The 57,671-nt window shown below is 38.3% G+C and carries 56 protein-coding genes and 5 tRNA genes; 56 read left to right on the top strand and 5 right to left on the bottom strand.

The genetic code is table 11. The annotated features are described in order from the left end of the window. Positions 1-62: 62 nt before the first annotated feature. The 17 genes from hslO to LY28_RS07385 all read left to right on the top strand — a co-directional run bounded on the left by hslO (position 63) and on the right by LY28_RS07385 (position 16,768). Positions 63-947, top strand: a complete 885-nt coding sequence (gene hslO / locus LY28_RS07470; RefSeq protein ID WP_110461559.1) for an Hsp33 family molecular chaperone HslO — start codon at positions 63-65, stop codon at positions 945-947. A gap of 143 nt (positions 948-1,090) precedes the next feature. Continuing rightward, positions 1,091-1,166: transfer RNA gene (locus LY28_RS07465), tRNA-Val, on the top strand. 24 nt (positions 1,167-1,190) lie between these two features. Further along, a tRNA-Asp gene (locus LY28_RS07460) sits at positions 1,191-1,267 on the top strand. A 4-nt stretch (positions 1,268-1,271) separates the two neighbouring features. Further along, positions 1,272-1,347: transfer RNA gene (locus LY28_RS07455), tRNA-Phe, on the top strand. A 3-nt stretch (positions 1,348-1,350) separates the two neighbouring features. Continuing rightward, a tRNA-Gly gene (locus LY28_RS07450) sits at positions 1,351-1,425 on the top strand. A gap of 42 nt (positions 1,426-1,467) precedes the next feature. Beyond that, positions 1,468-1,542 (top strand) — tRNA-Cys (locus LY28_RS07445). A gap of 567 nt (positions 1,543-2,109) precedes the next feature. Then, positions 2,110-3,327, top strand: a complete 1,218-nt coding sequence (locus LY28_RS07440) for an ROK family transcriptional regulator (protein ID WP_110461558.1) — start codon at positions 2,110-2,112, stop codon at positions 3,325-3,327. Between the two features lie 34 nt (positions 3,328-3,361). After that, a complete protein-coding gene (locus tag LY28_RS07435; RefSeq protein WP_110461557.1) occupies positions 3,362-4,855 on the top strand; it encodes a sugar ABC transporter ATP-binding protein in 1,494 nt (497 codons plus the stop codon). Between the two features lie 5 nt (positions 4,856-4,860). Next, entirely contained in the window at positions 4,861-5,844 is a 984-nt protein-coding gene (locus LY28_RS07430; RefSeq protein WP_110461556.1) for an ABC transporter permease, read from the top strand. A 102-nt stretch (positions 5,845-5,946) separates the two neighbouring features. Further along, positions 5,947-6,981 carry a sugar ABC transporter substrate-binding protein gene (locus tag LY28_RS07425; protein ID WP_110461555.1) on the top strand — a complete coding sequence of 345 codons (1,035 nt, stop codon included), beginning with the start codon at positions 5,947-5,949 and terminating at the stop codon, positions 6,979-6,981. A gap of 87 nt (positions 6,982-7,068) precedes the next feature. Continuing rightward, positions 7,069-8,115: a zinc-dependent alcohol dehydrogenase family protein gene (locus tag LY28_RS07420; protein ID WP_110461554.1), complete on the top strand. Its 1,047-nt coding sequence runs from the start codon at positions 7,069-7,071 to the stop codon at positions 8,113-8,115. Between the two features lie 54 nt (positions 8,116-8,169). After that, complete coding sequence (locus LY28_RS07415; protein ID WP_110461553.1) at positions 8,170-9,207, top strand: NAD(P)-dependent alcohol dehydrogenase; 1,038 nt, start codon at positions 8,170-8,172, stop codon at positions 9,205-9,207. 124 nt (positions 9,208-9,331) lie between these two features. Continuing rightward, on the top strand, positions 9,332-10,834 hold the full coding sequence (xylB, locus tag LY28_RS07410; RefSeq protein WP_165835519.1) for a xylulokinase: 1,503 nt from the start codon (positions 9,332-9,334) through the stop codon (positions 10,832-10,834). A 265-nt stretch (positions 10,835-11,099) separates the two neighbouring features. Then, complete coding sequence (gene uvsE / locus LY28_RS07405; protein ID WP_110461551.1) at positions 11,100-12,062, top strand: UV DNA damage repair endonuclease UvsE; 963 nt, start codon at positions 11,100-11,102, stop codon at positions 12,060-12,062. 440 nt (positions 12,063-12,502) lie between these two features. Next, on the top strand, positions 12,503-13,444 hold the full coding sequence (locus LY28_RS07395; protein WP_110461549.1) for a 1-phosphofructokinase family hexose kinase: 942 nt from the start codon (positions 12,503-12,505) through the stop codon (positions 13,442-13,444). Positions 13,445-13,543: 99 nt separating this feature from the next. Next, positions 13,544-15,697, top strand: coding sequence for a Tex family protein (locus tag LY28_RS07390; RefSeq protein ID WP_207658064.1), 2,154 nt, complete (start codon positions 13,544-13,546; stop codon positions 15,695-15,697). A 180-nt stretch (positions 15,698-15,877) separates the two neighbouring features. Further along, positions 15,878-16,768, top strand: coding sequence for a hypothetical protein (locus LY28_RS07385; protein WP_242981181.1), 891 nt, complete (start codon positions 15,878-15,880; stop codon positions 16,766-16,768). On the opposite strand, the gene LY28_RS07380 is transcribed toward LY28_RS07385, so the two are convergent. The 4 genes from LY28_RS07380 to LY28_RS07365 all read right to left on the bottom strand — a co-directional run bounded on the left by LY28_RS07380 (position 16,761) and on the right by LY28_RS07365 (position 18,447). Next, positions 16,761-17,141 (bottom strand): hypothetical protein, encoded by a 381-nt coding sequence (locus tag LY28_RS07380; RefSeq protein WP_110461546.1) that lies wholly within the window; start codon positions 17,139-17,141, stop codon positions 16,761-16,763. The genes LY28_RS07385 and LY28_RS07380 overlap by 8 nt on opposite strands. 40 nt (positions 17,142-17,181) lie before the next feature. Next, complete coding sequence (locus LY28_RS07375; protein WP_110461545.1) at positions 17,182-17,583, bottom strand: hypothetical protein; 402 nt, start codon at positions 17,581-17,583, stop codon at positions 17,182-17,184. Positions 17,584-17,603: 20 nt separating this feature from the next. Next, positions 17,604-17,921, bottom strand: coding sequence for a membrane trafficking protein (locus LY28_RS07370; RefSeq protein ID WP_110461544.1), 318 nt, complete (start codon positions 17,919-17,921; stop codon positions 17,604-17,606). A 316-nt stretch (positions 17,922-18,237) separates the two neighbouring features. Further along, positions 18,238-18,447, bottom strand: coding sequence for a hypothetical protein (locus tag LY28_RS07365; RefSeq protein ID WP_110461543.1), 210 nt, complete (start codon positions 18,445-18,447; stop codon positions 18,238-18,240). A 167-nt stretch (positions 18,448-18,614) separates the two neighbouring features. On the opposite strand from LY28_RS07365, the gene LY28_RS07360 reads away from it, so the two are divergent. The 3 genes from LY28_RS07360 (at position 18,615) to LY28_RS07350 (ending at position 22,193) form a co-directional block, all read left to right on the top strand. Beyond that, positions 18,615-19,487 carry an NAD(P)/FAD-dependent oxidoreductase gene (locus LY28_RS07360; RefSeq protein ID WP_110461542.1) on the top strand — a complete coding sequence of 291 codons (873 nt, stop codon included), beginning with the start codon at positions 18,615-18,617 and terminating at the stop codon, positions 19,485-19,487. A gap of 322 nt (positions 19,488-19,809) precedes the next feature. Beyond that, positions 19,810-21,183: a sensor histidine kinase gene (locus LY28_RS07355; protein ID WP_110461541.1), complete on the top strand. Its 1,374-nt coding sequence runs from the start codon at positions 19,810-19,812 to the stop codon at positions 21,181-21,183. 230 nt (positions 21,184-21,413) lie between these two features. Then, the gene (locus LY28_RS07350) at positions 21,414-22,193 is read left to right on the top strand and encodes a GerMN domain-containing protein (RefSeq protein WP_110461540.1); all 780 of its coding nucleotides are present in this window, start codon (positions 21,414-21,416) and stop codon (positions 22,191-22,193) included. A gap of 259 nt (positions 22,194-22,452) precedes the next feature. On the opposite strand, the gene LY28_RS19515 is transcribed toward LY28_RS07350, so the two are convergent. Continuing rightward, positions 22,453-22,617, bottom strand: a complete 165-nt coding sequence (locus LY28_RS19515; protein ID WP_110461539.1) for an FmdB family zinc ribbon protein — start codon at positions 22,615-22,617, stop codon at positions 22,453-22,455. Between the two features lie 257 nt (positions 22,618-22,874). Here LY28_RS19515 and ku point away from each other — a divergent pair, with 257 nt between their 5' ends. The 36 genes from ku to LY28_RS07165 all read left to right on the top strand — a co-directional run bounded on the left by ku (position 22,875) and on the right by LY28_RS07165 (position 57,169). Beyond that, positions 22,875-23,783, top strand: coding sequence for a non-homologous end joining protein Ku (gene ku, locus LY28_RS07340; RefSeq protein WP_110461538.1), 909 nt, complete (start codon positions 22,875-22,877; stop codon positions 23,781-23,783). Beyond that, positions 23,780-24,754: an ATP-dependent DNA ligase gene (locus LY28_RS07335; protein WP_110461537.1), complete on the top strand. Its 975-nt coding sequence runs from the start codon at positions 23,780-23,782 to the stop codon at positions 24,752-24,754. Before ku ends, LY28_RS07335 begins: the two co-directional genes overlap by 4 nt. Further along, the gene (gene ligD / locus LY28_RS07330) at positions 24,751-25,650 is read left to right on the top strand and encodes a non-homologous end-joining DNA ligase (protein ID WP_110461536.1); all 900 of its coding nucleotides are present in this window, start codon (positions 24,751-24,753) and stop codon (positions 25,648-25,650) included. Before LY28_RS07335 ends, ligD begins: the two co-directional genes overlap by 4 nt. Before the next feature lie 243 nt (positions 25,651-25,893). Continuing rightward, a complete protein-coding gene (gene galE / locus LY28_RS07325; RefSeq protein WP_110461535.1) occupies positions 25,894-26,907 on the top strand; it encodes a UDP-glucose 4-epimerase GalE in 1,014 nt (337 codons plus the stop codon). A 35-nt stretch (positions 26,908-26,942) separates the two neighbouring features. Further along, entirely contained in the window at positions 26,943-27,866 is a 924-nt protein-coding gene (locus tag LY28_RS07320; protein WP_110461534.1) for a nucleotidyltransferase family protein, read from the top strand. Positions 27,867-28,044: 178 nt separating this feature from the next. Further along, the gene (locus LY28_RS07315; RefSeq protein WP_110461533.1) at positions 28,045-28,308 is read left to right on the top strand and encodes a zinc-ribbon domain containing protein; all 264 of its coding nucleotides are present in this window, start codon (positions 28,045-28,047) and stop codon (positions 28,306-28,308) included. A 413-nt stretch (positions 28,309-28,721) separates the two neighbouring features. Continuing rightward, positions 28,722-29,252, top strand: a complete 531-nt coding sequence (hpf, locus tag LY28_RS07310; protein WP_110461532.1) for a ribosome hibernation-promoting factor, HPF/YfiA family — start codon at positions 28,722-28,724, stop codon at positions 29,250-29,252. Between the two features lie 195 nt (positions 29,253-29,447). Beyond that, on the top strand, positions 29,448-30,191 hold the full coding sequence (locus LY28_RS07305; protein ID WP_110461531.1) for an LTA synthase family protein: 744 nt from the start codon (positions 29,448-29,450) through the stop codon (positions 30,189-30,191). Positions 30,192-30,223: 32 nt separating this feature from the next. Beyond that, positions 30,224-30,727 carry a shikimate kinase gene (locus LY28_RS07300; RefSeq protein WP_110461530.1) on the top strand — a complete coding sequence of 168 codons (504 nt, stop codon included), beginning with the start codon at positions 30,224-30,226 and terminating at the stop codon, positions 30,725-30,727. 136 nt (positions 30,728-30,863) lie between these two features. Next, entirely contained in the window at positions 30,864-33,245 is a 2,382-nt protein-coding gene (pcrA, locus tag LY28_RS07295) for a DNA helicase PcrA (protein WP_110461529.1), read from the top strand. A 470-nt stretch (positions 33,246-33,715) separates the two neighbouring features. Then, positions 33,716-34,285: an RNA polymerase sigma factor gene (locus LY28_RS07290; protein WP_110461661.1), complete on the top strand. Its 570-nt coding sequence runs from the start codon at positions 33,716-33,718 to the stop codon at positions 34,283-34,285. A gap of 5 nt (positions 34,286-34,290) precedes the next feature. After that, positions 34,291-34,707, top strand: a complete 417-nt coding sequence (locus tag LY28_RS07285; RefSeq protein ID WP_110461528.1) for an anti-sigma factor family protein — start codon at positions 34,291-34,293, stop codon at positions 34,705-34,707. Between the two features lie 113 nt (positions 34,708-34,820). Next, positions 34,821-35,501: a DUF2953 domain-containing protein gene (locus LY28_RS07280; RefSeq protein WP_110461527.1), complete on the top strand. Its 681-nt coding sequence runs from the start codon at positions 34,821-34,823 to the stop codon at positions 35,499-35,501. Further along, on the top strand, positions 35,471-35,854 hold the full coding sequence (locus LY28_RS07275; protein ID WP_110461526.1) for a GerW family sporulation protein: 384 nt from the start codon (positions 35,471-35,473) through the stop codon (positions 35,852-35,854). The genes LY28_RS07280 and LY28_RS07275 overlap by 31 nt, the downstream gene beginning before the upstream one ends. Positions 35,855-36,132: 278 nt before the next feature. Then, complete coding sequence (gene hisZ / locus LY28_RS07270; RefSeq protein WP_110461525.1) at positions 36,133-37,389, top strand: ATP phosphoribosyltransferase regulatory subunit; 1,257 nt, start codon at positions 36,133-36,135, stop codon at positions 37,387-37,389. Positions 37,390-37,676: 287 nt separating this feature from the next. After that, positions 37,677-38,324 (top strand): ATP phosphoribosyltransferase, encoded by a 648-nt coding sequence (hisG, locus tag LY28_RS07265; protein WP_110461524.1) that lies wholly within the window; start codon positions 37,677-37,679, stop codon positions 38,322-38,324. Between the two features lie 23 nt (positions 38,325-38,347). Beyond that, complete coding sequence (hisD, locus tag LY28_RS07260; protein WP_110461523.1) at positions 38,348-39,652, top strand: histidinol dehydrogenase; 1,305 nt, start codon at positions 38,348-38,350, stop codon at positions 39,650-39,652. A gap of 129 nt (positions 39,653-39,781) precedes the next feature. After that, positions 39,782-40,858: a histidinol-phosphate transaminase gene (gene hisC / locus LY28_RS07255; RefSeq protein ID WP_110461660.1), complete on the top strand. Its 1,077-nt coding sequence runs from the start codon at positions 39,782-39,784 to the stop codon at positions 40,856-40,858. Positions 40,859-40,921: 63 nt separating this feature from the next. After that, complete coding sequence (hisB, locus tag LY28_RS07250; RefSeq protein ID WP_110461522.1) at positions 40,922-41,506, top strand: imidazoleglycerol-phosphate dehydratase HisB; 585 nt, start codon at positions 40,922-40,924, stop codon at positions 41,504-41,506. 165 nt (positions 41,507-41,671) lie between these two features. Next, positions 41,672-42,556: a phosphoribosylaminoimidazolesuccinocarboxamide synthase gene (locus LY28_RS07245; RefSeq protein WP_110461521.1), complete on the top strand. Its 885-nt coding sequence runs from the start codon at positions 41,672-41,674 to the stop codon at positions 42,554-42,556. A gap of 59 nt (positions 42,557-42,615) precedes the next feature. Beyond that, positions 42,616-43,224, top strand: a complete 609-nt coding sequence (hisH, locus tag LY28_RS07240) for an imidazole glycerol phosphate synthase subunit HisH (protein WP_110461520.1) — start codon at positions 42,616-42,618, stop codon at positions 43,222-43,224. Positions 43,225-43,329: 105 nt separating this feature from the next. Next, the gene (gene hisA, locus LY28_RS07235; protein WP_110461659.1) at positions 43,330-44,046 is read left to right on the top strand and encodes a 1-(5-phosphoribosyl)-5-[(5-phosphoribosylamino)methylideneamino]imidazole-4-carboxamide isomerase; all 717 of its coding nucleotides are present in this window, start codon (positions 43,330-43,332) and stop codon (positions 44,044-44,046) included. 4 nt (positions 44,047-44,050) lie between these two features. Then, positions 44,051-44,812, top strand: a complete 762-nt coding sequence (gene hisF, locus LY28_RS07230; RefSeq protein ID WP_110461519.1) for an imidazole glycerol phosphate synthase subunit HisF — start codon at positions 44,051-44,053, stop codon at positions 44,810-44,812. A gap of 113 nt (positions 44,813-44,925) precedes the next feature. Then, the gene (hisIE, locus tag LY28_RS07225) at positions 44,926-45,573 is read left to right on the top strand and encodes a bifunctional phosphoribosyl-AMP cyclohydrolase/phosphoribosyl-ATP diphosphatase HisIE (protein ID WP_110461518.1); all 648 of its coding nucleotides are present in this window, start codon (positions 44,926-44,928) and stop codon (positions 45,571-45,573) included. Further along, positions 45,573-47,009: a tetratricopeptide repeat protein gene (locus LY28_RS07220; protein ID WP_110461517.1), complete on the top strand. Its 1,437-nt coding sequence runs from the start codon at positions 45,573-45,575 to the stop codon at positions 47,007-47,009. Before hisIE ends, LY28_RS07220 begins: the two co-directional genes overlap by 1 nt. A gap of 198 nt (positions 47,010-47,207) precedes the next feature. Further along, on the top strand, positions 47,208-47,492 hold the full coding sequence (groES, locus tag LY28_RS07215; protein WP_110461516.1) for a co-chaperone GroES: 285 nt from the start codon (positions 47,208-47,210) through the stop codon (positions 47,490-47,492). A 21-nt stretch (positions 47,493-47,513) separates the two neighbouring features. Then, on the top strand, positions 47,514-49,148 hold the full coding sequence (gene groL, locus LY28_RS07210; RefSeq protein WP_110461515.1) for a chaperonin GroEL: 1,635 nt from the start codon (positions 47,514-47,516) through the stop codon (positions 49,146-49,148). A gap of 313 nt (positions 49,149-49,461) precedes the next feature. Next, positions 49,462-49,965, top strand: a complete 504-nt coding sequence (locus tag LY28_RS07205) for a DUF6106 family protein (protein WP_110461514.1) — start codon at positions 49,462-49,464, stop codon at positions 49,963-49,965. Positions 49,966-50,082: 117 nt separating this feature from the next. Further along, positions 50,083-51,588: an IMP dehydrogenase gene (locus tag LY28_RS07200; RefSeq protein ID WP_110461513.1), complete on the top strand. Its 1,506-nt coding sequence runs from the start codon at positions 50,083-50,085 to the stop codon at positions 51,586-51,588. A gap of 321 nt (positions 51,589-51,909) precedes the next feature. Then, the gene (greA, locus tag LY28_RS07195; RefSeq protein WP_110461512.1) at positions 51,910-52,386 is read left to right on the top strand and encodes a transcription elongation factor GreA; all 477 of its coding nucleotides are present in this window, start codon (positions 51,910-51,912) and stop codon (positions 52,384-52,386) included. Between the two features lie 224 nt (positions 52,387-52,610). After that, a complete protein-coding gene (gene lysS / locus LY28_RS07190; protein WP_110461511.1) occupies positions 52,611-54,113 on the top strand; it encodes a lysine--tRNA ligase in 1,503 nt (500 codons plus the stop codon). A gap of 88 nt (positions 54,114-54,201) precedes the next feature. Then, positions 54,202-55,113: a hypothetical protein gene (locus LY28_RS07185; protein WP_110461510.1), complete on the top strand. Its 912-nt coding sequence runs from the start codon at positions 54,202-54,204 to the stop codon at positions 55,111-55,113. Between the two features lie 27 nt (positions 55,114-55,140). Next, entirely contained in the window at positions 55,141-55,461 is a 321-nt protein-coding gene (locus LY28_RS07180) for an STAS domain-containing protein (RefSeq protein WP_110461509.1), read from the top strand. 81 nt (positions 55,462-55,542) lie between these two features. Beyond that, entirely contained in the window at positions 55,543-55,929 is a 387-nt protein-coding gene (locus LY28_RS07175) for an ATP-binding protein (protein WP_110461508.1), read from the top strand. Positions 55,930-55,932: 3 nt separating this feature from the next. Next, positions 55,933-56,679 (top strand): SigB/SigF/SigG family RNA polymerase sigma factor, encoded by a 747-nt coding sequence (locus tag LY28_RS07170; RefSeq protein ID WP_110461507.1) that lies wholly within the window; start codon positions 55,933-55,935, stop codon positions 56,677-56,679. Between the two features lie 67 nt (positions 56,680-56,746). Beyond that, positions 56,747-57,169, top strand: coding sequence for an ATP-binding protein (locus LY28_RS07165; protein ID WP_110461506.1), 423 nt, complete (start codon positions 56,747-56,749; stop codon positions 57,167-57,169). Positions 57,170-57,671 lie beyond the last annotated feature (502 nt).

Below are 57,671 nucleotides of genomic sequence, written 5' to 3'. Positions count from 1 at the left end.
CAATGTTTTTAGATAATTGTAGATAATAAACATAATACGAGAAGCATGAGAGGAATATAAAAATGAATGACTACATCGTACGGGTAACAGCAGCAGAAGGGACAGTACGTGCTTTTGCATCAGTATCAACGGAGCTTGTGGAAAAGGCAAGGCTGGTGCATGGCCTGTCGCCGATAGCCGCATCGGCTTTGGGCAGGACGCTTACGGCAGTAGCAATGATGTCAAAAATGTTAAAAGGCGAAAAGGATAAGCTTACAATTCAAATTAAAGGAAATGGCCCGCTGGGAGGCATAGTGGTAGCTTCTGACTCTAATGCGAATGTGAGAGGATATGTGGATAATCCTGTTGTTGATTTGCCGCTGAACGAACGAGGCAAGCTGGATATAAGGACAGCAGTAGGCTATGGATATATCAATGTCATTAAGGATATGGGCCTTAAAGAGCCGTATATAGGTTTTTCGGATTTGGTTTCAGGTGAAATAGCGGATGATTTAACGTATTATTTTGCAAAATCAGAGCAAGTGCCGTCAACAGTTGCTTTGGGAGTTCTTATTGATGTGAGCGGCGTCAAAGCTTCCGGCGGATTTATAATTCAACTCATGCCGGGAACAGACGAGGAGACAATTGAGAAGCTCGAGGAACGATTAATAGGTTTTCCTCCTATATCTCAGCTGCTATCTGACGGTGTTGCCCCAGAACAGATTTTAGAGCGTTTATTGGAGGGCATGAATCCCAAAGTTATAGAAAAGGTGCCTTGCAGCTTTAAATGTAACTGCTCAAAAGACAGGATGGAGAGGAATCTGATTAGTATCGGAAAAGAAGACTTGCTTGAAATACTTGAAGACGGAAAGGGCGCAGAGCTGCAATGCCATTTTTGCAATACAAAATATAATTTTACTCATATAGATTTAGAGAGGCTTATTAGAGGGCTCCATAAAAGGGAGTAAAATATGATTTTGTTAGATTTTTTGAGTATTATTGAGTATTGCAAAGTATTATAAAAATATTTTTAAAAAAAGGTAAAAAAAGTTGTTGACTTTAGCAACATTGTCTTGTATACTATCAATTGTCGCTCACGGAGTTAAGCAATGGGAGCTTAGCTCAGCTGGGAGAGCATCTGCCTTACAAGCAGAGGGTCATAGGTTCGAGCCCTATAGTTCCCACCATGCTCCGTGAAAGACATACAAATTGGCCCGGTAGTTCAGTTGGTTAGAATGCCAGCCTGTCACGCTGGAGGTCGACGGTTCGAGCCCGTTCCGGGTCGCCAATTTGCCCAGATAGCTCAGTCGGTAGAGCAGGGGACTGAAAATCCCCGTGTCGCTGGTTCGATTCCGGCTCTGGGCACCAAATGCGGGTTTAACTCAGTGGTAGAGTGTCACCTTGCCAAGGTGAAAGTCGAGAGTTCGAATCTCTTAACCCGCTCCAACTAATGAGGCAGATTGCATTTGTAATCTGTCTCGCTTTAACGGCGCTATAGCCAAGTGGTAAGGCCAAGGTCTGCAAAACCTTTATCCCCCGGTTCAAATCCGGGTGGCGCCTCCAAAAGAATAACCTGTAAACGGCTTAAATTGCGTAGTTTACAGGTTTTTTTGCGTCTGAATTAAATCTCTTATATTACACATATGTTACAAAAATTAGGCGGAAAACAGTTAAAGAAATACTTGATAATGCCATTCACATGAAGGTTATTGTTGGTCGGGTATTTTTACCTGCAATAATTCATTATTTACCGTCGCTCTGCACCTTCCCTTTTCAAGGATGCAGTTATGGTAAGTTCCAATTTTTTAGCCCTTCAAATTTCAGATATGATTCCAATTTCTGTTCTAAATAAAAGGATAGCGTTATTAATTTAATGGAAGGGTTATTTAATTGAAGTAAAAAAATATACAAAAATGTCGAATAATATGTTGACATTTTTGTTATATTGATATAGTATAAACATATAATTAATTTAATGAATTAATTATATCGTTAATTAACAAAAATAAACAGATAATATGCAATATATTTATAATAATTTGCTATTTTATATGGAAAACTAAATATATTGTACATTATATAATTAATTAAATTGATTATATTAATTATATAAAATTATGGAGGTTGATTATGAAAAAAAGGGGAAAAAATCTTGAAGATATTCAAATTAGTAATCGCTCCCTTGTAATAAGAATGATGCTGAGACAGGAAAACCTTTCTCGTGTCGAGTTGGCTAATAAAACGGGATTAAAGCAGGCTACCATAACAAATATAATTAATGAATTACTCGAATGTGGTCTTGTAAGAGAAACCGGTATTATCGGAGACAGCAGCCGTGGAAGAAGAATGATAGGGTTAAGGATTAACACCCAGGATTTTAGGATAATTTGTGTCAGGCTTACCCGTAAAAATTTTGTTGCTGGTGTATATGATCTTAAGGCAGAAGAAATTTATAAGGAAAAGGTAAATATCGTTTCTCAGGGAGAAGTGGAAAAAACACTGACAATTATTAAAAATGTCATTCGTAATTGTATGGATAAGTCGGAAGGTAAAATAATATTAGGAATTGGCGCTGCAATACCTGGTCCGTTTGTTAAGGCTGAGCATCATTTCGCATTGGTAACAGGTTTTCCGGAATTAAAAAACATAAATCTTCAAAAGATACTATCAGAAGAATTTGATGTTCCGGTTTATGTTGAGCACGATGCAAATGCAGCGGCTTTTGCAGAATGGGAATCTACACACTGCCGCAATGGCCTGATAGAAGATGAAGGCAATCTTTTGTGTGTAATGCCGGGACAAGGGGTTGGTTCAGGAATAATAATAGACGGAAAAATCGTTCGTGGGCAATTGGGTATAGCAGGAGAAATAGGACATATGAGCATTGATTATTCCGGGCCGCGCTGTGAATGCGGGAACAGGGGATGCTTTGAAAAATATGCTTGTATCAGTGCTATTCTGGAATTTATGAAACAGAATATACCAAAATACAATGATACTTGCCTTCATTCGGGAAGTACAATCCAGGATTTAAATAATGCGTTTGAGAGGGGAGATGCTCTGGCGGTTCTTACTATAACCCATTGGGCAGAATTTTTGGGGTATGGGATAGCGAATCTGGTAAACATATTGAATCCGGATATTATTGTAATTGGAGATGATGTTCCGCGTAATAAAAGGTTTCTGAAAATAGTACAGGACACAGTAAAGGAAAGAGTTCTTGAGGATATATATAAAAAGTTGGAAATCCGCCTGAGCCTTTTCAATGATGATGTCACACTTGTAGGATCATGTTATCTCGTCGTCGAGGAGGTTGTAAACTCACTATCATTTATAAAAATTCGGTAACATTTTAGAACCGGACAAAAGGAGGAGGAAGCTAATGGAAAAAGATTTTATTTTGGAGCTTGACAATATATCAAAATCTTTTCCGGGTGTCAGAGCTTTAGAAAATGTAAATATTCGTGTTAAAAAGGGGACTGTTCATGTTATCGTGGGAGAAAACGGAGCGGGAAAATCCACCCTGATGAAAATTATCAACGGTAATCATCAGCCTGACACAGGCAAAATAGTATATAAAGGCAAGGAAATGGTTATGAAGGATACTATCATGACCGGACAAATCGGTATTTCAATGATTTATCAGGAGCTAAATTTTATTCCGGAGCTTACGGTTGCAGAAAACCTGTTTTTAGGAAGAGAACCATATGTGGGAATAAAAAGCATTTTGAATAATAAGCAGCTATACAAAAAAGCCGATGAATTATTGAAAAAAGAAGGATTAAGCTATAGTCCTTACACAAAGATGAAGGAACTCTCGGTATCTGATATTCAGATGCTTGAGATTGTCAAGGCAGTATCAATCGATGCTAATTTAATAATCATGGATGAACCTACCTCTGCTATTACAAACAGAGAGGTGGACAAGCTTTTTGATAAAATAGAAAAGCTTAAGGAAAAGGGAGTAGCAATTATCTATATATCCCACAAGCTCAATGAAGTATTTAGAATAGCAGATGAAATCAGTGTCCTGAGGGATGGTGTAATTATTGAAACGAGGGCAGCTGCAGATTTTGATCATGACAGCATAATATCAATGATGGTTGGCCGCCAGATTACTAATATATATCCGAAAGAGAAAGTGGATATTGGGGAAGTTGTTCTTAAAGTGCAGGAGCTGTGCAGCGGTAAAATATTTAAGAATGTTAGTTTTGAGGCACGCAAAGGTGAAATTGTTGGAATTGCTGGCTTGATGGGAGCCGGCCGTACCGAGCTGTCAAGTGCGATTTTTGGTATGGATAGCTATGACAGCGGTAAGATTATTTTAGAGGGCAGGGAAATCAAAATCCGCAGTGTCAGTGACGCCATTAAAAGCGGCATCATTATGCTTACTGAGGATAGAAAGAAGTATGGTTTGGTACTGAAAAGAAGTATCCGGGAAAATATTTCGCTGCCCAACCTAAAACAATTTACGCGTTTAGGTTGGCTGGAAATCAAAAAAGAACTTTCGGAGGTAGCCCAAAAATCCAAGGAATTAGAAGTAAAAACTCCGGGCTTGGATATTGCCGCAGACTCATTGAGCGGAGGGAATCAGCAAAAGGTTGTTATCGCCAAGTGGCTACTGGCTAAACCAAAGGTATTAATACTTGATGAACCTACCAGAGGAATAGATGTAGGGGCCAAATTTGAAATTTACAGATTGATGGTAAAGATGGCAGAGCAGGGTATGACAATAATTATGATTTCATCTGAACTTCCTGAATTAATAGGAATGAGCGATAGGATATATGTTATGCGCCAGGGTGAAATAGCAGGCGAATTGCCTGAAAATGAATTTTCGCAAGAGTCTATTATGAGAATTGCAACAGGAGGTTAATTGGAATGAAATCAGATGAAAAAGCAGCAGCTACAAAAATATCAGTCATCGAAACAATAATCAAAAAGTACGGTATATATCTGGTACTTTTAGTAATGATTATTATTAGCGCGATTATCAGCCCTAACTTCTTTGACAGTAAGAATTTGCTGAACATAGCACGTCAAATAAGTGTAACAACTATCATTGCATTTGGTCAGACACTTCTGATTATATGCGGAATGATCGATTTATCTTCCGGATCTGTGGTGGCACTCAGCGGTGTCCTTGGGGTCAGCGTATATATGGCGACAGGCTCGCTGTTATTTGCAATCCTTGTTGGAATCCTGATCGGTGCTGTAACCGGAATTATTTCGGGATTTTTTGTAACCAAATACAAGATGCCTCCTTTTATTGTAACGATGGCTATGCAGTTGGTGGCAAGAGGAGCGGTGTATTTGTATACTGGCGGGCAGCCTATTTACCAGATTGGAGATTTTAAAAAGCTGGGACAAGGTTCGATAGGATTCATGCCTATACCTGTATTTTTTATGATTTTAGTTGCCGTATGCAGCTGGGTTATTTTAAACAGGATGAGACTTGGAAGATATTTATATGCAATAGGCGGAAACGAAGATGCATCACGTGCTTCCGGAATTCATGTAGGTTCGGTTAAAATATTGGCATTTGTAATCAGCGGCGTATTTGCAGGTGTTGCGGGAGTATTGCTGATGGGAAGACTTAATGCAGGTCTGCCACAGGCAGGTATAAATTATGAATTTGACGCAATCACAGCAGCCATTATAGGCGGGACAAGCTTTACAGGAGGTATAGGAACAGCGGCAGGGACCTTGGTAGGTGCGTTTATCATGGGTATACTGAACAACATTCTCAATCTGATGAATGTACAATCATATGTGCAGCAGATTCTGAAGGGTGTCATTATTGTTGCTGCGGTTGCAATTGATATTTCAACAAAGACGAGGAAGAGTAAGCCTGTAAAGATGTAAGCTTTCTTTGTACCTATTCTACACAAGCGTGTAGTGGTAATTGCAGTTGAGATTGAATCCGGCTGCATACAATAAATTATTTTCATAGGGAGGAATATAATAATGAAAAAAGCACTAATTAAACGACTACTTGCAGGTATATTGGCTGTTGTAATGGTAATGGGTATGGTTGGCTGTGCAAGTTCCGGGGAATCCTCAGAAACATCAAACCTATCTGCGGGAAAAACATCAGAAGGGTCTACGTCGTCAGGGAAAACATATAACGTGGTATTTATAGCAAAAGCTTTATCTGATCCATTCTCAACGTGGTTAAGTACTTCCATTGAAAAAATTGCAAAAGAAAAATATCCAAATATCAAGGTTTCTACAATCGATGGGCAGAATGCGGTAGACAAGCAGATTGCAGCGATGGAAACAGCGGTTTCACAAAAGCCTGATTGCATAATCCTTCAAATGGTAGATTCTGTTGCCATGGTGGATCCGGTAAATGCGGCACGAGAGGCAGGAATACAGACTGTAATGGTTAATGGTGCTATTGATGATAACGGTGCTAATAGCACAGTTGATTCCAATCCTGAGGAACAGGGAAAATTGATGGCTGCCAAAGCGGCTGAGCTGCTTCCGAAGAATGCGAACATAGTTATTATGGACGGCCCAGCAGGAAATTGGCATTCTAACGGCCGCCGTGCAGGTGTAAAGGCAGCATTGCTTGATGTAAGATCGGACGTTAAGGTTCTTGCAGAAAAAGAAGCAAATTGGAACAAAGATGAAGGTATGGCATTAATGGAAGACTGGCTGCAAACTTTTCCTAAGATTGATGCTGTAATATCAATGAATGATAATATGTCACTGGGCGCACTTGAAGCAGTTAAGGCTTCCGGAAAGACAGAAGGTTTTACTGCATATGGAGTAGATGGTCTCGCAGACGCATGCCTTTCCATTGATGCCGGTGAACTTACTGCATCAGTTGTACAGGATGGCTATGCACAGGCTGAAGCAGCACTGAAAATCGCTAATGATATTGTTACCGGAGCAAATACGCAAGTTCAATTAATTGATGTACCGGCAGTTCTCATAACAAAGGATAATGTGTCTGAATGGCTGCAAAAGCATAAGGATAACGGATTTATAAAATAGTAGTCAATAAAATAACAACAGGTGGCGGTGGATATGCTTTGAAGCGACACCGCCTAACATAAAGATATCAGAGAAAGGAAATAAATTATGAAAACCATGAAAGCAAATGTATATGCAAAGCCGGGTGATTGTGCAATACGTCAGATTCCCATCCCCGTATGCAAAGACAATCAGGTACTGATTAAAGTAATGTCCTGCGGTATATGCAAAGGTGCAGATGTAGCTCTGGCGAGGGGAAGTTTTATATCCTCCTTTCCCCTGATTAACGGGCACGAATTTGCGGGATATGTTGTTGAGACGGGTGCTGATGTGAAGGATTTCAAACAGGGAGACCGTGTCACCGCAGATAATACTGTGCTCTGCGGTCATTGCTATTATTGCAGAAGGAACCAGCCGCTTTACTGTGAGAACTTTTATTCATTGGGCTGCAATGGACCGGGAGGCTTTGCCGAATATGTGGTTGTCAACCATGACAAGGTTTTCCACATCAGTGATAAATTATCCTTTAATGAGGCTTGTCTTGCAGAACCTACAGCATGTTCGGTTCATACCATGGACAGGGTGCAAATGAGGTATGGAGACGATGTTCTTATATATGGTACAGGACCAACCGGAATTATTCTTGCACAGCTTTTTCTCCACTCAGGAGCAGGAAAGGTTGTTGTGGTCGGTCCAAGCAAGGATAAGCTTGATGTCCTTAACGCATACGGAATAACAGAGACGGTGTTGATGGACCGTAATGATTACAGTATTCATGAAGATAAATTAAGAGAAATTTCACCAAAGGGCTTTGACATTCTTGTAGATTGTACCGCAAGTGTCGAAATAATGGAAAGCTCAATCAAATTTGCAAAAATGGGCGGAAAGTTTGTCATGTTTGCTATGCCCCACGAAAATGCAAAATGGTCTATCAGTCCTGATTACTGGTATCTTCATGAAATTAACCTGATTACCAGCTGGGCACAGACCCATTGCTATGACAGGGCTATTCAATATTTGGAATCAGGCAAGGTAAAGGTAGATAAGCTTATAACACATGAGATGCCTCTGGATGATTATGACAAGGGTATGGAACTTGCAAGCAAGGGCGGTCCCGGAGTATTAAAGGTTATATTGCATCCTAACTGTGAATAGATGTTTTTGAAGAATTATTTATCACCTGTTTCAGGTGATAGGGGGGGGCTTTATATGGAGAACAGAGCAATTGTCATGACCGAAATCGGGCACTTTGAAGAAAAGGATGTGCCCATGCCTAAGGTAAAAAGCGGGGATGTCCTGGTAAAAATAGAATATGTAGGAATATGCGGGTCGGATGTGCATTTTTTTGAAAGTGGGCACTGCGGAGCAAGTACGTGTACAGTACCGTTTATTCTCGGTCATGAGGTGGCCGGAACAGTTATTGAAGTCGGAGAAAATGTAACGACACACAAGGTGGGAGACCGTGTTGCACTGGAGCCGGGGCAAACATGCGGGAAATGTGAATTTTGCAAAACCGGCCACTATAATTTATGCGAAGATGTAGTTTTCTTTGCCACACCGCCTTACGACGGAGCGCTTATGAAATATGTAGCTTATCCGGCGCATATGGCATTTATACTTCCTGAAAATGTATCAACCATGGAAGGTGCGCTGGTGGAACCTCTTTCGGTGGGAATTCATGCTGCCATGCAGGGAGGTGTAAAGCTGGGAAGTACTGTTATGGTTAACGGTACCGGCTGCATAGGATTGGTAACCTTGCTTGCTGCTAAAGCAGCGGGAGCTTCGCAGATCATTGTTTCCGATGTTTTTAATAAAAGACTTGAAAAAGCCGTTTCATTGGGTGCGACGCATATAATTAATGCTGCGGAGGAAGATGTACCCGGCAAGGTGGCGGAGTACACCGGCGGAAGAGGCGTAGACATAGTATTCGAGACGTCAGGCAACATAAAAAGTATTGGACAGACTATAGATAATGTTCGGCGTGGAGGAACTGTGGTAATGATAGGGTATTCACCTGCGGACGAGGTTGGCTATAATTTCGGGAAGCTGATTGACAAGGAAGTTACAATAAAAAGTGTTTTCCGTTACCGTAATATTTATCCTACTGCGATTCAGGCCATATCTTCAGGAAGTATATGTATAAAGAATATTGTAACCCATGAGTTTGATTTCGAGAATTCTTATGAAGCGTTTGTCAGTGTCAGCAATAATAAACAGGATGTTATTAAAGGTGTTATAAAATTATAAAATATGCCGGAGTATGGTGGATAATATGCAATAGTATTTAATAAAGAATATATTATAATAAGCATGTCAGTTAAATGAGCATCAAGTGTGCTGGAAACTGCTTATGGGGAGGAATGGCTTATATATGGCAGAATATTATCTTGGAATTGATATCGGAACATCCAGCACAAAGGCGGCAATAATAGATTGTTACGGGAAAATCCATGGAATTGGACAAAAAGAATATACAATCAGTATGCCAAAGGCAGACTGGTGTGAGCAGGATACGGAGGTATGGTGGGAGGCTGTCCTTGAATGTGTGCATAATGCACTGCAGGTGTCAAAGATAAATTCTTCTGAGATATGTGGTATCGGACTTTCAGGGCAGATGCACGGAATTGTTGTGCTGGATCATGTCGGAAAAGTGCTTAGGCCTGCAATTATATGGAGTGATCAAAGGTCTTCACGCCAAGTACAAAAATATATGGAGGAGATCGGGAAAAAGAGGTTGGGGGAATTATGCGCAAATCCGGTGGCAACAGGTTTTGCAGGGCCATCCTTACTCTGGCTGAAGGAGAACGAGCCTGATATATATGAGAAAACTGCTGTTATAATGCAGCCAAAGGATTATGTAAGATACAAGATGACCGGCCTTATTGCAACAGAGAGTACCGATGCATGCGGGACCCTGCTCTTTGATACGGCAAACGGTGTGTGGTCGGAGTCCATGTGTGAAGTATTGGGACTTGATATCAAAAAGCTGCCCCGGGTAAATAAGCCGTGGGAGAATGCGGGACTGCTTACTGAAGAGGCGGCGCTTAAAATGGGTCTCAAGAAAGGCGTTACCATTGCATACGGCGGTGCAGACCAGCCAATGCAGGCTATAGGAAATGGAATTATCCAGCCGGGTACCGTATCGGTTACTATTGGGACTGGCGGACAGGTTTTTACCCCAATCCATTCCCCCAAATATGATCCGGAGTTAAGGATGCATACCTTCTGCCATGCAATAGAAAACACATGGAATGTATTGGGTGCCACCATGGCTGCGGGACTTTCCCTTAAATGGTTCCGTCAAGAGATACTTGGAGGTATCAGCTATAAGGAATTGGACGAATGTGCCGGAAGCGTAAGTGCGGGAAGTGAGGGGCTTCTGTTTCTTCCGTATCTGGTCGGAGAAAGAACACCCTATATGGATTCAAAGGCCAGAGGCGTGTTTATAGGACTCACTTTGAGACATACCAAGGCGCATATGATACGGGCAGTTATGGAAGGAGTAACAATGGCGTTGTGGCAGTCATTTAATATTTTTCGTGAACTTGAGCTTCCTATAGACTGCATTATTGCATCAGGCGGCGGCGCAAGCAGCAAAGTATGGCGTCAGATAATGGCAGATGTATTGGAATATCCCATTTCAATAACTGCAGCTACGGAACAGGCCTGTGTGGGTGCGGCAATTATGGGGAGTGTTGCAAACGGAGCTTTCGAATCTGTCGAAAGTGCTGTTAAAGCGATTGTACCAAAGCCAACAGTTATGGAACACCCTATCCTCGAGAATATGAACAAATACCGGATAATGAAAGATATTTTCATTCAAGCCTACAATCAAAATAAAATAATAATGCATTCTTTGTCTGATGTAGGATAACATGTACCTGCTATGCAAAAAATGATATAAAAATATTAAAAAACTTATATCTGTGCAGTAATGCAAAGAAGATATAAGTTTTTTGCTGTTTGAAAATAAATATTCAGAAATATTACTCCGGTATTCTATTGCAGGGAAGGCTTGAACAGTAATTGACTTCAGTCAGATACTGCCGGTTTATAGCCTCGGGTTTTCAGCCGGTAATAATTGATTTTGAGATGGGGAATAATAAAAGCATCGCTGAAAAAGGAATAGGAATATTCAAATGATATTTAGACTTGGATTTGTAGCAATGACGCTGGATTTAGAAAATTGCTCCCCGTCCGGTGCGGTGACTTATGCGGCGTATAAGAAGCTTGAGGATGAAAATGCCAGAAAAATAAGGCTTGCACGGGTATCAAGAAGCAATCTCGGGAACACATTGAGAATACTAAAAAATAATGCGGCATTAAATATCGAGGTTTACAGGCTTACATCGAAACTCATACCTCTTGCAACGCATAACGAATTATCCGGCTGGGATTTCGGCACTGAATTTCATGAGGAATTCAAGCAAATCGGAGATTTTATAAAGGCAAATAACTTCAGGGTCAGTGCTCATCCAGACCACTTCACGCTGCTGAATTCCATAAAGCCGGAAGTACTTGAGGCATCAATCATAGACCTTGATTATCACGTAAGGATGTTTGAGGCAATGGGACTTTATGATTATAAATATAAATTAGTGCTGCATGTGGGAGGCATGTATGGTGACAAGGAAAAATCAATTGAAAGGTTTAAGATAAACTTTAAACGCCTTCCCGATAGAATACGCAAACGTATTATTCTTGAAAATGACGATAAATCATTTACTGCTTCTGATGTGCTGTATATTTGCAAGGAATTGAATATTCCCATGGTTCTTGATGTCCATCATCATAATTGTGTAAATAACGGTGAACCTATAGAGGAGCTTTTACCCGGAATATTTAAGACCTGGGAGCAAGAGGAGTATCCTCCTAAGCTTCATTTTTCAAGCCCCAGAAGCTGTAAGGAATTTCGAAGTCATGCGGATTATATTGATGTTAATGATTTTATGAGTTTTTTGAAGACGGCAAAGATTTTTAACAGGGATTTGGATTTCATGCTGGAGTGCAAAATGAAAGACAGAGCGCTGCTGGAGCTCTCGGATAAGCTGAAGAATGTGAAGGAGCTTTGCAGTATAAATAAATCAACCTTTAAAATTTAAAAATGATTGATGAAAAATTTAGTATAAGTTTCAATAAATATGGAACAATTAGATATAAGCTTTGTTTTATTTGAGCTTTTCAGCAAAGCAAAATTAAATATTTTGAAAGGATACTGTTTTATGGGTAAAAATAAGAAGCAGTCAAGTGATAATGAAAATCTTACTTTTGACAATGATCAGCTGGGTGAAAATAAAGATACCAATGGCGGCGGTAAAAATAAAACAGGTAAGAAAAAGTAGCTTTATAAAAAGAGGATTTGTGGCATACACAGATCCTCTTTTTATTTGTACAAGGATTACCGAAGATTCTGTTTATTCCATATATAAAATTTTAATGGTATAATATAATTCAGCTTATAATGGGTACATAATTTGAGCGGTTCGGTTTTGCTAATCAAAAGATATAAGAATAACCTATAGTTTACGGAGAGAAATTAGAAATGATTACAGTGTTGTCATTAAGCCCCGCAGTGGATAAAATCTATATGATAGATGATTTTAGCGCAGGAGGGCTGTATAGAGTCGGCAATTGCTTGCAATCCCCGGGAGGTAAAGGCATTAATGTTGCAAGAGTTGCAAGAATGCTTGAGGGAGATGCAGCCGTACTGGGCTTCAAAGCCGGCGGTACAGGTAAGTGGCTGGAAGAAAGTACAGCCTGCACCGGAGCAAGGACGTTTTTTATTGAGGTGGAAGGGCAGTCAAGAACAAATAATAATATAATAGACAAGGTTAATAATGTAGAGACAGAGATACTCGAGGAAGGTCCTGAAATTAGCGGTGATGCTTGGGAAGCCTTTTGGGAGGTTTTTTGTCAGGAGATAACGGCTTCAAAGGTACTTGTTTGTTCTGGAGGCCTTCCCAAGGGATTAGGTGCCGAAACATATTCGAAGCTTATAAAAGAAGCAAATAAGCTTGGTGTTAAAACTATTTTGGATGCCAGCGGAGAGATACTAAAGCAAGGAATAAGCGCTGAGCCTTATTTGATAAAACCAAACTTGAGAGAGCTTTCAGAATATTTTGATATGCAATTTACCACTGAAGCTCAAATTTTGGAAGCATGTAAAGGGATAATAAATAAAGGAGTCAAAGTTGTTGTTACTTCAATGGGGGCGGAGGGCGCTTTATTAGTGAGTGAAAATACTGCATACAAAGCTTATCCGGTTGATGTAAATGTGATAAATACCATAGGCTCCGGGGATTCGATGGTAGCAGGCATCAGCTATGGCATTGCAGAGGGACTGCCTGTAAAAGAATGCTTCAGGCTTGGTGCCGCATGTGCCGCATCAAATACAGAATTTGTTGAAATAGGACTTATAAATACTGAAAGAGTTAACGTATTGAAGCGAGAGCTAGTAATAGAAGAAATAAATGTTTGCAAATAAAGCCTATACCCGCAAAATTAGATACAGGGAGGAAGCTCTCGGCTGTATTTTTTGAGAACTATAACGGTGCCGGCTTAAAACGGAGAGCAGAGCAAAATTATGAATATTATTGAACAATTGATAAAGGAATTTAATTTAAAGCGTTTTCAGGTACAGAATACTGTCAATTTGATTGATGAGGGTAATACCATACCGTTTATAGCCAGATATAGAAAAGAAGCAACAGGGGAGCTTAATGACCAGGTGCTGAGAGAATTATATGACCGTCTGGTATACTTGAGAAATTTGGATGAAAGGCGGGAAGATGTCAGAAGGCTTATAGACGGGCAGGAGAAGCTGACGGAAGAACTCGGCAAAGCATTGGATGCTGCGGTTACACTTCAGGAAATTGAGGATATTTACAGACCCTACAAGGTTAAAAGGAAAACCCGCGCATCAATTGCAAAGGAAAGAGGCTTAGAGCCTCTGGCAATAATTATTTACGCTCAGATGCCGTCAGCGACTGCTGCAGAAGAAATAGCAGCAAGATATATTGATGCTGAAAAGGGAATAAATACTGCACAAGAGGCTTTAGCGGGTGCAATGGATATTATGGCTGAGGAAATTTCTGATAATGCAGGGTACCGCAAAGCCTTAAGGGAGATAATTTTCAGGGACGGATTAATAGAAACAGCCGCGAAAAAGGAAGAGGACTCCGTATACAGGATGTATTATGAATTTAAAGAGCCCGTTTCCAAAATAGCCAATCACAGAGTTCTGGCTATAAACAGAGGAGAGAAGGAAGAATATTTACAGGTAAAAATTAATGCGGACAGTGCTAAGTGCCTGATGTATCTTAAGGGGAAGGCTATCAGGAATACAAATCAGGACATGGGTAAATATGTGGAACGTGCAATTGAGGATTCGTATAGCAGGCTTATTTTTCCGTCTCTGGAGAGAGACATCAGAAGCAAGCTGACGGAAGTAGCCCAAGAGCAGGCTATAAAGGTATTTTCGGAAAATCTTAGGAATCTTCTTTTACAGCCTCCTGTTAAAGACAGAGTCGTGCTGGGATTAGATCCGGCATACAGGACAGGCTGCAAAATTGCTGTTGTGGATGAAACCGGCAAGGTACTTGAGACAACTGTAATTTATCCTACTCCGCCTCAAAACAAGGTGGAGGAAGCAAAGCTTAAAATCAAAAAGCTTATTGACAATTACAAGGTTGATATTATTTCTATCGGAAACGGCACAGCATCAAAAGAATCTGAAATGTTTGTTGTTGAGCTTTTAAGGGAGATAGACAGAAGGGTGTATTATATGGTTGTCAGTGAGGCGGGAGCTTCGGTTTACTCTGCTTCAAAGCTTGGAGCAGAAGAGTTTCCGGATTTTGATGTGGCATTGCGCAGTGCCGTATCAATTGCTAGAAGACTTCAGGACCCTCTTGCGGAATTGGTCAAAATTGATCCGAAGGCTATTGGCGTCGGACAGTACCAGCATGATATGAATCAAAAAAGATTGGACGAATCTTTAGGCGGAGTGGTTGAAACCTGTGTAAATAATGTGGGAGTTGATTTGAATACGGCTTCTGCTCCATTGTTATCATATGTTTCAGGTGTATCTGCTTCTATTGCCAGAAATGTAGTTGAGTACAGAGAGCAGAACGGAAAATTTAAAAGCAGAAACGAAATTAAAAAAGTTAAAAAGCTGGGGGGCAAGACATTTGAACAATGTGCCGGTTTTCTCAGAATAACTGACGGAGATAATATACTTGACAATACTTCTGTTCATCCTGAGTCATATAAGGCTGCCAAAAGGCTGCTGGATAAAATGGGGTATAATTTATCCGATGTCAAGCTCAAAAAGCTTGACGGATTGGACAAGAGGGTTGAGCAGTATGGAATAGCAAGGGTTGCAGAAGAGCTGGAGGCAGGAGTTCCAACCTTGAGGGATATTATAAATGAGCTGTTAAAGCCCGGAAGAGATCCGAGAGATGAGCTGCCGAAGCCTGCGCTGCGTACAGATATACTTAGCATGGAGGACTTGAGGCCGGGAATGGTGCTGACCGGTACAGTAAGGAATGTTGCTGATTTTGGTGCTTTTGTGGATATAGGAGTTCATCAGGACGGACTTGTCCATATTTCACAGCTTGCAGACAGATTCGTAAGGAATCCGATGGGTATTGTAGCAGTAGGAGATATTGTAAAAGTAAGAATCCTTGAGGTTGATTTTGACAGAAAAAGAATTTCACTGAGTATGCGGGATATAAAATAATTTGAGATTTATTTAAATTATGATAATATGATATGTGGTAAAATGTTATAGTATTATATTGTTATTTATTATTGTGACATGATATTATAGAATGCATATTCATACTGTATAAGGATTGCCGGATATCCGGCAATCTAGGTTATGGTAAGCCACGCTATATTAATTTAGGAAAGAAGGACAATGATGGGTACACTAAACAATGCAGTTCGTTTACTTGCCAAAAGGCCGTCAATACTTGTGATGACTATTATACTCAGTACAATAGCAGGTATTGCTGAAACCCTTTTTATTACACTATTTTATGGAATTTCGATGTTTAAGACAGGAAGTCCTTTTGATGCTTACATTAATATAATTCAATTCTTGGTTGGTGCCATGCTTGTACCGCAGACAGCTGCAATAGTTATTCTTGTTTTAGTCATTCTTGTTGTGGCTACTGCTTTAATCTTTGGCCTGCTGTTATCCGGGTATTTCAATATGTTGAATAATGCGGTACAGGATAGAGCTAAAAAAGAAGGCAGCGAATTTATGGCAGGGGTAAAAAAATATTTTTTAAGGATGATATCACTTAATCTATGGACATTGAGCATAATTATATTATTTGTTATTTATGCTTTTATTGCATCTATTCCTGCAGCAATATTTTTAGACAATGCATTCAGCGGGGCAATAAATGTATTTGCAGGAATACTGCTGTCTGTTATTACCCTATTGGTACTGTTTTTCAGCTTTGCATTCCTGAGGCAGTACTTAGTGTTTTGGTATCCGTCAGCCTTGACATATGACAGGAATCACTTCAAAATTGCTAAAAAGATATCTGACAAAAATTTTTGGACATTGTTGTCCAAGTTTATTATATTTGATATTACTCTTTTAATTTTCGATTCCATTTACGTAATAGCTAATTTTTCTTTAGCGAATGCTCAGATTGTTTCAGGAGCTACAACCAGTATATTGCTTATTATAAATATTATTTTTAAAACTGTATTTATTGCTTTGCAGGTATGCTTTGTATTCTATTCTTTTAACAGGTGCAATGATAAATACAAAGCCTTGTCTAAAGCTAAATAATATCTAAAAGCAGATATGCGAGAACAAGCAATAATATTTCATCCTCCATTTTATCTGTTAAAAGCAGTAAAATGAGACCTACAAGAAGTAAGTCATCTAAACAGATATCGTGTCCTAATATATTAAAAAGAGATTTATCCGATCTTTCGGCTCTATCATCCGATCCGAATAAGGAATTAAGAAAGCCGAAGGCAGGGAAGCTCTTTTTTTCTTTCATATTTACAGGTCCGGCGGAAGGCAGCGTATTTTCACCTGAATCCGGAGGGGCTGCTTTGGAACCCTCGGAATTAGGCACAGCTGTTTTGTATTCCGTTGAATAAGAGTTATTTTTTTTATATTTTCTAGATTTTGGTGTATGTTTACTGTAAACCATACTTGACACTCCTATCCTGAACTGATTCTTAGTTTATAATTTAACTTCTGTCCTCTCGTTCATCATTATCGTCAAATAGTCTTGTCAGGCTGCCCATTTGCATTAGCTTCATGCATTTTTTAAGTTTTTTCTGCCTTTTTTTATTTAAATAAGGATTAATTGCATTCAGTAAATTTATCTTTGGATCACTTGGAGAAATTGCATTCATAGCCTTTTTCACTTTTCTTGACAAATCATTTGCTTCGTCAGCGGCTTTTGGAGGAGTATCCGCTGTGTCGGTTTTTTCACCGGAATTATTTTCAGATGGGCTTTCTTCATTAGTACTATTGGACATAAGCATGTTTAATAAGCCCTTAACATTTTCAGGGATATTTGCGTTTGAGTTTTGTCCGCCTAGCATTTCTGCTATTTGTTTAAATTTCTCGCCCATGTCGTCACTCATTCAAATACCTCCCAATGACTTCATTTTGATTTCAAGAAATCATTTACCTTTTTCATTATAGCTTCACTATCTTTACCAAGCATTTTTTCCAGCTTGTTCAAATCATCCTGGGTTATTTTCTTTTTTATTTCATCCTTATCAATTTTCATATTTTTAAGCTTTTCTTCATCTATTTCGTTGATTTTCTTTACCAGCTCTTCTTTGTCGATTTTTGCAATTTTTTTCTCGATTTCATCAGGATTTTCTTTTTTCAGCATTTCAATTGCTTTATTTACTTTTGATTGAACCTTTTTATCAGACATCATTTCTTGCAGCTTCTTGCTTAATGAATCTCCCATAGAAAAACCTCCGCTATGTAATATAAAAAATTATCGCTATTTACATTTTATGCCTGATGGCATACCTATATGTACAAACTATACTTCAAAATTTTAAATAGAAGCTTGGATCAATCAATAACCCAAGCTTCTATTTAAGTAATTTTGGCCTGTCATAAAGTCAATTACGGTTTGAAGCCTTGCTATTAATGCAAATATTTGCTTAAAGCGATTATTTTAGGTTTCAATAATTGGATTATACGAATTGCACTTAGGCAGGCATCAGCCTCAAGGCCTCCGCTTAACCGATTACAGCGGTTTGCGCGGTTGCATGTAATTAATCGCAGCAACTATCTTCGCCACAGCAGCAAAGGTATATCAGCAACAGGATTATTGCAAGCCATATTAACCAGTCGCAGTCATCAAATAAATCTGAGAAGCAGCAAGAGCTACCATTACAGCAGCAGAAGAAAATCAATGCCAATATGATCAGCCATTCACATCCAAAGCCGCCATCACAACTTTTACTTCCACCAAAACATCCCATAACTTTACCTCCAAATAAATAATTAAGATATTGCATAATATGTGGCTAAAATAAAAGTTGTTACATTAATAAAACTAATTTTGAAAATAATATATGGTGGTATAGTATAATAATGTTATAAGATTGCTCTGTTATAAAAAATAAAAAATTATATAGGGGGAGAAAGCATGTTTGATGCGATAATTATCGGAAAAGGCCCTGCCGGCATATCCGCAGCGCTGTATACAGTACGGGCCGGTATGAGGACCTTGGTTATAGGGCAGGATAAAAGCTCATTAAGTAAGGCAGACAGAATTGAAAATTATTATGGATTTGCCGAACCGGTTTCAGGAAGGTATCTTTTAGAACAGGGAGAAAAGCAGGCAAAGAGGCTGGGTGTAAAATTTGATGATAATGAGGTTATAGCCATAGATAAAGGTGAATTTTTTGATGTTTATACCACAGATCAGAACTATTCCTGCAAATCGGTCTTGTTAGCTACAGGGCAGCAGAACGTAAAATTAAAAATTGATAGACTGACCGAGTTTGAAGGAAAAGGAGTCAGCTATTGCACAACCTGCGACGGATTCTTTTACAGAGGCTTAAAGGTCGGTCTGGTGGGATATAAAGACTATGTTATACATGAAGCTATGGAGCTTGATAATCTTAGTAAGAATATAACAATTTTCACTAACGGAAAAGAGCTGGAGCTGTCAGACAAATACAATAATCTAATTTCAAAATTTTCTATAAATAAAAAGATAATCAAGGAAATTGACGGAAATGATACCATTGAAAATATTATATTTGAAGACGGAACACAGGAGAGCATAGATGGCCTGTTTATAGCCTTTGAATCTGCTTCAAGCACAGACTTCGCAAGGAAGCTGGGTGTTATAACGAAAAAAAGCTCTGTTGTCGTTGATGAAAATCAGATGACTAATATGAAAGGACTGTTTGCTGCGGGAGATTGCACAGAAGGGTTGAAGCAGGTTTCTGCCGCGGTTGGTCAGGGTGCGGTAGCAGGCAAGCAGATGATTGCATATATAAGAAATCTGTAAAGCTAATATATTGATTAAAAAAATATCTAATACTAAGATGATGTTTCAATAAAGAAATGTTGCCTTAGTATTCTTTTTTATGGGAAATAACTACAAAATATTTTTAATATATTGCCACAGCTTGAAAAAATTTACAATGAGTGATAAAATATGACTAAAGTCAATTAAAGCTCAAGCCCCCGCACGATAAATATCGGGATTATTTTCTGTCGTTATCAGGCGGATTACATTTTTAAACGGCTGGTGTCATCAGCCTTCTAGCTGATATTAATTGACTCGCCAGCAAAAAAATAGTAGTCCCTTAAAATTTAGGAGATAAAGTATGTTTGCAATATTTGTATTATTATGGATTATTTCCGTATTGTTAATTTATGCAAACCCCAAGACACCATGGGCATTCTGGGGAAGTGTCTGCTTGTTCTTAAATGGATTTGGCGGAGTCGCCGTGATAATCGGTGACAATATAATACCGCATGCTAATAATTTAGCTGTGACAAATGCTTGCTTTACTATAAAGTGTATAGCAGATATATTTCAGCATTACTTTGCAACTTACGCTTTTACTTGTTTTGCACTTTACTTCACCAACTTCTTGGATTTTAAAATTAGTAATCTTCTTAAAAATAGTATTGTAGTTATCCTATCTATTCCAAGTATTCTGACCTTTATAGTATATCCCCGCTTTGAGCCTAGTTATATATTTCTGTCGGCGTGGGTTGTTCCATATACCTTAATAGCAAATGCTATACTGATTATTAGTACTGCTAAAGAAAAAGATCAATCCGAAAAAAATCAAAAAATTCTGGTATGTGTATGTGTAAGCCCCACAACATTATTTTTAATGTGGACCAGTTATTTGTCGGTGGCTATGGGCTATGACGGAGTATGGGAATTAAATGTTTATATTATATTGCTTCAGTTCATTGTATTTGTAGTATTGGCATTGAAATACGGAATACTTGGTATAAGGCTGAGAGTTGAAAGATGCAATCTGGATGATACAATAGATAGTGTCATAGGCGGAATGAGTATAATATCCCATGCAATCAAGAATGAGTCTGCTACGATAAATTTATGTGCTGATACAATACGGGCTTCATTAAAATCATATGATAATATCGAAAACAAGCTTAATATTATAAAAAGTTCATGCAGAAACTTGTCAGACTTTGCTCGCAAGATAAATGAATTCAGGATTTATGATATGGATTTGGAACCCTATGACCTTTACACTTTATCTGAAAGAGTCATAGCCCAGGTTACCCCTTTGATATCTGGCAAGGATATTAAAATAATCAATTTATGCAAGGAGAATTTTGTTATAACCTTAGATGTCGTTCATGTATCAGAGGTCTTGAAAAATTTGATAATTAATGCTATTGAAGCTATTAATAACAGTGGGATAATTAAAATTGAAACCGGATTTGCAGATGAAAAGGTTTATTTATCTGTTATAGATAATGGAATAGGAATTCCGCCCGAATCCATCGAAAAGGTATTGACACCATTTTACTCGACAAAAAAAGGAAAGAATAATTTCGGCCTGGGCCTCAGTTACTGCTACAAGGTTATGAAGTGCCATAAGGGTAATTTAAAGATATCAAGCAATGTGAATCAAGGAACAAGGATGACATTGCTGTTTCCTGTAAAAAAGGTTGTTAATGTGGCAGGCAGTATTACTGCAAAAGCTGATTAAATAACGCAGTAATTATGACAGTAGGAAACAGTTCCTTTCTAATCCCCTCTTGCACCATATAATATTAAACAACTCAAATTAATATTATAGACAAACCGCAGCTTAAAAGTTTTATTATAAAAAGGCTGACAAGTTAGAATACTTCTTTATGCTTGGGCATAGAAATAATGATGTAAGGGATGAATATTCATAAATCAGCTTTTAACATTTTAGTGTGAGGTGGCATAAAGATGCGAAAACTATTAAGTTTTATTTTGGCATGTGGGGTTATAATGACTGTTTTTACCGGCTGTACATATACGGATAACGGTGGAGATACTGCCAGCGGCGATGAGTTAACCCCTTCCGGCAGTGTCACAATGGGAGACACTGAGGCGAGTGGGTTGAAGGATAAGACACCCATTCAGCTGTATTTTATAAATGAGCAGGGAAACAAGCTTGCACCCCAGACCAGATATATTGACAATACCGAAACAAGTAAGGGTAATGCATATCTGGCTACAGTGGCATTAAAGGAGCTTATAAAGGGACCGGATAAAGGAAGTCAGCTGCTGGCATCTATTCCTGAAGGGACGACGGTTCACTCGGAGGTTGTTATTAAGGATGGAGTGGCTACGGTTGATTTATCAAAGGAGTTTGTAAGTAAGCATCCGGGAGGGAAAAAGAATGAGCAGCTTACCCTTTATTCAATAGTGAATACGCTTACTGAAATAAAGGAAATAAAATCAGTGCAATTCAAGGTTGAAGGTAAGGTTAAAAAGGAATTTAAAGGTAGCTACCAGATTGATGTTGCCTATCCAAGATCGGCTTATTTAATTTCGGCACAGCCTGCAGCAAATAGCTCGGACGGAGTGGAAGCAGCTAAGGATAATGCTGCACAGCAGGAAAAGGATGATAGCAAGGACAAAGTGAAGGAAGACACCTCCAAAGACAAAAAGACTACCTCAGAGGATAAGGATTCTGACGATGTAAAAACGAATGCAGATATTGATGAGGAATTGCTTGAGTGATAAAAGGATTTAACGGTTTAATTTTGTAGATAGATGCCAAGGTATCCTGAGGGGGATTATTTGCGCCTGAAAGGCAAGCCCTTCAGGATGCCTTGTTTTTATATTTTAATTGGTTAAAATAGTCTATTGCTTAATGTTGACAGCACCTGCCGCACACATGCCTGTTAGGGCAGTTTCCATCCCCTGATTTTTTTGATTAAAGTCAATTACGGTTCAAGCCTTCGCGATGATATATCGTCTTTTCGGGCGAATTAAGCTTTTAGCTAATTTTGAACAAGATAATATTTACACTTTTAAATACAGCCTCCGGAGCATGGCTTCCACACTCAGGGCAGCTTATTTGACTATTCTCACGCTCACTCATTTTAGCCATTATATTAAATTCACTTCCGCATTTTGAACATTTCAAATCGTAAAAGGGCATACATAAAACCTCCGTAAACTAAAATCAGATTTATTACATCATAAATTTAATCATGGAAATGGAAAAATCATCTGGCACAACAGGCTAAATTAATACTGTGCATAAATAATTATTAATAACAAAAAATAATGTCAGATATGCTTGGAGGAGGTTAACTTCAAATCCAAGCCTACCGGTGAAATCGGGTTTTTAGCCAATAGTAATTTTCTTTTAGTGAAACACTGTAATATACATCAAATAGATGCGGAGGGTTTTTTATGCATACAGTCTGGAAGGGTTCAATCAGCTTCGGATTGGTAAATATACCGGTCAAAATGTTCACAGCCACAGAGGATAAGGATATACGCTTTAAATATATTCATAAGGAATGCCATACGCCGGTCAAATATAAAAAAGTTTGTCCCGTCTGCAACAAGGAGGTACAGCCTGATGAAATAGTAAAGGGGTATGAATATGAGCCCGGAAGGTTTGTTGTTCTGACAGATGAGGATTTTACGTCTATTGAGTCGAAAGGGGAAAGGACAGTTGAAATTTTGGATTTTGTTAAATTGGAGGAAATTGATCCCATTTACTTTGACAAGACATATTATTTAGCTCCCCAGGAAACAGGAGGCAAGGCGTATACTCTTTTAAGAGAAGCACTGAGCGGAAAAAACAGAATCGCTGTTGCGAAAATAACGGTAAGAGAGCGTGAATCACTGGCTGTTATAAGAGTATACAATAATGTTATAGTACTGGAAACAATTTTTTATCCCGATGAGGTCAGGGATTACAAACAGGTGCCGGGAATTCCTGAGAATATTCAGACTACAAAAGCAGAGCTGGATATGGCTTCACAGCTGATTGAAAACTTAACGGATGCTTTCAGGCCTGATAAATACGTAGACACGTACCGGGAAAAGCTATTTGCGCTGATTACCGCCAAGGTGGAAGGAAAAGAGGTTTTTGTTCAGAAAGAGGCTCCGAAGGAAAATGTAATAAGCCTGATGGAGGCCTTGCAGCAAAGCATACAAATGTCTAAAGGCGCAAAGCAGGATAAGGGCTCAGATGAAACTCAAAAAGCTGCAAGGAAGAAAAGCATAGAAAAATCAGCGGATGATAATAAGGTTAAAGATGAAAAGCCCAAGGCGAAAACCAAAAAAGTCAGGGAGACAATTAAAACATGAATTGGATAGCTCCGATGGAGCCAATCGGTATTGATGCTGTAAAGGACAGCTCTGAATATATTCATGAGACAAAGTGGGATGGTATAAGGGGGCTGGTTTATATTCAAAACAGTGAATTGAAAATATATACAAAGGGTGGTAAGGAAAGAACAGCCTTTTATCCTGAACTTGGTGTTTTAGCTGAAAAATTCAAAAGCAAGGATATAATTCTTGACGGAGAGATGGTGGTCTTTGATAAGAATGGACTGCCTTCATTTTACAGCAGTCTTGTCCGGGAAAGTGTCAAAAGTGAAAAAAACTTGAAATATTATCAGAAAAACTATCCTGTAAATTATTTTGTTTTTGATATTCTCCAGTACAAGGACAAACTGTTGACCGGATATGGCTTGAGAGAAAGGAAGCAGCTTCTCGGACAGGTTACTGACTCTCTGACCGGTAAGAATAATTTTTTTCATTTATCAGAAGCATATACTGATGGAAGGGAACTGTTTAAAAAAATGAAGGAAAAAAATATGGAAGGAATTGTTTCAAAGAAGATAACCAGTCCTTATATTTCTGGAAAGAAGCATGATGCATGGTATAAGACTAAGTTTACAAAAAAAATGCTTTGCATCATAGGAGGTATACTTTGGAAGAATAAAGAGCCATATTCTCTTGCTTTGGGTGTAAAAATCGCTGAAAGCGAAAAGCTTAATTACGTTGGAAAGGCATCCTTGGGATTAAAAGCATCAGATTTTAAATTAATAAAGGAATATCGTGAAAAGCTCATACAGGAGGAATGCCCTTTTTCTGAGGATAGCGCAGCCGGTTTGGATACAAAGGGGAATGAGCTCACCTGGACCAATCCTTTTATAACCTGCTGGGTTAATTTCCTTGAGCTGTCCAATGACGGACATTTGAGGCAGCCCAAGCTTGCGGGCTTTACTTCTCTGCCTGCTTCAGAGGCCGATGGAAAGGTGCTGACAGAATGATGGATATTGTTGATATAAGGTTAAAAATCGAAAATAAGGAAATCAATTTAACCAATCCGGACAAGCTGCTCTGGCCGGAAGCAAATATTACAAAGAAGGACTACATCGAAGCAATGACTGTATTGGCGCCTTTTATGCTGAAGTATGCTAAAAACAGAATGCTGACATCAATCAGATATCCGCATGGTGCCGGAAACAAAAGCTTCTTCCAGAAGGAAAAGCCGGATAATACACCGGAATGGGTTAAAACAGTTAAATTTAACGGAAAGAATTATATTATGCTCAATTCGGCTGCAACTATTGTATGGTTGTGTACTCAAGCAGTTCTGGAATTTCATACAAGCTTTAATCCATATAATGATTTAGAGCATCCGTCTCATCTGGTATTCGATCTTGATCCGGATGATAATCAGGAATTTGAGGATGTGGCGGGCATTTCTCTTAGTATCTATGAAACACTTCAGTCCTTAAGCATTAAGGGCTTTATAAAAACATCCGGAGCATCAGGCCTTCAGATATTTATACCGACAGCTGCCAAGTATGACTATGATACGGCACGCAAGCTGAATGAGTTCTTTGCACAATATTTTGTGCAGAAATTGAAGGGAAAGCTGACCATTGAAAGACTGAAAAAGAACAGAGAAGGTAAGACATATTTTGATTGGCTGCAGATGTGGTATGGTAAAACCATGATAGCGCCGTATTCACCGAGGGCAGTAGCCAGCGCTGTTGTTTCCGCACCGTTGGAATGGGAGGAGCTTAGCTGGGCACGTCCTGAGCTGTTTACTTTAAAAAATATAGCCTCCAGACTTGAAGAAAAGGGAGACTTATTTGAACCAAGCTTGAATTGCAATAATACCGAGAAGCTGGATGAAATCTTGAAAAGGCTGATTTGATAGGGGCTGACTAAAGTCAATTACGATTCAAGTCTTTGCGGCTATAGAATCTCTGGGCGGTATTTAGCATTAAGAGTCATGAGAAGCCTGATTTTAAAAATTAATTTCCTGACAGTTGTCATAAATCTGAAATTTGTATACAATAAAATAATGCGGTATCAGTTATATTATTAATTGTATCTGAAGGGATGTATATCTGTTATAGATAAAATATGGTTTGAAATATACAGGGAGGTGCGGAAAATGAGAGTGTTAGTAACAGGAGGGGCAGGCTATATAGGAAGCCATACTTGCGTTGAGCTTCTTGAGGCAGGTCATGAGGTGATAATTGTTGATAACTTGTGCAACAGCAAGGAAACAGTACTGGATAGGATTAAAAAGATTACCGGTAAGAGCTTGAGCTTTTATAAAACAGATATTGTAAGCAGAGATGAATTGGAGAAGGTATTTGAATGTGAGAAAATAGATGTTGTTATTCATTTTGCAGGTCTGAAGGCAGTAGGAGAATCAGTGGCGATACCGCTGAAATATTATTACAACAATCTGACGGGAACACTTGTACTCTGTGAATTAATGCAGAAATACGGGGTGAAAAATCTGGTATTCAGTTCTTCTGCAACAGTATACGGAGACCCGGAGAGTGTTCCGATTTCTGAAGAATTCAAGCTCTCATGCACGAATCCTTACGGCCGAACAAAGCTTATGATAGAAGATATTTTAAGAGACTTGTACATAGCGGATAAAACTTGGAATATAGCTATTTTGAGATATTTCAATCCTATCGGTGCGCATATCAGCGGAACAATAGGAGAGGATCCTAATGGAATACCTAATAATCTGGTTCCGTATATTGCTCAGGTGGCAGTTGGCAAGCTTGAGATGCTGAGCGTATATGGAGATGATTATGATACTGCAGACGGTACCGGAGTCAGAGATTATATCCATGTAGTGGATTTGGCGAGGGGGCATTTGAAGGCTCTGGATAAGCTTTCAAAAGAGCATATAGGGGTCAGAGAATACAATTTGGGCACAGGCAACGGATATAGTGTACTTCAGATGGTAGAGGCTTTTTCTAAGGCAAGTGGTAAGAAGATTCCTTACAAGATAGCTGGCAGAAGGTCTGGAGATATAGCAGCCTGCTATTCAAAGACCGACAGAGCTAAGAATGAATTGGGCTGGGAAGCTGAAAAAGGGCTGGATGAAATGTGCAGGGATTCATGGCGGTGGCAGTCGTTGAATCCTGACGGATATAAATAAATTTTTTATGCCGGAAAATCGGCTTGGAGGTTAACATGAGTGACAAAGCTACTTTAGTAATAATGGCCGCAGGCATGGGCAGCAGATATGGAGGCCTAAAGCAGATTGATCCTGTAGGTCCGAATGGCGAAATAATTATGGAATACTCCATATATGATGCTTTAAAAGCCGGCTTTGGCAAGGTTGTATTTATTATAAAAAGAGACATGGAGGAAACATTCCGAGAGCTGATAGGGAAGAAAATTGAAGGCTTGATTGATGTGGAATATGTATATCAGAAAGTGGACAATCTGCCGCAGGGGTTCAGCTTACCTGAGGGGAGAGTTAAGCCTTGGGGAACCGGACATGCGGTGCTGAGTGCAAAAGATGCAGTAAAGACTCCGTTTGCAGTTATAAATGCGGATGACTTTTATGGAGCTAATACATACAAGCTGCTTAGCGATTTTTTATCCTCAAATAAGGATTCGGACGATAAATATAAGTATTGCATGGTTGGGTTTATCATTGAGAATACTCTTACTGAAAACGGACATGTTGCAAGGGGCGTATGCAATGTGGACAGTGAAGGGAATCTGATTGATATTCATGAAAGAACTAAAATAATGAAATTCGATAAGGAAGCCAAGTATACTGAGGATGACCGGAATTGGATGGTAATTCCTGAAAACAGTATAGTTTCAATGAATACATGGGGATTTAATCAAAGTATTTTTGACGAATTGGAAAAAGGATTCCCTGTATTCTTAAATAGCAGTATGGATAACCTGCTGAAAGCAGAATACTTTTTGCCTACAGTAGTGGATAGGCTTATTAAGGAAGGAAAGGCCGATGTAAAGGTGCTGTCTACTACAGACAAATGGTATGGCGTAACATATCAGGAGGATAAGCAAAATGTAAAGAAATCCATCGGAGATATGGTGTCAGAAGGAAAATATCCGATGAACCTTTGGGGAAAATAAATTAATTTTTTGTATTTATTTAAGTTTTAAAGCTTTCATCTTGAAAAACGGTAATATATGTAATATAATGTAAAATATTATAAAGGTTTTTAACCTTATTATTTAACATACATAGATGGTATGAACGGTAACCGTTACAGAAATCTAGTATAAAAAACCTGTGAAGTGAGGGATATACATGTATAACGACAAAAACTTAATTTGTAAAGAATGTGGTGAGGAATTTATTTTTTCCGCAGGGGAGCAAGAGTTTTATGCGGAAAGAGGATTTCAAAATGAGCCGACAAGATGTAAGGAGTGCAGAAGCAAAAGGGATCATTCGGCTAAAAAAGAGCTTTATGATGCAGTTTGCGCACAGTGCGGACAGCCGACGAAAGTTCCGTTTAAGCCGCATTTAGATAAACCTGTATATTGCAGTAACTGCTTTTCCAATAAAAAGTAATACATAGTTTGGACTATAATTATTAATACTATAGGTGGGCTGAGTTAAGCTACTATTCTATATGTAGTTTGGTTCAGGCTGCTTTTTTTATTATCTGATATTCAAGCTTATTTAAGCGGCATATGTTATCCACAGGTATAATTCCTTAATAGAATAGTTATTAACAAGGTTATTAACATTATCCACAGAATAAATATGCACAAAACAGGTGTTTTGTTGAATATATGTGTAAAAACTCGGACAGGCATTGTTTTAAAGCACTTAGCTGTGGTATAAAAAAAGAATAGAAATTGATTAATATTTGTAGAAGGAATTTCTAAAAGCTTTGTAGAAGTATAGAGTCATAACAAGTACCAATATTTAAATGGCTAAATTATTGATGACACACAAAATTTGGAGAGGGGCTGTTATTTATGAAAACTATAATTACCGGAAAAAATATTGAGATTACAGATGGACTTAGAGAGAGAGTAACAAAAAAAATTGCGAAGTTAGATAGATTTTTTGATAAAGAATCGGAGGCTCATGTTACATTAAGTGTTCAGAGACTCAGGCAGACAGCAGAAGTAACTATCCCTTTTAACGGTATCGTGCTGAGAGCAGAAGAGTCAAATGAAGATATGTATGTTTCAATTGATAAGGCTGTTGATTTAATAGAAAGGCAAATCAGGAAGAACAGGACAAGACTTGAAAGAAGACTGTATGCCAATGATTTCAGAGTGGAGGATTTCAAGTTTACAGAAGAGGTGCCTGAGGAAAAGGAATTCAAGGTAGTTAGATCAAAGAGATTTGCCATTAAGCCGATGGATGTGGAAGAAGCAATTCTTCAAATGAATTTGCTGGGGCATGAATTTTTTATGTTCTTTAACTCTGAAACTAATCATAGTAATGTAGTTTATAAAAGAAAAGACGGAAATTATGGTTTGATTGAACCTGAGTTTTAAGTATTTAATAAAAGTGGGCGGTTCCGGCAGAGTATATTTTTTGCCGGGGTCACCCGTTTTTTAATTTAAAGGCGTATATTTTACATTTTGTACTCAAAGTAATATAATACATAAAGAATTACTATGTTTTTGTGCCGGAAAGGGTATGCTTAAAACCTAAATCTGGTTTATGCATTTACAAGGAGAGATTGAAATATGTTTACTAAAACTTCTTATGGTATCACAGTGGCAAAAAGAAGGGAATTAAGCAGAAGCAATGGTGTTTTCGGATATTTGCTTCAAGAATGGCTGTTATTTCTGACACTTACAATACTCATATTTAAATCAATTATTTTAATGGGATTTGTATACAGCTCAGATCAATCTGTTATTAACATGGCATTAGGCTTGAAAAATATAAAATATATGTCAATTTGTATTGCTCCTCTGGCAGTATTGGTTTCTTTAAGCTTTTTGCCAAAAAATAAGGCAAGGCTGTGGTTCCTGCTAATTCTGAACTTTTTATGCTCCTTACTGTTTTTTCTTGATGCACTTTATTTTAGAGCCGGAGATAATTTTTTGTCTTTTCAGCTGTTAGGGCAATCCGGAAGCTTCGGGAATATGCAGGGAAGCATCCTTACAATGTTCAGGCTGTGCGATTTAGTATTCTTTTTTGATATTCCGGTAATAGCTGTTTTATTGATTGCAACAAGGGGGCTTTACTATTCTTCTCCTCTGTTTACTGAATTGAAACCCCGTATAATATCGTTTTTCACAGTATTTGTTTTAGCTGTTGTATTTATGATATTTACACATATATCAATTTGTGCCGGCAGCAATGATAAAAATGCTTATATATTCTACGCTTACAGTAATCCGAAGCAGACTATCTGCAATAATGCTCCTGTGGCATATCATTTTTTTGACTTCTATGTATTTTTATCAGATTTAAAGCCCTGAATTAATTAATATTATTTTGAGAGGTATTAACATTGAAAAATATAATTCTAATAGGTATGCCAAGCTCAGGGAAAAGCACTGTGGGAGTTGTAATAGCCAAATATCTGGGAATGGATTTCGCCGATACGGATGTAGTTCTGCAAACTCAGCAGAACAGGCAGCTGCAGGATATAATTAACAAGGATGGCATTGACAGGTTTCTGGAAATTGAAGAAAGCACGATTCTTTCTCTGAACTGCCAAAACACAGTGCTTGCCACCGGAGGGAGTGCTGTATACAGCGAAAAGGCGATGAACAGCTTAAAGCGAAATGGAATAGTAATTTATCTTAATATTGATATGAAAGCTGTTAATAAAAGATTAAAAAATATTAAAACCAGAGGTGTTGTATTAAGTCCCGGAGAGACTCTGGAGAAAATCTACAGAAAGAGAAAGCCTTTGTATGAGAGATATGCCGATATTACAATTGACAGCTCCGAAAAAACGATAGATGAAACGATAGATTCTATTCTCGAAAGATTGGCTTCCTTGTCATAGAGCATAAAATAAAATATAATTAAAGCGGTGGCTTTAAGAGACTTCAGCCGGTAGTATCTCGGCATTTATACTGTATCACGCTGATTCAACAGGCTGCATATAAATTACATATGTTTTGAGAGGTTCGGAGGAATAAATGGAATTATTGAACGGGTTAAATAAAGAGCAAGAGGAAGCAGTTCTTCATAATGAAGGGCCGCTGCTGATATTGGCAGGTGCCGGCTCTGGTAAGACCAGAGTTCTGACACACAGAATTGCATATTTGATAAAAGAACAGGGAGTTTATCCGTCAAATATACTGGCTATAACATTTACAAACAAAGCCGCAAGAGAGATGAGGGAAAGGATTGACTCTCTTATAGGGGATCTGAGCAATGATATGTGGGTAGGTACCTTTCACTCCATCTGCATAAGAATTTTAAGAAGAGATATAGAAAGACTGGGATATGACAGGAGCTTTGTTATTTATGATACATCGGACCAGCAGGTTGTAATCAAGGAATGCCTGAAGGAATTAAATCTAAACGATAAAAATTTTCCTCCCAAGTCCGTTCTTGAAACTATCGGTAAGCAGAAGGATGAGCTTATTGATGCCGAATACTTTGAAAAGCTGTATGCCTCGGATTTCAGGATGGGGAAAATAGCAAAAGCCTACAAGCTATATGAGAAAAAATTGAAAAGCAATAATGCTCTTGATTTTGATGACATTATTATGAATACTATAAAGCTTTTTAAACAATGTCCTGAGGTTTTGGAATATTACCAAAGGCGATTCAGGTATATTATGGTGGATGAGTATCAGGATACAAACACAGCCCAGTATACCCTGGTGCGGTGTTTATCCGAGACACACAAAAACCTATGCGTTGTGGGTGATGACGACCAGTCTATATATGGTTGGAGAGGGGCAAATATCCGCAATATATTAGACTTTGAAAAAGACTTCAAGGGCTGCAAAACAATAAAATTGGAACAGAATTACCGTTCTACCCAGAACATACTTGATGCCGCAAACTTTGTTATCAGCAACAATACAGGCAGAAAATGCAAAAGCCTTTGGACGGAAAATAAAGGCGGAAGTAAAATTGTTGTGTGTGAAAATGACAATGAGCATGAAGAGGCATCATATACAGCGAGAGAAATAAGCAGACTGGTAAAGGATGAAGACAGAAAATACAAGGATTTTGCGGTTCTGTACAGGATAAATGCTCAATCCCGCGTACTGGAAGAGATGTTTATGCGTGAGGGCCTTCCTTACAAGATAGTGGGAGGACAGAAATTCTATGACAGAAAGGAAATCAAAGATATTATCGCATATCTGAGACTGATACAAAATCCGGCTGATAATGTAAGCTTAAAAAGAATTATAAATGTTCCAAAGAGAGGAATTGGGGGCACTACTGTAGACAATGCCGAGAACGCGGCAATTGAAAGCGGGCTGTCAATGTTCTCTGTAATATCCGAGGCGCAGGAATATCCGGTTTTAGGCAGAGCGGCGCAAAAGCTGTCCAATTTTTCAAGCATGATAATGAAATTCAGGACTATGATGAAAAGCATGAGCATTACCGGTTTGCTTGATGTAGTGATAAATGATACGGGAGTTTTGAGGGAATATGAGGCTGAAGATACTGTTGAGGCACAATCAAGAATTGAAAATATAAAAGAGCTGAAATCCGTTGCTCTGGAATTTGAAAAGCAGAACGAAGAAAACAGTCTTGAAGAATTTCTGGCAAATATATCTCTGGTTTCGGATTTGGATAATCTTGAGGAGGAGCAGGACTATATTGTTTTAATGACAATGCATAGTGCAAAGGGTCTGGAATTCCCCGTTGTATTTATACCCGGAATGGAAGAAGGAGTTTTTCCTGGTTACAGGGCAATAACGGAAGGACCGGAGCAATTGGAGGAAGAGCGCAGGCTTTGTTATGTGGGAATAACACGTGCAAGAGAAAAGCTGTATTTGTCAAATGCAAGATTCAGAACTCTTTTTGGGAACTCAAGCTACAATAAGCCATCCAGATTTTTATCGGAAATACCCGAAAATCTTGTTGACTATCCGTTTAAACCGGTGAGAAGCTCTTTTGAGAGAGAAAGCATGGCATGGGGTAAGGCTTCCGGCAGGAATTCAGGGCAGTTTAATGGTAAGGCAGGGACTTTTGGTGCCACACTCTCAAGAGGTACTGACGAGAGTGCTTTTCAAGGCTCAGACACGGGTAAAACTGCAGCCGGAGGTTCTCTTAAGGATTTGCTTAATTCAAATCTGGTAACCCGGGGCTTTGCGGGGAATTCTGTTTCAAAAGCATGGGAGGGTTCTACAGCAGCAAGTGGTGCAGCCTCTGGAATTGTAACAGCATCAGGCTTCAGCACAGGCGATAAAGTAGAGCATAAAAAGTTTGGAAGAGGAACAGTATCAAAAGTCACGCCTGACAATGGAGATGAGACACTGGAGATACAATTTGAGGGGGCAGGCATGAAGAGGCTGATGGCGTCGCTTGCAAATTTAAAAAGGCTGGAATAGATAATCTGCCAATTAAGCTATAATGAAATATATGCCAGAGCAGATGCAACTGAGTATTAAATATATCGGAAAACTTTCAGGCAGTTTTACGGATAGTTATTTGCAAAAAGTCAATTACTATCGGCTAAAGTCTCCTAAAGTCAAAGCAAATTCAAACCCAAACTGTGTTCAAAATTAGCTTAAAAGCTTAATTCGACTGAAAAGACGATATATCGTCGCGAAGGCTTGAACCGTAATTGACTTTAGTCATATAATAAAAGCATAAACAAAAAAAGTTTTAGAAAAGCTATATTTTCTAAAACTTTTTTTGTTTTGAGGTGTATATATGTATATACAAAAAGTAAACAGACTGGCAAAGTCCGTAAAGAAAAATATTGTATTGCATCAGAGCTGTGACTAAGTATGGGGGGATTCAGGCTAAAGCATATTTTGCTTGTTTCTAAGGGTATTTGAAAGAGGTGATGGCATATTTGGAGGTTTCAGATTTAAATATATTAAAAGAATATAGAAAGAACAGCAGAAAAGGACTGGAACTGGTATACGACAGATACAGAAAATATGTCTATGCAATAGCCTACCACTATTCAGGAAATAAGGAAGATGCTCTTGATATAACTCAGGAAGTGTTTATTTCGGTTTTTAAGGCTATGGATGGCTTTAAGGAGCAATATTCCTTACTGCCGTGGATAAAAAAAATTACAGTCAATAAGTGTCTGAATTTTTTGAGAAGCAGGAAGGAAAGCTTATCTTTGAATGAAACCACAGACAGTGGGGATGAGCTGCAAAATATTATTCTTTCAAAGGAGTTTACTGAAAATACGGTAGTATGCAAGGATACAAAGAAGGTGCTTGAGGAAGCTATACAAAGGCTCCCGGACAAAGAAAGAATGGCTGTTTTATTAAGGCACATGAAGCAGATGAAATATGAAGAAATAGCAAAGACAATGAAACTTCCGCCGGGCACAGTAAAAACATTAATACATAAGGGAAGAAAAGCAATCAAACAGGATTTAGTAATGCAAGGTGTTTGGGAGGTGTAGGGAAAATGGGCTGCGATAAAATGGATTTGTTATTGCTGCAGGATTATGCGGAAGGGATAATTGAACCGTTGGGGAGGTTATTTGTTGAAACTCACCTGACTGCATGTAAGGACTGCAGGAGAGAATTGACAGAGCTGAAGCTTATGCTTTGGGACTTAAATAACAAAAGTAATTATGAGACTGAATATCCGGAGGAGCTGGATGCTCTTGGCAGCGGATTAATTGATGATTTTCTGGGTGAGGAAGAAAAACTTGATACCCGTAGGTTTATTGACATGCAGCTCAACAATATGAAAATGTCCAGTAGGTTTCTGGATTATGTTCCGGGGGCAAAGCAAGCTCCAATAGTGCTTAAAAAAGCATCAAAGGGAATGGCAAGAGGCTTGGCAAAGGGCGTGAAAAAAATACTTGCCGCCAGGTAAAGTCAATTATTGATGCAGCCGGTCATGGTTAGAAGTCTTTGTTATATTGTATTTCCGGACGGATTTTAATTTCAGGCAATTTTTAAAATCATAAAAAAGGATGGAGGCAGTAAATGTTATTTATATATATATTATTGATACTGTTATTCATACTATTGGCAGTCCTGATTATTCCGTTTAAATACAGGTTTAAAGGAGAGAAGCTCGGGGGTACGGTGCTTGAAGGTTCATTAGCCTGGCTGTTTGGCGGTATAAGATTGAGATTTGCTTACAGTACGGGAAATGGATTCAATGCAGTAATTAGCTTGCTATGTTTCAGGATAACTCTCGATAAAAGCAGAAAAAAATCAAAGCCAAAGGATACTGACAAGGATAAGGACAGTAAACGTAAAAAGAGGGAGAAGCCTGGATACAGCTATTTCACAGAGGATGTTTTAAAGAAAGGGCTGAATTGCGCTTTGAGGACGTTAAACCATTGCAAACCGCGGCAGCTCCGTGTTCAAGCCAAGGTCGGATTTGACGATCCGATGTATACCGGTTTGCTTTACGGGATTAATGGTGCCGGCTTTGCAATTTTAGATAAATATAATATTCGCGTGAAGCCCGCATTTGAAGATGAAGGGCTTGAAGGAAGCTTTTTAATTGGCGGAAGTATACGCATAGGCTATTTATTACTGGTTGCGATAGAATTTGTGCTTACAAAGCCTTTTAGAAGCATATTGCTTAAAAACAACAAAATAAAAATAAAAAGGAGAATAAAAACATGGCGAATTTCAGTTTCAACGAAAGCATGAATTCAATTTTTGACAAGCTGGAGAATTTTTTAAAGACAAAAACTGTAGTAGGTGAGCCGATGAACATCGGAGAAACTACAATTGTACCTTTTATCAGTCTCTCATTTGGACTGGGAGCCGGCGGCGGTACCGGCAACGATGGCAAGGGCAATAACGGTGACGGCGGCGGAGGCGGTACCGGAGCGAGAATTTCCCCGACTGCTGTACTGATTTTACAGGGGAATAAGGTAGAACTGCTTCCAATAAAGAAGAACGGCGGCCTTGACAAGCTTCTTGATATGGTTCCGGGAATTGTTGAGAAAATAAATGAGAAAAAAGAAGAAAATGCGGTTAATGAAAAGATAGACGAGTAATATAAATACTCGTAGCAGAAAAAAATATTTTTTTAGAAAAGGACATGTTGAAGAAATTCAATGTGTCCTTTTAGTTTGTATTAATGAAATAAATAGAGCAAAGTACCGAGTATGAATTTTAGGTAAAAATTTTCTCTGAAATTGCTTGACTCCTATAAAAAAATAAAATATAATAATTATAATTTATTGATTTAGCACTTTACTAATTTAGTATAGTAAAGCAAAAGGACTGATATTCATAATAAATATAATTTAAAACTGCTAAGGGGAGAGCGTTTATGTCAAAGTGGAAGATTTATACGCCGGATGGTGTACAGGATATTTTGTTTGATGAATGTTATTCAAAAAGAGAACTGGAAAATAAAATAAGGAATACATTCAGAGCCTATGGCTATTATGAAGTTGAAACTCCTGCTATTGAGTTTTTCGACGTTTTTTCATCAGAAGTGGAGCACTTTCCTCAGGAATCGATGGTTAAGTTTTTTGACCAGAAGGGAAGAATACTTGTATTAAGACCTGATATAACAGTCCCTGTTGCCAGAGTTACAGCAACAAAAAACCGTGATGTGAAACTGCCGATAAAATATTCTTATATTGGCAATGTTTTCAGGTTTAATGAAGTGGGAGGCGGACGCCAGAATGAATTTACGCAGGCAGGTGTTGAGCTTCTGGGGGATTATTCCTCGGAAAGTGATGCCGAAATAATAGCTATAGCCATAAATATACTTAAAACTGCCGGCTTAGAAAGCTTTCAGATTGACATAGGACAGGTGGAATTTTTTAAAGGTCTGGCAGAGGAAGCCGGATTTTCAAACGAGGATACAGTCAGAATATCCAAGCTGATTGACAGAAAGGATATTGTAGGCTTGGCTGAAATAGCCGGCGGATATGAAATGGAGGATGAACTGAGAAAGCTGATATTAAAGCTTCCGGGATTATTCGGTTCAATCGAGGTTATAAAAGACCTTAAAAAGGTCACAAAGAACAGCCGAAGTATTGCGGCTTTGGAGAACATTGAGGAAGTAATCGGCATCCTCGGAGATTATGGCTTTTCAAGGTATATTTCAGTTGATTTCGGGATGCTGAAGGGATTGAATTATGATACAGGCATAATTTTCAGAGGATTTACTTACGGCGTAGGCTTCCCCATTCTTTCAGGAGGAAGATATGATAACCTGACCTCCAGCTTTGGAAGAGACTGTCCAGCTACCGGATTCTCGTTAGGAATTAACATGCTGATGACCGCACTTGAAAAAGCTCAAATGCCTTTAGAAAAGCCAAATGTAGACTCTCTGATTTGCTATAAAAAGGCAAACAGAAAAAATGCGATCGAGATAGCAGAAGCACTCAGAAAGCAGGCGATGAACATTGAAACCTTCGTGCTGACGGATGAAATCCAGCAGGGCATCAGCTATGCAGTTTCAAAACAAATCGGAGGAGTTATATATATTCAGGACAGCGGGAAAATTACGGTACATGATATAGTTAACAATATGACAAAGGAAACCAGCTATAATGAGCTCTTGAACAAATAAATAGGTCAAACGGAGTTTACAGGCTGTTAAATCCGGACTTATTTATTTGAGAAAAATTTATTCTATAAATTTAAGATAGGTCAAAGTTAAAGTAATTGATTAAGTTAAAGCTAAGCTGAGATAAATTATTTTACGTAAAGAAATTACACCGGCTATTGCAAGGATTTATACTAAGGCAGGTACTATCAGCTAAAAACGTAAATATCTAGGATATTTTATCGTGGGAAGACTTGAACAGTAGTTGACTTTAGTCAATAGGCGCAGATTATTAAATGGAGGCCAGCATTATGAGATATTTAACAATTGCACTTTCAAAGGGAAGGCTTACTGATATGGCAATGGAGCTTTTTGAAGGAATAGGAATTGACTGCTCCGAGCTCAAGTCTTCAACCAGAAAGCTTATATTGTCAGATGAAAAAAATAAAATAAAATTCTTTTTGGCAAAGCCGGCAGATGTTCCTACATATGTGGAATATGGCGCTGCTGATATAGGTATTGTCGGAAAGGACACTATACTTGAGGAAGGCAGAAATCTGTATGAGGTGCTGGATTTGGGATTCGCGGCATGCCGGATGGCTCTTGCAGGCCCTGCGGAACTTGAAGGGAAGATAGATGAGCTGAATATAAAGAGAGTAGGCACAAAATATCCGAATATAGCAAGAAATTATTTTGAGAAAACCAGAAGAGAAAGTGTTGAAATAATCAAGCTGAACGGTTCTGTGGAGCTTGCCCCCTTGGTGGGCTTGGCTGAGGTTATTGTGGACCTTGTTGAAAGCGGGCGGACATTAAAAGAAAACGGACTGGTGGTACTGGATACAATTGCCGATATAAGTGCGAGAATGATTGTAAACAGGGTCAGTATGAAGATGGAGAACGAACGTATTCAGAAAATTATTAACGGGATAGCAGATCAGCTGAAAAGCATGAAAAGATAGATTATGCTGGTGAGGGGGTAAAAATGTTTAATATTGTAGACTTGCGTAAGGATAATAATGAAGAGGCGGCCAAAGCTTTATATCAAAAGCTGACTCAAAGAACAAAATTCAATGATGGCGCAAATATTATAGGTGCTGTATCTGAAATATTAGATGCTGTTAAAAGTCTTGGAGATAAAGCCTTGCGGGATTACAGCAAAAAGTTTGATAATGCCGATATAAAAGAAATCAGAGTTTCGGAGGCTGAAATAAATGCAGCGTATAACGCAGTGGAACCGGAGCTTTTGCAAACTATCAGAATATCAAGACAGAATATTTGGAGCTTTCATGAAAAACAGCTGCAGAACAGCTGGATCAGCCCCAATAAGGACGGCACCATGCTGGGGCAATTAGTCCGCCCTATAGAGAAGGCGGGATTGTATGTTCCCGGAGGAACGGCTCCTCTTATTTCATCAGTTTTAATGACGGCAGTTCCGGCAAAGGTGGCAGGTGTCTCAAATATAATCATGTGTACTCCTCCGACTAAGGAGGGAACTGTAAATCCTGCTATACTGGTTGCGGCGAGAGAAGCCGGAGTTGATGAGGTATACAGAGTAGGCGGTGCTCAGGCTATTGCAGCAATGGCATACGGAACAGAGTCCATACCGAGGGTGGATAAAATATGCGGTCCCGGAAATGTGTATGTATCAACAGCAAAAAGGCTTATATTCGGGGATTGCGATATTGATATGTTTGCAGGGCCGAGTGAGATATTGGTAATAGCAGATGCTACTGCAAGACCGGAATATGTTGCGGCAGACCTCCTTTCTCAGGCAGAGCATGATAAATTGGCATCCTCGGTTATGATTACTGATGATGAAGGTTTCGTGCAAAAGGTAGCTGATGAGATTGAAAAACAGCTTCCTGAATTAAGCAGAAAAGCTATAATCGAAAGCTCCTTGAAGGAATTTGGATTTGCGGTTTTGGTAGAAAATATTGAACAGGCTATAGAGGTGTCAAATAACATAGCGCCCGAGCATCTTGAAATATGTATAAATGAGCCTATGAGTATGCTGGGGCTTATAAAAAACGCAGGTGCCATATTTGTCGGCAACTATTCTCCGGAGCCTCTGGGAGATTATATGGCAGGCCCCAGTCATGTTCTTCCCACAAGCGGAACAGCGAGATTTTCTTCACCTGTGAATGTAGATCAGTTTTTAAAGAAATCCAGTTTGATATACTATAACAGGCAGGCTCTTGAGAAAACCAGCGGAAATATTATGAGGTTTGCAGAGGCAGAGCTGCTGGATGCCCATGCGAATGCGATAAAGGTCAGATTCAGGAATTAATTTATGGGCGTGGAGGTTAGCCCGAAAAGCTCGAAAATAGAGTTCGTGCAAACATGGTGCATTTTCGGGCAGTAAACGTTGTTCATCACTTTTTGTGCCTTGAGCACAGCGAAAGGAATGATAGTTGATATGATAGAAAAGCTAATTAGGTCTGAAATAAGGTCCTTTATACCATATAATGCAAACCAGCAGCCATATAAGATTAAACTTGATGCAAACGAGAGTCCTTTTAATCTTCCTTTGAAAGTAAGAGAGAAGCTGTCGGCTTTCATACTTGAAAATCCTCAGCTTAATTTGTATCCAGATACAGATTCAATTCAGCTGAGACAGGCACTAGCGGAGCACTGGGATGCTGATGAGCAGGGAATAATAGCAGGTACCGGCTCAGACCAGCTTATTCAGTTAATCAGCAATGTGTTTGTGGGAACCGGTGACAAGGTTATTTATCCTGTGCCTTCATTCGGAATGTATAGAGATTCCTGCGTAATAGCAGGAGGAGTACCGGTGCAATACCTGCTTAACCCAAATAAAAAATTTGAGTACTCAAAGGAAACGATTATTGAAGGGTATGAAAAGGAGCAGCCGAAAATAATTTACATATGCAATCCAAACAATCCTACCGGAAACATAATGTCAAGAGAGGATATTATGGAGGTGGCGAGACATTGCCGCAACTCTGTTATTGTAGTTGACGAAGCCTATGCGGAATTTTGTGATGTTACGGTAATTCCATATGTCAAGGAGTATGAAAACCTGCTGGTATTAAGGACGTTTTCAAAGGCATATGGTTTGGCAGGAATAAGATGCGGATATTCCATATCCTGCAGGAAACTTGCAGATGCAATTAATTTAGCACGGCCTCCATATAATATAAGCTCATTATCCCAGTATACTGCCCAGCTGGTTTTATCAGAAAAAGAGGAAATAAGGGAAAACATTGCATATCTGATTGCTCAAAGAGAAAGGATGAAGGGAGAATTGGCTGGCATCAAGGGCATAGAGGTCTATAATTCATATGCCAACTTTATACTTGTAAAGGCTGACAATTGCAGTGAGGTCTATAAAAGGCTATGCGAAAAAGGGATATTTGTAAGAGCTTTTGGTCATGCATCCTTGCTGGCCGGATGCATGAGGATTAGCGTAGGTACTTATGAACAAAATACCATTTTTCTTGATGAACTATCTACTATCTGTTATAATAATTAGCGAACATTATATAGAAAAAATGAAAAAAAGTTCGGGATATGTTGTCGGAATGGAGGAATACTCTTGAGAGAAGGTTTAGTTAGCAGGAATACTAAAGAGACTCAAATAAAGATAAAAATTAATCTTGATGGCAAGGGTGATTGCAATTCCAGTACAGGTATAGGCTTTTTTGACCATATGCTTGTTTTGCTTACAAAGCATGGACTGATGGATGCGGAAATCGACGTTAAGGGAGACTTGGAGGTCGATGCACATCATACCGTTGAAGATACCGGTATTGCAATAGGATTAGCCATTAGGCAGGCACTGGGTGAGAAAAAGTCAATTAAAAGGTATGGTACGGCATTTGTGCCTATGGATGAAACTCTTGTTCAGGTATCTCTGGATTTGAGTGACAGACCTTTTCTTGTTTTTGATGCCGCTTTTTCCCGTCAAATGGTCGGACAAATGGACACCCAGTTGGTTGAGGAATTTTTCCGGGCTGTTGCATTTAATGCGGGAATTACACTGCACATAATGCTCCTTCACGGAACTAACTGCCATCATATTATAGAAGCAATGTTTAAAGCCTTTGGAAGAGCGCTGGATGAGGCAACAAAAATTGACACAAGAATAGTAGGAGTTATGTCTACAAAAGGAATACTCTGATAAAATGATTTCTTGGATTTTGTGCCTCGTGACGGTAGGCAAATTGCCGTGATACCTGTCAAAGCCGGAGCTTTCCAGCTTGAGCGGGTTTTTCTGGTTTACTGTGTATTCGGGGAAAGCTTATAGATAAAAATATTATGACAAACAAAATTGAGGAGGTAAAATATGCTCATTAACAACACAGATTTTATAAGACTGCCACTATTTATTAAGGGTAAGGTCAGAAATGTTTATGATTTGGGAGATAAGCTGCTTATTGTTGTTACAGACAGAATATCAGCTTTTGATGTTATCTTTTCCGAGCTGATTCCTGACAAGGGTATAGTTCTGAACAGCATTTCAGCTTTCTGGTTTGATTATACAAAGGATGTTATAGGAAACCACGTAATAACTACTGATGTGAATAAGTATCCAAAAGAATTATCGGCTTTTAAAGAGGAACTTCAGGGAAGGTCCATGCTTGTACAAAAAATAGATATGGTTCCTGCCGAATGTATAGTCAGAGGATATCTGGAGGGTTCGGGACTAAAGGAGTATAATGAGACAGGAAGCATATGCGGTATAAAGCTTCCGGCTGGATTGAAGCAGGCTGACAAGCTTCCTGAGCCTATATTTACTCCTTCCACAAAAGAATCGGAAGGGCATGACATAAATGTTTCATTTGAGGGACTATGCGATAAGGTCGGTACTGAAATGGCAAATAAGCTGAAAGATGCCAGCATAAAGTTATATCTGAAGGCCAGCAAACATGCTGAAGCTAAGGGGCTGATACTGGCAGACACAAAGTTTGAGTTTGGTATGTCAAATGGTGAGCTGGTTGTGGGTGATGAGGTTTGCACACCTGATTCTTCAAGATTCTGGGCAATGGATGAATACCAGCCGGGAAGAGCCCAGAAGAGCTTTGACAAGCAGTATCTGAGAGAATACCTCGAGACACTGACATGGGACAAACAGCCGCCGGCCCCGAAGCTTCCGGAAGAAGTAATTAAGAAAACCGAGGCAAAATATATAGAGGCTTATGAAAAAATAACAGGTGTTAAGTTTAAATAAGCTTATGCAAGCAATTAATTTTTGCAAATTTTTGTGCTCTGGAGGGCGTGGAGGTTAGGATGATTGCTATAATTGACTATGGCGTCGGTAATTTGGCCAGTGTAAATAAGGCATTGAGTTTTATCGGATTCGAATCAGTAATAACTTCGGATTACAGTGAAATACTGGCTGCCGATAAGATTGTGCTGCCGGGAGTAGGCGCTTTTGCCGATGCTATGGAAAGTCTCGAAAAATTTAATATGATACCTGTCATAAATGAAGCTACAGCTGAGGGGACACCCTTATTAGGCATTTGTCTGGGAATGCAGCTGCTGTTTGATTACAGTACCGAGGGCGGAGAAAAAGTGAAGGGCTTGGGACTGTTAAAGGGCGGTGTTACCCAATTTCCTCTGGACATGGGGCTGAAGGTTCCGCATATGGGCTGGAACAGCCTCGATATTAAGAAGAATGACGGTATTTTTAAAGGGATAAAAGAAAACAGCTATGTTTATTTTGTTCATTCATATTGTCTGTCTGCACAGGAGGCTTCTGATGTTGCTGCAACCTGCAGCTACGGAATAAAATTTGATGCGGCTGTCAGCAGAGACAATATTATGGGAACACAGTTTCATCCCGAAAAAAGCGGAGATGTGGGACTGAATATACTTAGAAATTTTGCAAGCCTGTAAGGCTTTAAAGCTGAAAGTAAAAACCTTGTCCATATAGTATCTAAAAATAAACCTTTAGCTGGATAAGGAACTTGAACATATTCATGGAGGTTAGCCTTGAATAAAATGATTATTTATCCTGCAATTGATATAATAAACGGTAAATGTGTCAGGCTGCAGCAGGGCAGCTACAGTGATGTTACAATATTCGGAGACAGTCCTCTGGAAATGGCAATGAAATGGGAAGGCTTGGGTGCACAATTTTTGCATTTGGTTGATTTAGACGGTGCCAGATCAGGCAGTTCGGAAAACGGAGAGCTTATCAGACAAATAGCCGGTAAGCTGACTATACCTGTTCAATTGGGCGGAGGAATCAGAAGCCTTGATACTATTGAAGGAATCATTTCAAGTGGCGTTAACAGAGTGATTTTAGGGACATCTGCCGTTAATGATCCTGAAATGCTGAAGCTGGCTATTAAGGAATATAAAGAAAGAATAGTTGCAGGCATTGATGCAAAAGATGGAATGGTGGCCATTCATGGCTGGGAGAAGACGAGTGATTTTACAGCTGTGGATTTTGCGAGAAAGATAGAGGCTTTAGGCGTAAAAACAATCATTTACACTGATATAGCAAGAGACGGAATGTTAAAAGGTCCAAATCTTGAGGCAATGAGTGAAATGGCAAGCTCGGTGGGAATAGACGTAATTGCCTCAGGCGGAGTAAGCTGCCTGAAAGACATAACAAACCTGAAATGCACCGGAGTGAGCGGTGTTATTGTCGGGAAGGCATTGTATACGGGAAATATTGATTTGAAAGAAGCGATAGAATCATTAAAGGAGTAAAAAAATGCTTACAAAAAGGATTATTCCATGCTTGGATGTACATGCAGGCAGAGTTGTAAAGGGTGTACAATTTGTAAATATAATTGATGCCGGAGATCCGGTTGAAGCAGCAGCCTTTTATGACAAGGCCGGAGCAGATGAACTCACATTCCTTGATATAACGGCGTCTTCAGATGCAAGGTCTATAATGCTTGATGTAGTCAGGCGTGTGGCGGAACAGGTATTTATACCATTTACGGTAGGAGGCGGAATAAGGACAGCCGAAGATTTCAGGGAGATTCTTAAAGCCGGAGCCGACAAGGTAGGAGTCAATTCTGCCGCCCTTAAAAGACCGGAGCTCATATCCGAGGCTGCATGGAAGTTTGGCAGCCAGTGTGTGGTGCTGGCGATTGATGCCAAGAGGAGGCAGGACAACTCGGGCTGGGACACATACCTGAACGGCGGAAGAATCAACACCGGCAGGGATGCTGTTGAGTGGGCTGCAGAGGCAGAAAAGCTGGGCGCAGGTGAGATACTTTTAACCAGCATGGACAAGGATGGGACTAAGGACGGCTATGATGTTGAGCTTACAAGAACAATATCTGAGAATGTCAAGATACCTGTAATCGCATCTGGAGGAGCGGGAACAATGGAGCACTTCAAGGCTGCGTTGCTTGAAGGAAAGGCTGATGCTGTGCTTGCTGCATCGCTTTTTCATTTCAGGGAAATGGAAATACGGGATTTGAAGCAATATTTAAGTAATAATGGGATTGAAACCAGAATATAAGTTATTCTAGGCTGCACTATCCTTTAAAAGCATTGAAATTTTACGCATGCAAAAAACATTAAAATAGTTATATCGCTTTTATTTAAGTTATATAAGTATGGAGGGATACTAAAATGAATAATTTAAAAGATGCATTAAAGTTTGATGAAAAGGGACTTATTCCTGTAGTTACACAGGACTATAAAACAAAAGATGTTTTAATGGTGGCTTATATGAATGAAGAAGCTTTTGATAAAACATTAGAAACAGGAAAGGTTCATTACTTTAGCAGGAGCCGCAATAAGCTCTGGCTAAAGGGGGAAACCTCCGGGCATTTCCAGAATGTAAAAACCATTAAGCTGGATTGTGACGGAGATACTATACTCATTGAAGCAGAGCAGATAGATGCGGCTTGTCACACCGGAAGCAGAACTTGCTTTTACAGAACAATGATAAACGAAAAGTGGGAAGAAAAGCTGGAAATAGTCGATGAGGAAAAGCCTACCTCAGAAATACTGCAGGAGGTTTATAACGTTATTGTTGACAGAACCGTACATCCTAAAGAGGGCTCATATACAAACTACCTGTTTACAAAAGGGCTTGATAAAATATTGAAAAAGGTAGGAGAAGAAGCAGCTGAGGTAATTATTGCAGCTAAGAATAAATCAAAGGATGAAATCAGATATGAAGTATCGGATTTAATGTATCATTTATTGGTGTTATTAGTTGAAAGAGGTCTTACTCTGGAAGATATATATGGTGAGCTAAAAGGAAGAAGATAGTGAAAAATAATTTACTAAGTATAGATGAATATAGGAATAATCCGGAATTTTATTTTTGCAAAGGCTTGCGCTGTGCGGATAAAAACAATTTGAATGATGCGTTTAAAAACTTGTATAAAGCGGTGGAGCTTGAACCGGATAATTGTGAATACAAATTTAATATTGCTTGTTTTTTGTCGGAAATGCAGAGGCCAAAAGAAGCAAACAAGATATTCAACGACATACTTTTAAACTATGATCCGACAATGTTTGAGTGCTATTTTGGTCTTGGCTGCAACTCCTTTGAGCTTGGTGAAACTGAAAAGGCTGCGGAATATTTCGAAAAGTATCTCCACTTTGACAAGGATGGAGAATTTTGTGAAGAAGTAGCAGAGATGATTTTTTATTTAAAGCTTTACGGAGATAATTCACAAGGTACGCAGTTTCATAAATGGTCAAATGCCAGTTTAAGATATGCACAAAAATATATTCAGGAAGAAAAGCTGAATAATGCCACAAGAGAGCTGTGCAAATCGGTAAGCCTGTATCCTTTTAACGTAGATGCGAGGAATTTGCTTACCTTGTCCTTACTGGAGCAGCAGAATTACGAACGTGCACAGTATATCGGCATGACTGTCAGAATTATTGATAAATATAATGTATGGGCACATTGCCTATGCCTGTATGTGCTGTCTCATTCGGGAAAGCACAGCCGAGTTCGGAAATTTCTGGACACAATGACATTGGGGGAAATAGACAGCAGAGAGGATCTTCTTTGTGCAGCAGCTACCCTAATAATTTTTGACAGAGTTGATGAGCTTATTTTGCTTTTAGAAATGTATATAGCCCAATATTCCGATAAGCTCATTTTTGCTGCTTTATTATTGGGGTATGCAATAAATTATGACATCGAAAAGTTTAATGAGATTTTCAGCATATTAGAAGCTTCAGGCAAAGATAATGCTGAACTTATGGCATGGATGGAATATGTTAAAAGCTGCACAGGCCTTAATTCTTCGGTCGGAGGATTAAATGCTGCCGATGAATACTGCAAGGTCTTTAAAATATGTGAGGAAGCAGCTAATCCAATGTATGACCCTGAAAGATATAAGGAATTGTATGTTCAGATACAAAAGCCTAAACAAAAACTAAGTAAAAGGTATATGCCTATAATAGAATGTGCGGTAAGGCACAGGGAAATAATGTATATTAAATATTATAGAAAGGAAATAATATGTTTGTTGAGTGACTGCCTGAAAAATGCCGATGAGCCTGTTGATATCACTTCTAACAGCGTTGAAGCATATTCTGCGGCACTTGAGTACAATTATTGCAAGCTATATTACATTGAATGTGAAAAGGAAGATTTAATTAAAAAATATAACATTTCATTGATAACATTTAATAGAGCCTTACAGGCTTTAAAATTGAATTTTCACAATAAATTTATTTTATAAAGAATAGTTATTCAAAATTGAAAGCAAATTGAAGAAAAAGCCGTAAATAACTATTGTAATTTAAATTAATTCCAAAATATAGCTATTTTTATAGGTATAGAATATTTGAAAATATTTAGTTCAATAGATATTATAATATCATAGTAATTAGCACTCGGCGATGGTGAGTGCTAACAGATAAAATAAGGAGGTAAAACAATGAAAATAAAACCATTAGGTGATAAAGTAGTTATTAAGATGCTTGAGTGTGAAGAAACTACTAAAAGCGGAATAGTATTACCAGGAAGCGCAAAGGAAAAGCCACAGGTGGCTGAGGTTGTAGCTGTTGGCCCCGGTACTGTTGTTGATGGAAAAGAAGTAAAAATGGAAGTGAAAGTCGGAGACAAAGTGCTTACAAGCAAATATTCAGGAACCGAAGTAAAGCTTGACGGTGAGGAATATACTATACTAAAGCAGGGAGATATTCTTGCTGTTGTCGAATAATTTTATAGGAGGCATTGAAAAATGGCAAAAGATATAAAGTTTGGTGAAGATGCTAGGCGCGCACTTGAAAAAGGTGTTAATCAATTAGCTGATACAGTAAAGGTTACACTTGGACCAAAAGGCAGAAATGTAGTTTTGGATAAGAAATTTGGCTCACCCTTAATCACTAATGATGGAGTTACTATAGCTAAAGAGATTGAGCTTGAAGATAAATTTGAAAATATGGGCGCTCAATTGGTAAAAGAGGTCGCTACAAAAACAAATGATGTAGCCGGTGACGGTACTACAACAGCGACTCTTCTTGCACAGGCAATTATAAGAGAAGGTATGAAGAATGTTGCTGCGGGTGCTAATCCAATGATTTTAAAGAAAGGTCTGCAGAAAGCTGTTGATGTAGCTGTTGCAGGAATAAAGGCAAACAGCCAGAAAATTAAGGGGAAAGAAGACATTGCAAGAGTTGCAACTATTTCTGCAAATGATGAGGTTATAGGAAGCCTTATTGCAGATGCAATGGAAAAAGTGACAAATGACGGTGTTATAACTGTTGAAGAATCAAAAACAATGGGAACCAGCCTCGAGGTAGTTGAAGGCATGCAGTTTGACAGAGGGTATTTGTCAGCGTATATGGTTACTGATACTGATAAGCTTGAAGCAGTATTGGATGATCCATATATTCTTATTACCGATAAGAAAATTACAAACATTCAGGATGTTCTTCCAATTCTTGAACAGATAGTTCAGCAGGGAAAGAAGCTCCTTATTATTGCTGAAGATGTTGAGGGCGAAGCTTTGGCTACTCTCGTACTTAATAAGCTGAGAGGAACATTTACATGCGTGGCTGTAAAGGCTCCCGGATTTGGCGACAGAAGAAAAGCAATGCTTCAGGATATCGCAGTATTAACAGGCGGTGAAGTAATTACCGAAGAATTAGGTCTTGACTTAAAGGAAGCTACAGTTGCTCAGCTTGGTAAAGCAAGACAGGTTATAATTCAGAAGGAAAACACTATTATTGTTGACGGAGCAGGCAGTCAGGACGATATTAAAAATAGAATTAATTCAATCAAAACTCAGATTGAGGATACTACATCTGATTTTGACAGAGAAAAGCTGCAGGAGAGACTTGCAAAGCTTTCAGGCGGTGTTGCTGTTATACAGGTTGGAGCTGCAACTGAAGTTGAAATGAAGGAAAAGAAGTTAAGAATTGAAGATGCGCTTGCTGCAACAAGAGCTGCTGTTGAAGAAGGTATAGTAGCCGGCGGCGGTACAGTATTGCTGAATGTATTACCTGAGGTTGCAAAATTGGCTGAAACAGAAGCAGGAGATGAAAAGACAGGTGTTCAGATCATACTCAGAGCTTTGGAAGAGCCTGTAAGGCAAATAGCAGCTAATGCAGGACTTGAAGGTTCGGTAATAGTTGACAAAATTAAGGCAAGTGTTAAGGGTATCGGATTTGATGCATTAAATGAGAAATATATCAATATGATTGAAAGCGGTATAGTAGATCCTGCCAAGGTTACAAGATCCGCTCTGCAAAATGCGGCTTCTATTGCTGCAATGGTACTTACTACAGAGAGTCTTGTTACTGACAAGCCTGAGCCTGAAGCACCGGCAATGCCAGGAGGCGGAATGCCGGGCGGAATGGGTGGCATGTATTAAGAATAAGCTTTTACGGAGGGTGGCTGAAACAGCCATCCTCTATTTGTTTATAGTCAGATAAAGGTGTTGGCTTTCTTAATCCTAATAAAAATTTGAAAAAAATGATTATTAATGATAGAATTCTTTATAATATACATATATATAAATTTTTTTATTTCTTGGCATTAGTACTTGATATTATTCAATTTATTTATTATTATTTATAGCAAGATTTAATTTGTGGAAATTAAATTGAAATATTATGGATGGAGCTGCAGCAAGGAAGGTCATGCCTCCGCCGTTAATAGCCAGAAGTAATAGGAGGGGATATACATTGGATATATTTTTGGAAAAAATAGTAAAGAAAAAGAAAACTATTGCAGATTATACCATAATCGCCGGGGTTATATTACTGGCAGTATTATTAATGCTGATTATACTTTCTTTTAGATTCCTCAGCTCATTTGCACCTTTGTTCGTTGTTGGTATAGGTTATATAGCTTATATGCTGATAAGGAACAGAAATATAGAATATGAGTATATTGTTACAAACGGGGATTTGGATATTGATATTATAATTGCACAGAGAAAGAGAAAGAGAATATTCAGCGGATCCTGCAAAGACTTTGAGATGATTGCAAAATTAACCAGCGGAAAGTATGATTATAACAATCAGAATACTAAAGACCGGGTGGTGGCTGTTTCTTCAATGGATTCATCAGATGTATATTTTATTTCTTTTATCAAAGACGGCAAGAAGAGTCTTGTTTTTTTTGAACCACATGCTAAAATGGTAGAATCATTCAAAAAATATATTCCACTTAAGGTATTTGAGTGATTTTAAGTACATTCTGCATTTAAGCAAAGGACATTAGTTCTTTGCTTTTTGAATAATAATTGCGTCAATAGAGATTTTATAAGTTTTTAGTTTCACACATTTAAGGGAGGATAAAAAATGGCGTATTTTTATAGTGAACCGTCAAGAACATTCAGTGAATATCTTTTAGTACCAAACTTAACTACTAAGGAATGCATGCCGAACAATGTTGCGCTGAGAACTCCGGTTGTAAAGCATAAGGTCGGTGAGAAGCCGGAACTTGAGCTGAATATACCTGTTGCATCTGCAATTATGCAATCTGTTTCAGATTCAAATATGGCAATCGGATTGGCAAAATGCGGAGGAATTTCATTTGTTTTTGGCTCACAGAGCATTCAGAATCAAGCTGAAATGGTTCGTAAGGTAAAAAAATACAAGGCGGGTTTTGTTGCCAGTGACAGCAATTTGGGTCCTGATAATACACTCAGGGATGTTGTAAATATAAAGGAAAGAACAGGGCACTCTACTATAGTAATTACCGAGGATGGAACACCGAACGGGAAATTGCTGGGGCTTGTTACAAGCAGAGACTATAGATTGAGCAGAGCATCTTTAGATGAAAAGGTATGTGAGTTTATGACACCATTTTCACAGCTTATCTATGCCCATGAAGGCATATCCTTGAAAGAAGCAAATGATATGATTTGGGAGCACAAGCTGAATTGTCTTCCGATTATAGACAATAACGACAGACTTGTATATCTGGTATTCAGAAAAGACTATGACAGTCATAAGGAAAACCCGAATGAATTGCTGGACAGCCAGAAGCGTCTTGTCGTCGGTGCGGGTATAAACACAAGGGACTATAAGGAAAGAGTTGCCGCATTAGTTGATGCGGGCGTTGATTTAGTCTGTATTGATTCATCAGACGGATATAGTGAATGGCAGGCGGAAACAATTAAATGGATAAAGGACACCTACAATGGAAGAGTTAAGGTTGGAGCAGGCAACGTTGTAGAAAGAGAAGGCTTCAGATATCTGGCAAATGCAGGTGCTGATTTTATAAAGGTGGGCATAGGCGGAGGCTCTATATGTATAACAAGAGAGCAGAAGGGTATTGGCAGAGGACAGGCTTCTTCACTTGCAGAGGTTTCAGCAGCGAGAGATGAATATTTAAAGGAAACGGGTATTTATATTCCTATATGCTCCGATGGCGGAATAGTACACGATTACCATATTGTACTTGCACTTGCAATGGGAGCGGATTTTGTAATGCTTGGAAGATATTTTGCGAGATTTGATGAAAGCCCCACAAGAAAAATAAAGGTTGGCGGGAACTTTGTTAAAGAGTATTGGGGCGAAGGCTCTAATCGTGCAAGAAATTGGCAGAGATATGATATGGGCGGTGACAGCAAGCTTGGCTTTGAAGAGGGTGTAGACTCTTATGTTCCGTATGCCGGAAAGCTCAAGGATAATCTTGATACTACAATTTATAAAGTAAAGTCCACGATGTGCAATTGCGGAGCCTTGTCAATTTCTGAGCTACAGCAAAAAGCCAGATTGACGCTTGTATCTGCAACCAGTATAAAAGAAGGCGGAGCTCATGATGTAATACTGAAGGAAAATGAGTTATCTTCATCTTGATATCTTAATAAATAATTAATATTTTTATGATGTATTGGGTATAAAAAATACGATACGGCATATTCTGTTATAAGCAATGCTTAGACATAATTATATATATATGTTAAAAAATGGATTGTGCTTCTTGACATTAGTATATATGTAATTTATAATAAGTTAGCAAAGCAAGCTGACCTAAGGCTTAATAAATTTTTTCTAAAGATGCTATACAGGTATTATATAAAAGCATAATAAAGCATATGTAAGTATATTAGATGTAAGTGTTTTTTTAGTTATGATAGGGTTAGCAGAAAAAATTATCAGTAAAGGAGAGGGCTTCGAATGTCAGCAAAAGAAGTGGTATTAACATACGAGGGCTTGAAAAAATTAGAAGAGGAATTAGAATTTCTTAGAGGCACAAAAAGAAAGGAAGTTGCAGAAAGAATTAAGCAGGCACTTTCATTTGGTGATATATCTGAAAATTCTGAGTATGATGAAGCTAAAAATGAGCAGGCACAAATGGAGGGCAGAATTATTCAGCTTGAGTCTATGCTGAAGCATGCACGTGTAATAGATGAGGATGATGTCAACACTGATGCTGTCAGCTTAGGGTCTAAGGTAAAGATTTATGATATGGAGTTTGATGAAGAAGTTGTATATCATATTGTTGGCTCTACGGAAGCTAATCCTCTTAAGTCTAAAATATCAAACGAATCTCCCGTAGGTGCGGCATTGATGGGACATAAAAAGGATGACATCGTTGAGGTACAGGTTCCGGATGGAACAATGAGATTTAAAATTCTTGAAATATCCAAGTAGAAAAATATTGTATACAAATGTTGCTACTTGAAGCAGAATTAATATATAATTATCATAACAGTTTACATTTACGATGTAGACTGTTTTTTATAATACTAGTTTATATAAGTAAGATTTGTAACGGTTTATATAGATTTGACCAAAAGAGTATACTCTTATTGTTATTTAAATTAGTATAAAAATATAATACTAAACTATTGATTTAGAATTTGTGGAGGATATAAATGTCAGAAGAAAAGTTGCAGGCTAATGAAATGATGGCAGAAGAAGATTTAAGCGAAATACTTAAGGTTAGACGTGCAAAACTGAAGGATTTGCAGGAAAAAAATATTGACCCGTTCAAAATAGTTAAATATGATGTAATGCATTCAACAAAGTATATTGTTGACAGCTTTGAATCGTTGGAGGGGCAGGGTACTTCCGTAGCCGGAAGGCTGATGTCAAAGAGAGGAATGGGTAAAGCCGGCTTCTGTGATTTACAGGACAGAGACGGAAAAATACAGCTCTATGTCAGGAAGGATGAAATCGGAGAGGATAGCTATGAGCTTTTTAAGAAGTATGATATCGGTGATATAGTCGGTGTTAAGGGAGAAATATTCAAAACTCATAAAGGTGAGATATCTATAAAAGTAAAAGAAATAATTCTATTGTCAAAATCTCTGCAGCCGTTGCCCGAAAAATGGCACGGTTTAAAAGATACCGATTTACGGTACAGGCAGAGGTATGTTGACCTGATAGTAAACCCCGAGGTGAAAAATACTTTCATACTTAGAAGCAAAATTATAAAAGCTATCAGAAAATTTCTTGATGACAGAGGATTTACGGAGGTTGACACTCCGCTTCTGAATACTATACCGGGTGGAGCTACCGCAAGGCCGTTTATTACACATCATAATACTTTGGATATAGACTTGTATCTGAGAATTGCACCTGAGCTCTATTTGAAGAGACTCATTGTAGGCGGTATGGAAAAGGTATATGAGATGGGCAGGATGTTCAGAAACGAGGGAATGTCCGTCAAACACAATCCTGAATTTACACTTATGGAGGTTTACGAGGCTTATAATGACTACAAGGGAATGATGGATCTTACAGAAGCTCTTATATCAACAGTTGCACAGGAAACTTTGGGAACGACTAAAATAGTGTACCAAGGGCAGGACATAGATTTAACTCCATCATGGGAAAGACTTACAATGATTGAATCGGTCAGGAAGTATGCAGATGTTGACTTTGATGGCATAAAAACCGATGCGGAAGCAAAAGCAGCAGCGGAGGCAAAAAAAGTATTTGTAAAGGACGGTATGACACGCGGAGAGATATTGAATCTAATGTTTGAGGAATTTGTTGAAAGTAATTTAATTCAGCCAACCTTTATTTATGATTATCCGGTGGAAGTATCCCCTCTTACAAAAAGAAAACCCGATTGCCCGGAACTTACAGAGCGTTTTGAGCTGTTTATTACCGGACGTGAAATGGGAAATGCGTATTCAGAGCTGAATGATCCTATTGATCAAAAAGAAAGGTTTATTAGTCAGGTTAAAAAGAGAGATGCCGGTGATGACGAAGCAAACATGATGGATGAGGATTATGTTACGGCTTTGGAGTATGGAATGCCTCCGACAGGTGGCTTGGGGATAGGTGTTGATAGATTGGTCATACTTTTGACAGATACCGCTTCTATCAGAGATGTCTTATTATTCCCTACAATGAAGCCGAAAGAATAGCTTTGAAGGCTTAATTCCAGCGGGGAAAAGCATCTGACTATGAGCCGATGAAAAATTTGCCGCTGCTCATTTGGGACGGAGGGTTAAATTGAAATATACAATAAAAGAGTCCATGGAAATATTGGGAGTTACTGAAGACTCATCAAGATATGATATTGAGACAAAGTATGATATTATTATGAAGAAGTATCAGCAGCTTAAGTCGGAAGGCAAGCTTGAGGAAACCTCGGAGGAGAATTTTCAAAAAAGTACTGATGCATTTAGAATTTTAATGGGATATGAGATTGATGAGCCTGAGGTTGAGAAAAAAGACACTTTTATGGATAAGGCTTATAAAAAGGTTGGTATAGACAGAAAAAAGGCAGATAACTTTTTTCATTACTACAAATTTCATATATTAATAAGCATCATTGTCTTAATAATTATAGGAATGTCTGTCAAATCTTTTGTTTATAGGGTAGAACCTGATATCAGGCTAGGTATGATTGGTGAGATAAATTCATCTGGATTTGATGTGCTTGGAGAAAAAATTAAGGAGAATGTGCCTGAAATTAAAGAGATAGCATTTGATTCTGCCACATATACCGATAGCTATGCAGATCCCCAGGAGTATGCGAATGTATCTAAAATAATGGTGCTGTTATCTGCATCTGATACTGATTTGTATATTCTGAACAAATTTGCATATGACAACTATGCAGATGATGGAGTATTCATGCCCCTTGAAGATATTGCAAAGGATTTAGGCATTGATGCTTCCAAAAGCAACTATTTAAAGACCAGAGCTGTTGAAGAGTGGGAGGATCCCAAGCTTGATCAGAAAGAAAGAAAGGTCATTAAGTATAGAGATGAAGAACCGAAGCTATATGGTATAGACATAACAGACAGTGATTTTTTCAAGGATATAGATGTTGTAGGACCTGAAAAGATATTGGTTATAAGATCAGACGCAGAAAAATTAGATTTAATATTAAAGCTTGTAAAACTATTTACTAAATAACAATTGAAAGCTAAAGGGGGGAATAGCATGGAAAGCAGTGTACTAAAAGTTGTCAAGGGGGCAATAGGCAAAGACACTCAGATAACTCTTTCAGGAGAAATTGATATTTATACTTCGCAGTCTTTAAAAGACGAATTGAATGAGGTAATTAGCTCTTGTCAGGGTGATATTATTATTGATTGCAAAGAATTAGCATATATTGACAGTACGGGGCTAGGAATCCTTGTTGGCGCACTTAAGGAGATACGTAAGAATAATAATGATATCTATATTTGCAATTTGAAAGATAATATTAAAAAGCTATTTGTTATTACCGGTTTGGACAAATTATTTAAAATTAAGGAATAAAAGGTTTGCAGATATATAAAAGTGGGTACACAATAATGTGTACCTATTTTTAAAATAATCGAAAAAAAGAGGAGAGGGCATATGAATAATGTTTCTTCTGATAATGTGACATTAGTACTGCCAACAAAAAGTGAATTTGTCAGTACTGCCAGATTGACTGCATCAAGTGTTGCAAACAGAATAGGATTTAATATTGATGAGGTAGAGGACATAAAGGTTGCGGTATCTGAGGTGTGTAATATTATATTATCCAGAGCAGGAAATGAACTGTTACAGTACAAGATATCCTTTGAAATTTTCAAAGATAAATTGGAAATAATTTTTGTCGGGGAAAATAAGGACTTAGGATGTTTTAAGGAGACACTTGAAAATGAATACGGCCTTTATATAATGAAGGCTTTGATGGACTCTGTGGAGCTTTGCAATGAGAATCATTCCATAGTTATGACTAAAAGGATTGGAGAGTAATCTATGGAGCAAATTAATGGAAGCACTGAGATTATGAGCGATGAAGAATTGTTTGCGCTGTATGCCGATACTAATAATATTAAATACAGAAATGATATTGTCTCTAAATACTTAAATCTTGCCGAATACTTATCAAGGAAATTTATAAATAGAGGTGTGGAGTTTGAGGACATATATCAGGTTGCATGTCTTGCATTGATTAAAGCGGTAGACAGGTTCAGCCTTGAAAAGGGAGTTAAATTTGTGAGCTTTGCAACGCCCACAATTCTTGGTGAAATAAAGAGGTTTTTTAGGGATAAAAGCGCGACAATAAAAATTCCCAGGAGATTATACGAAGCCAGACAAGGTCTTAATAAAGCAAGAGATGAACTGACACAGCGATACGGAAGGATTCCGAGAGCAGATGAAATAGCTGCATATATGGGAGTAAGCGTGGAAATGGTTCTTGAAATGATTGAAGCAGGCAATTCAACAATAATAAAATCCCTTGAACAAAGTGTATATCAGGATAATGATTCCGAGTTCGGGGATACGTTGGGATATGATGAAAAAACATATGAGAAGATAGAAAACAGGGATTTTATTAATAAAACATTAGATATGTTCAGTGAAATAGAACGGGAGTTTATCACGCTGAGGTATATTCAGAATTTAACACAAAAACAGATTGCTGAAAAGTTTGGGGTTTCACAAATGTATGTATCAAGGATGGAAAAGAAAATTCTTGATAAATTCAGGACGTTACTTTAATTCTGTGTGTTTATACTCTGTAATACGGGGTATTAATAATACTATTCTAAAATAGGTAGGTGTAGTTGTGAAAGCCGTTACTTATACCATTAAGCAAGATGTAAAAGCCCTATCAGGTACAATAGATTTAATGCTTTGTGATATTATGTCAGAGCATATAATGAGTGATGAAATTGTTTTCGAAATTAGAGTAGTACTTAATGAACTGATAACTAATGCTTTTTGTCACGGTAATAAATGTGAATGCGGGAAGGTTGCATTTGTTACTTTTAAGGTGTTAAGGCATGATTATTTGTATTTAAGTGTAAAGGATGAAGGCCGTGGATTTGACCCCGAAATAAAAGGATACTCTAAAGCGGATTATTTGGAGGAAGCGAATAAGTTATTATGTGAGCATGGCAGAGGTCTGGTAATAGTCGATAGTCTGTGTAATAGAATTAAATTCAACAAATGCGGGAATAAGGTATCTGTTTTAAAATATCTTCAATAAATATTAAGCTTCAGAATAGTGTAGAAAAATGAAGAATCCCTTAGAACTCCTTAATAATAAGAGTGTAATTCTAAATAATTGCCAAAAATCATAATTTAATAGGGTAAATATTCTTGACAATAAAAACGCCATTGTGTTAATATATACAAGCCGTCGTCATTTAGGTGTAATACAGATTTAAATTGATTGAAATTAAGTTTTAAAAAGTATTGACACCTAGAAAATGATGTGGTATTATAATTAAGCTGCTTGCGACAAGCAACGGCAAACACCTTCAAAAGCAGACGTAAGAACGCTTTAAAGGATTGGACTTTGAAAAGTAAACAGTGACAAGTCTTTCAAATGAAAGACCATGTAAAGGAACTCGAAAAATTCCAAAATCTATAAAGTAGATTAAAATCCACGAGTAGATTTTAAAAATTGAGTAACTTGCGAACTTTACAACCTGGTTTTTGGAAACAAGAACTAGAAATAAAAGTCAGCAATTTTAATGAGCTAATAA

It is taken from the genome of Ruminiclostridium sufflavum DSM 19573, from assembly GCF_003208175.1.
Classification (GTDB): Bacteria; Bacillota; Clostridia; order Acetivibrionales; family DSM-1351; genus Ruminiclostridium; species Ruminiclostridium sufflavum.
This window is presented reverse-complemented; position numbering and strand designations above follow the sequence as displayed.

Bases quoted from the DNA above. Each gene is read 5' to 3' on its own strand.
- hslO (WP_110461559.1), top strand. From the start codon at position 63: ATGAATGACTACATCGTACGGGTAACAGCAGCAGAAGGGACAGTACGT.
- LY28_RS07440 (WP_110461558.1), top strand. From the start codon at position 2,110: ATGAAAAAAAGGGGAAAAAATCTTGAAGATATTCAAATTAGTAATCGC.
- LY28_RS07435 (WP_110461557.1), top strand. From the start codon at position 3,362: ATGGAAAAAGATTTTATTTTGGAGCTTGACAATATATCAAAATCTTTT.
- LY28_RS07430 (WP_110461556.1), top strand. From the start codon at position 4,861: ATGAAATCAGATGAAAAAGCAGCAGCTACAAAAATATCAGTCATCGAA.
- LY28_RS07425 (WP_110461555.1), top strand. From the start codon at position 5,947: ATGAAAAAAGCACTAATTAAACGACTACTTGCAGGTATATTGGCTGTT.
- LY28_RS07420 (WP_110461554.1), top strand. From the start codon at position 7,069: ATGAAAACCATGAAAGCAAATGTATATGCAAAGCCGGGTGATTGTGCA.
- LY28_RS07415 (WP_110461553.1), top strand. From the start codon at position 8,170: ATGGAGAACAGAGCAATTGTCATGACCGAAATCGGGCACTTTGAAGAA.
- xylB (WP_165835519.1), top strand. From the start codon at position 9,332: ATGGCAGAATATTATCTTGGAATTGATATCGGAACATCCAGCACAAAG.
- uvsE (WP_110461551.1), top strand. From the start codon at position 11,100: ATGATATTTAGACTTGGATTTGTAGCAATGACGCTGGATTTAGAAAAT.
- LY28_RS07395 (WP_110461549.1), top strand. From the start codon at position 12,503: ATGATTACAGTGTTGTCATTAAGCCCCGCAGTGGATAAAATCTATATG.
- LY28_RS07390 (WP_207658064.1), top strand. From the start codon at position 13,544: ATGAATATTATTGAACAATTGATAAAGGAATTTAATTTAAAGCGTTTT.
- LY28_RS07385 (WP_242981181.1), top strand. From the start codon at position 15,878: ATGATGGGTACACTAAACAATGCAGTTCGTTTACTTGCCAAAAGGCCG.
- LY28_RS07380 (WP_110461546.1), bottom strand. From the start codon at position 17,141: ATGGTTTACAGTAAACATACACCAAAATCTAGAAAATATAAAAAAAAT.
- LY28_RS07375 (WP_110461545.1), bottom strand. From the start codon at position 17,583: ATGAGTGACGACATGGGCGAGAAATTTAAACAAATAGCAGAAATGCTA.
- LY28_RS07370 (WP_110461544.1), bottom strand. From the start codon at position 17,921: ATGGGAGATTCATTAAGCAAGAAGCTGCAAGAAATGATGTCTGATAAA.
- LY28_RS07365 (WP_110461543.1), bottom strand. From the start codon at position 18,447: ATGGGATGTTTTGGTGGAAGTAAAAGTTGTGATGGCGGCTTTGGATGT.
- LY28_RS07360 (WP_110461542.1), top strand. From the start codon at position 18,615: ATGTTTGATGCGATAATTATCGGAAAAGGCCCTGCCGGCATATCCGCA.
- LY28_RS07355 (WP_110461541.1), top strand. From the start codon at position 19,810: ATGTTTGCAATATTTGTATTATTATGGATTATTTCCGTATTGTTAATT.
- LY28_RS07350 (WP_110461540.1), top strand. From the start codon at position 21,414: ATGCGAAAACTATTAAGTTTTATTTTGGCATGTGGGGTTATAATGACT.
- LY28_RS19515 (WP_110461539.1), bottom strand. From the start codon at position 22,617: ATGCCCTTTTACGATTTGAAATGTTCAAAATGCGGAAGTGAATTTAAT.
- ku (WP_110461538.1), top strand. From the start codon at position 22,875: ATGCATACAGTCTGGAAGGGTTCAATCAGCTTCGGATTGGTAAATATA.
- LY28_RS07335 (WP_110461537.1), top strand. From the start codon at position 23,780: ATGAATTGGATAGCTCCGATGGAGCCAATCGGTATTGATGCTGTAAAG.
- ligD (WP_110461536.1), top strand. From the start codon at position 24,751: ATGATGGATATTGTTGATATAAGGTTAAAAATCGAAAATAAGGAAATC.
- galE (WP_110461535.1), top strand. From the start codon at position 25,894: ATGAGAGTGTTAGTAACAGGAGGGGCAGGCTATATAGGAAGCCATACT.
- LY28_RS07320 (WP_110461534.1), top strand. From the start codon at position 26,943: ATGAGTGACAAAGCTACTTTAGTAATAATGGCCGCAGGCATGGGCAGC.
- LY28_RS07315 (WP_110461533.1), top strand. From the start codon at position 28,045: ATGTATAACGACAAAAACTTAATTTGTAAAGAATGTGGTGAGGAATTT.
- hpf (WP_110461532.1), top strand. From the start codon at position 28,722: ATGAAAACTATAATTACCGGAAAAAATATTGAGATTACAGATGGACTT.
- LY28_RS07305 (WP_110461531.1), top strand. From the start codon at position 29,448: ATGTTTACTAAAACTTCTTATGGTATCACAGTGGCAAAAAGAAGGGAA.
- pcrA (WP_110461529.1), top strand. From the start codon at position 30,864: ATGGAATTATTGAACGGGTTAAATAAAGAGCAAGAGGAAGCAGTTCTT.
- LY28_RS07285 (WP_110461528.1), top strand. From the start codon at position 34,291: ATGGGCTGCGATAAAATGGATTTGTTATTGCTGCAGGATTATGCGGAA.
- LY28_RS07280 (WP_110461527.1), top strand. From the start codon at position 34,821: ATGTTATTTATATATATATTATTGATACTGTTATTCATACTATTGGCA.
- LY28_RS07275 (WP_110461526.1), top strand. From the start codon at position 35,471: ATGGCGAATTTCAGTTTCAACGAAAGCATGAATTCAATTTTTGACAAG.
- hisZ (WP_110461525.1), top strand. From the start codon at position 36,133: ATGTCAAAGTGGAAGATTTATACGCCGGATGGTGTACAGGATATTTTG.
- hisG (WP_110461524.1), top strand. From the start codon at position 37,677: ATGAGATATTTAACAATTGCACTTTCAAAGGGAAGGCTTACTGATATG.
- hisD (WP_110461523.1), top strand. From the start codon at position 38,348: ATGTTTAATATTGTAGACTTGCGTAAGGATAATAATGAAGAGGCGGCC.
- hisC (WP_110461660.1), top strand. From the start codon at position 39,782: ATGATAGAAAAGCTAATTAGGTCTGAAATAAGGTCCTTTATACCATAT.
- LY28_RS07245 (WP_110461521.1), top strand. From the start codon at position 41,672: ATGCTCATTAACAACACAGATTTTATAAGACTGCCACTATTTATTAAG.
- hisH (WP_110461520.1), top strand. From the start codon at position 42,616: ATGATTGCTATAATTGACTATGGCGTCGGTAATTTGGCCAGTGTAAAT.
- hisA (WP_110461659.1), top strand. From the start codon at position 43,330: ATGATTATTTATCCTGCAATTGATATAATAAACGGTAAATGTGTCAGG.
- hisF (WP_110461519.1), top strand. From the start codon at position 44,051: ATGCTTACAAAAAGGATTATTCCATGCTTGGATGTACATGCAGGCAGA.
- hisIE (WP_110461518.1), top strand. From the start codon at position 44,926: ATGAATAATTTAAAAGATGCATTAAAGTTTGATGAAAAGGGACTTATT.
- groES (WP_110461516.1), top strand. From the start codon at position 47,208: ATGAAAATAAAACCATTAGGTGATAAAGTAGTTATTAAGATGCTTGAG.
- groL (WP_110461515.1), top strand. From the start codon at position 47,514: ATGGCAAAAGATATAAAGTTTGGTGAAGATGCTAGGCGCGCACTTGAA.
- LY28_RS07200 (WP_110461513.1), top strand. From the start codon at position 50,083: ATGGCGTATTTTTATAGTGAACCGTCAAGAACATTCAGTGAATATCTT.
- greA (WP_110461512.1), top strand. From the start codon at position 51,910: ATGTCAGCAAAAGAAGTGGTATTAACATACGAGGGCTTGAAAAAATTA.
- lysS (WP_110461511.1), top strand. From the start codon at position 52,611: ATGTCAGAAGAAAAGTTGCAGGCTAATGAAATGATGGCAGAAGAAGAT.
- LY28_RS07180 (WP_110461509.1), top strand. From the start codon at position 55,141: ATGGAAAGCAGTGTACTAAAAGTTGTCAAGGGGGCAATAGGCAAAGAC.
- LY28_RS07175 (WP_110461508.1), top strand. From the start codon at position 55,543: ATGAATAATGTTTCTTCTGATAATGTGACATTAGTACTGCCAACAAAA.
- LY28_RS07170 (WP_110461507.1), top strand. From the start codon at position 55,933: ATGGAGCAAATTAATGGAAGCACTGAGATTATGAGCGATGAAGAATTG.